At 68.0% G+C, this 56,452-nt stretch carries 53 protein-coding genes (2 of these 53 cut by a window edge); 25 read left to right on the top strand and 28 right to left on the bottom strand.

The genetic code is table 11. The features are described 5' to 3' along the window. Together EV653_RS08370 and EV653_RS08365 are read left to right on the top strand one after the other, a co-directional pair. A protein-coding gene (locus EV653_RS08370) for a cytochrome c oxidase assembly protein (RefSeq protein WP_134099712.1) crosses the window boundary here: on the top strand, window positions 1–766 show its 3' portion. Its footprint begins 1,268 nt before the window's first position; only the last 766 of its 2,034 coding nucleotides appear in the window; its start codon lies beyond the left edge, outside the window; it ends in the stop codon at window positions 764–766. 47 nt (window positions 767–813) lie between these two features. Next, window positions 814–2,991, top strand: coding sequence for a heavy metal translocating P-type ATPase (locus EV653_RS08365; RefSeq protein ID WP_134104026.1), 2,178 nt, complete (start codon window positions 814–816; stop codon window positions 2,989–2,991). Window position 2,992: 1 nt separating this feature from the next. On the opposite strand, the gene EV653_RS08360 is transcribed toward EV653_RS08365, so the two are convergent. Further along, window positions 2,993–4,147 (bottom strand): heavy-metal-associated domain-containing protein, encoded by a 1,155-nt coding sequence (locus EV653_RS08360; RefSeq protein WP_134099708.1) that lies wholly within the window; start codon window positions 4,145–4,147, stop codon window positions 2,993–2,995. 138 nt (window positions 4,148–4,285) lie between these two features. Here EV653_RS08360 and EV653_RS08355 point away from each other — a divergent pair, with 138 nt between their 5' ends. After that, window positions 4,286–5,548, top strand: a complete 1,263-nt coding sequence (locus EV653_RS08355; protein WP_202871508.1) for a helix-turn-helix domain-containing protein — start codon at window positions 4,286–4,288, stop codon at window positions 5,546–5,548. Here the strand turns inward: EV653_RS08355 and dhaK are convergent. From dhaK to EV653_RS08330, 5 genes are all read right to left on the bottom strand, one after another. Next, window positions 5,513–6,508: a dihydroxyacetone kinase subunit DhaK gene (gene dhaK / locus EV653_RS08350; protein WP_134099705.1), complete on the bottom strand. Its 996-nt coding sequence runs from the start codon at window positions 6,506–6,508 to the stop codon at window positions 5,513–5,515. The two genes, EV653_RS08355 and dhaK, sit on opposite strands and share 36 nt — an antisense overlap. Continuing rightward, window positions 6,505–7,149 (bottom strand): dihydroxyacetone kinase subunit DhaL, encoded by a 645-nt coding sequence (dhaL, locus tag EV653_RS08345; protein ID WP_134099702.1) that lies wholly within the window; start codon window positions 7,147–7,149, stop codon window positions 6,505–6,507. The genes dhaK and dhaL overlap by 4 nt, the downstream gene beginning before the upstream one ends. Next, window positions 7,146–7,934 (bottom strand): HAD-IA family hydrolase, encoded by a 789-nt coding sequence (locus EV653_RS08340; RefSeq protein WP_134099699.1) that lies wholly within the window; start codon window positions 7,932–7,934, stop codon window positions 7,146–7,148. The genes dhaL and EV653_RS08340 overlap by 4 nt, the downstream gene beginning before the upstream one ends. Beyond that, window positions 7,931–8,812 (bottom strand): class II fructose-bisphosphate aldolase, encoded by an 882-nt coding sequence (locus EV653_RS08335; RefSeq protein ID WP_134099696.1) that lies wholly within the window; start codon window positions 8,810–8,812, stop codon window positions 7,931–7,933. Before EV653_RS08335 ends, EV653_RS08340 begins: the two co-directional genes overlap by 4 nt. An 80-nt stretch (window positions 8,813–8,892) precedes the next feature. Beyond that, window positions 8,893–9,453, bottom strand: a complete 561-nt coding sequence (locus EV653_RS08330; RefSeq protein WP_134099693.1) for a DJ-1/PfpI family protein — start codon at window positions 9,451–9,453, stop codon at window positions 8,893–8,895. Between the two features lie 113 nt (window positions 9,454–9,566). On the opposite strand from EV653_RS08330, the gene EV653_RS08325 reads away from it, so the two are divergent. Further along, the gene (locus EV653_RS08325; protein ID WP_134099690.1) at window positions 9,567–10,481 is read left to right on the top strand and encodes an alpha/beta fold hydrolase; all 915 of its coding nucleotides are present in this window, start codon (window positions 9,567–9,569) and stop codon (window positions 10,479–10,481) included. A gap of 18 nt (window positions 10,482–10,499) precedes the next feature. Here the strand turns inward: EV653_RS08325 and EV653_RS08320 are convergent, their stop codons facing one another. Then, window positions 10,500–10,688 carry a hypothetical protein gene (locus EV653_RS08320; RefSeq protein ID WP_134099687.1) on the bottom strand — a complete coding sequence of 63 codons (189 nt, stop codon included), beginning with the start codon at window positions 10,686–10,688 and terminating at the stop codon, window positions 10,500–10,502. Between the two features lie 34 nt (window positions 10,689–10,722). Then, window positions 10,723–12,405 carry a SulP family inorganic anion transporter gene (locus tag EV653_RS08315; RefSeq protein WP_134099684.1) on the bottom strand — a complete coding sequence of 561 codons (1,683 nt, stop codon included), beginning with the start codon at window positions 12,403–12,405 and terminating at the stop codon, window positions 10,723–10,725. 123 nt (window positions 12,406–12,528) lie between these two features. On the opposite strand from EV653_RS08315, the gene EV653_RS08310 reads away from it, so the two are divergent. After that, window positions 12,529–14,664, top strand: a complete 2,136-nt coding sequence (locus tag EV653_RS08310; protein WP_134099680.1) for an MMPL family transporter — start codon at window positions 12,529–12,531, stop codon at window positions 14,662–14,664. 76 nt (window positions 14,665–14,740) lie between these two features. Here EV653_RS08310 and EV653_RS08305 read toward each other — a convergent pair whose 3' ends face one another. The 6 genes from EV653_RS08305 to EV653_RS08280 form a co-directional block, all read right to left on the bottom strand. After that, complete coding sequence (locus tag EV653_RS08305) at window positions 14,741–16,699, bottom strand: amino acid permease (protein WP_134099677.1); 1,959 nt, start codon at window positions 16,697–16,699, stop codon at window positions 14,741–14,743. A 60-nt stretch (window positions 16,700–16,759) separates the two neighbouring features. Beyond that, the gene (locus EV653_RS08300) at window positions 16,760–17,611 is read right to left on the bottom strand and encodes a metal ABC transporter permease (protein WP_134099675.1); all 852 of its coding nucleotides are present in this window, start codon (window positions 17,609–17,611) and stop codon (window positions 16,760–16,762) included. A 5-nt stretch (window positions 17,612–17,616) separates the two neighbouring features. After that, window positions 17,617–18,411 (bottom strand): metal ABC transporter ATP-binding protein, encoded by a 795-nt coding sequence (locus tag EV653_RS08295; RefSeq protein ID WP_134099672.1) that lies wholly within the window; start codon window positions 18,409–18,411, stop codon window positions 17,617–17,619. After that, the gene (locus tag EV653_RS08290; protein WP_202871507.1) at window positions 18,411–19,325 is read right to left on the bottom strand and encodes a metal ABC transporter solute-binding protein, Zn/Mn family; all 915 of its coding nucleotides are present in this window, start codon (window positions 19,323–19,325) and stop codon (window positions 18,411–18,413) included. Before EV653_RS08290 ends, EV653_RS08295 begins: the two co-directional genes overlap by 1 nt. A 92-nt stretch (window positions 19,326–19,417) precedes the next feature. After that, window positions 19,418–20,497, bottom strand: a complete 1,080-nt coding sequence (locus EV653_RS08285; protein ID WP_134099665.1) for a sensor histidine kinase — start codon at window positions 20,495–20,497, stop codon at window positions 19,418–19,420. Further along, window positions 20,490–21,170, bottom strand: coding sequence for a response regulator transcription factor (locus tag EV653_RS08280; protein WP_134099662.1), 681 nt, complete (start codon window positions 21,168–21,170; stop codon window positions 20,490–20,492). Before EV653_RS08280 ends, EV653_RS08285 begins: the two co-directional genes overlap by 8 nt. An 87-nt stretch (window positions 21,171–21,257) precedes the next feature. On the opposite strand from EV653_RS08280, the gene EV653_RS08275 reads away from it, so the two are divergent. Genes EV653_RS08275 through EV653_RS08265 form a run of 3 tightly spaced genes read left to right on the top strand, consistent with a single transcriptional unit; the run spans window position 21,258 to window position 23,262 of the window. Beyond that, a complete protein-coding gene (locus EV653_RS08275) occupies window positions 21,258–21,725 on the top strand; it encodes a M15 family metallopeptidase (RefSeq protein ID WP_134099660.1) in 468 nt (155 codons plus the stop codon). Continuing rightward, window positions 21,722–22,798, top strand: coding sequence for a lipid II:glycine glycyltransferase FemX (locus tag EV653_RS08270; RefSeq protein WP_134099657.1), 1,077 nt, complete (start codon window positions 21,722–21,724; stop codon window positions 22,796–22,798). Before EV653_RS08275 ends, EV653_RS08270 begins: the two co-directional genes overlap by 4 nt. Further along, entirely contained in the window at window positions 22,795–23,262 is a 468-nt protein-coding gene (locus EV653_RS08265; RefSeq protein ID WP_134099654.1) for a GNAT family N-acetyltransferase, read from the top strand. Before EV653_RS08270 ends, EV653_RS08265 begins: the two co-directional genes overlap by 4 nt. On the opposite strand, the gene EV653_RS08260 is transcribed toward EV653_RS08265, so the two are convergent. Continuing rightward, window positions 23,259–24,602, bottom strand: a complete 1,344-nt coding sequence (locus EV653_RS08260) for a UDP-N-acetylmuramoyl-tripeptide--D-alanyl-D-alanine ligase (RefSeq protein WP_134099650.1) — start codon at window positions 24,600–24,602, stop codon at window positions 23,259–23,261. The genes EV653_RS08265 and EV653_RS08260 overlap by 4 nt on opposite strands. A gap of 164 nt (window positions 24,603–24,766) precedes the next feature. Between EV653_RS08260 and EV653_RS08255 the strand changes: the two genes are divergently transcribed. The 3 genes from EV653_RS08255 to EV653_RS42025 all read left to right on the top strand — a co-directional run bounded on the left by EV653_RS08255 (window position 24,767) and on the right by EV653_RS42025 (window position 27,594). Further along, window positions 24,767–25,723, top strand: coding sequence for a D-isomer specific 2-hydroxyacid dehydrogenase family protein (locus tag EV653_RS08255; RefSeq protein WP_238159802.1), 957 nt, complete (start codon window positions 24,767–24,769; stop codon window positions 25,721–25,723). Continuing rightward, window positions 25,720–26,751 (top strand): D-alanine--(R)-lactate ligase, encoded by a 1,032-nt coding sequence (gene vanA / locus EV653_RS08250; RefSeq protein ID WP_134099644.1) that lies wholly within the window; start codon window positions 25,720–25,722, stop codon window positions 26,749–26,751. The genes EV653_RS08255 and vanA overlap by 4 nt, the downstream gene beginning before the upstream one ends. A 105-nt stretch (window positions 26,752–26,856) precedes the next feature. After that, entirely contained in the window at window positions 26,857–27,594 is a 738-nt protein-coding gene (locus EV653_RS42025) for a VOC family protein (RefSeq protein WP_134099641.1), read from the top strand. On the opposite strand, the gene EV653_RS08240 is transcribed toward EV653_RS42025, so the two are convergent. Further along, window positions 27,581–28,972 (bottom strand): FAD-dependent oxidoreductase, encoded by a 1,392-nt coding sequence (locus EV653_RS08240; RefSeq protein WP_134099638.1) that lies wholly within the window; start codon window positions 28,970–28,972, stop codon window positions 27,581–27,583. The two genes, EV653_RS42025 and EV653_RS08240, sit on opposite strands and share 14 nt — an antisense overlap. Window positions 28,973–29,036: 64 nt before the next feature. Between EV653_RS08240 and EV653_RS08235 the strand changes: the two genes are divergently transcribed. Genes EV653_RS08235 through EV653_RS08225 form a run of 3 tightly spaced genes read left to right on the top strand, consistent with a single transcriptional unit; the run spans window position 29,037 to window position 31,452 of the window. After that, window positions 29,037–29,678: a TetR/AcrR family transcriptional regulator gene (locus EV653_RS08235; protein WP_134099634.1), complete on the top strand. Its 642-nt coding sequence runs from the start codon at window positions 29,037–29,039 to the stop codon at window positions 29,676–29,678. Window positions 29,679–29,683: 5 nt separating this feature from the next. Beyond that, a complete protein-coding gene (locus EV653_RS08230; protein WP_238159628.1) occupies window positions 29,684–30,442 on the top strand; it encodes an SDR family NAD(P)-dependent oxidoreductase in 759 nt (252 codons plus the stop codon). Continuing rightward, window positions 30,442–31,452, top strand: coding sequence for a Gfo/Idh/MocA family protein (locus EV653_RS08225; protein ID WP_134099628.1), 1,011 nt, complete (start codon window positions 30,442–30,444; stop codon window positions 31,450–31,452). The genes EV653_RS08230 and EV653_RS08225 overlap by 1 nt, the downstream gene beginning before the upstream one ends. Here the strand turns inward: EV653_RS08225 and EV653_RS08220 are convergent. Next, on the bottom strand, window positions 31,409–31,891 hold the full coding sequence (locus EV653_RS08220; protein ID WP_238159627.1) for a VanZ family protein: 483 nt from the start codon (window positions 31,889–31,891) through the stop codon (window positions 31,409–31,411). The two genes, EV653_RS08225 and EV653_RS08220, sit on opposite strands and share 44 nt — an antisense overlap. Window positions 31,892–32,086: 195 nt before the next feature. On the opposite strand from EV653_RS08220, the gene EV653_RS08215 reads away from it, so the two are divergent. Then, the gene (locus tag EV653_RS08215; protein WP_134099622.1) at window positions 32,087–33,178 is read left to right on the top strand and encodes a sensor histidine kinase; all 1,092 of its coding nucleotides are present in this window, start codon (window positions 32,087–32,089) and stop codon (window positions 33,176–33,178) included. A 1-nt stretch (window position 33,179) separates the two neighbouring features. On the opposite strand, the gene poxB is transcribed toward EV653_RS08215, so the two are convergent. Both poxB and EV653_RS08205 read right to left on the bottom strand, forming a co-directional pair. Further along, a complete protein-coding gene (gene poxB, locus EV653_RS08210; protein ID WP_238159626.1) occupies window positions 33,180–34,907 on the bottom strand; it encodes a ubiquinone-dependent pyruvate dehydrogenase in 1,728 nt (575 codons plus the stop codon). Next, the gene (locus EV653_RS08205; protein WP_134099617.1) at window positions 34,907–36,175 is read right to left on the bottom strand and encodes an acetamidase/formamidase family protein; all 1,269 of its coding nucleotides are present in this window, start codon (window positions 36,173–36,175) and stop codon (window positions 34,907–34,909) included. Before EV653_RS08205 ends, poxB begins: the two co-directional genes overlap by 1 nt. 161 nt (window positions 36,176–36,336) lie before the next feature. Between EV653_RS08205 and EV653_RS08200 the strand changes: the two genes are divergently transcribed. Further along, window positions 36,337–36,915, top strand: coding sequence for a redoxin domain-containing protein (locus EV653_RS08200; protein WP_134099614.1), 579 nt, complete (start codon window positions 36,337–36,339; stop codon window positions 36,913–36,915). Here the strand turns inward: EV653_RS08200 and EV653_RS08195 are convergent. Both EV653_RS08195 and EV653_RS08190 read right to left on the bottom strand, forming a co-directional pair. Further along, window positions 36,905–37,684: a nuclear transport factor 2 family protein gene (locus tag EV653_RS08195; RefSeq protein WP_134099611.1), complete on the bottom strand. Its 780-nt coding sequence runs from the start codon at window positions 37,682–37,684 to the stop codon at window positions 36,905–36,907. The genes EV653_RS08200 and EV653_RS08195 overlap by 11 nt on opposite strands. Window positions 37,685–37,687: 3 nt before the next feature. Continuing rightward, window positions 37,688–38,491, bottom strand: a complete 804-nt coding sequence (locus EV653_RS08190; protein ID WP_166679316.1) for a deoxyribonuclease IV — start codon at window positions 38,489–38,491, stop codon at window positions 37,688–37,690. Between the two features lie 60 nt (window positions 38,492–38,551). Here EV653_RS08190 and EV653_RS08185 point away from each other — a divergent pair, with 60 nt between their 5' ends. Both EV653_RS08185 and EV653_RS08180 read left to right on the top strand, forming a co-directional pair. Further along, entirely contained in the window at window positions 38,552–39,121 is a 570-nt protein-coding gene (locus tag EV653_RS08185) for a TetR/AcrR family transcriptional regulator (RefSeq protein ID WP_134099605.1), read from the top strand. Beyond that, window positions 39,121–40,200, top strand: a complete 1,080-nt coding sequence (locus EV653_RS08180; RefSeq protein WP_134099602.1) for a C4-dicarboxylate ABC transporter — start codon at window positions 39,121–39,123, stop codon at window positions 40,198–40,200. The genes EV653_RS08185 and EV653_RS08180 overlap by 1 nt, the downstream gene beginning before the upstream one ends. Before the next feature lie 2 nt (window positions 40,201–40,202). Here the strand turns inward: EV653_RS08180 and EV653_RS08175 are convergent, their stop codons facing one another. After that, complete coding sequence (locus EV653_RS08175; RefSeq protein WP_134099599.1) at window positions 40,203–40,607, bottom strand: RNHCP domain-containing protein; 405 nt, start codon at window positions 40,605–40,607, stop codon at window positions 40,203–40,205. 434 nt (window positions 40,608–41,041) lie between these two features. On the opposite strand from EV653_RS08175, the gene EV653_RS08170 reads away from it, so the two are divergent. The 4 genes from EV653_RS08170 (at window position 41,042) to EV653_RS08155 (ending at window position 47,532) form a co-directional block, all read left to right on the top strand. Beyond that, window positions 41,042–42,346, top strand: coding sequence for a globin domain-containing protein (locus EV653_RS08170; RefSeq protein ID WP_134099596.1), 1,305 nt, complete (start codon window positions 41,042–41,044; stop codon window positions 42,344–42,346). Further along, a complete protein-coding gene (locus EV653_RS08165; protein WP_134099593.1) occupies window positions 42,294–42,815 on the top strand; it encodes a DivIVA domain-containing protein in 522 nt (173 codons plus the stop codon). Before EV653_RS08170 ends, EV653_RS08165 begins: the two co-directional genes overlap by 53 nt. Next, window positions 42,812–44,086, top strand: a complete 1,275-nt coding sequence (locus EV653_RS08160) for a nitric oxide synthase oxygenase (protein WP_202871506.1) — start codon at window positions 42,812–42,814, stop codon at window positions 44,084–44,086. Before EV653_RS08165 ends, EV653_RS08160 begins: the two co-directional genes overlap by 4 nt. A gap of 89 nt (window positions 44,087–44,175) precedes the next feature. Further along, window positions 44,176–47,532, top strand: coding sequence for a beta-N-acetylglucosaminidase domain-containing protein (locus EV653_RS08155; RefSeq protein WP_134099590.1), 3,357 nt, complete (start codon window positions 44,176–44,178; stop codon window positions 47,530–47,532). On the opposite strand, the gene EV653_RS08150 is transcribed toward EV653_RS08155, so the two are convergent. Then, window positions 47,517–47,954 carry a ribonuclease H family protein gene (locus EV653_RS08150; RefSeq protein WP_134104020.1) on the bottom strand — a complete coding sequence of 146 codons (438 nt, stop codon included), beginning with the start codon at window positions 47,952–47,954 and terminating at the stop codon, window positions 47,517–47,519. The genes EV653_RS08155 and EV653_RS08150 overlap by 16 nt on opposite strands. Window positions 47,955–48,124: 170 nt before the next feature. On the opposite strand from EV653_RS08150, the gene EV653_RS08145 reads away from it, so the two are divergent. Next, window positions 48,125–48,709, top strand: a complete 585-nt coding sequence (locus EV653_RS08145; RefSeq protein ID WP_134099587.1) for an HdeD family acid-resistance protein — start codon at window positions 48,125–48,127, stop codon at window positions 48,707–48,709. A gap of 52 nt (window positions 48,710–48,761) precedes the next feature. Here EV653_RS08145 and EV653_RS08140 read toward each other — a convergent pair whose 3' ends face one another. The 3 genes from EV653_RS08140 to EV653_RS08130 form a co-directional block, all read right to left on the bottom strand. Then, window positions 48,762–49,274 (bottom strand): DUF2461 family protein, encoded by a 513-nt coding sequence (locus tag EV653_RS08140; protein ID WP_134099583.1) that lies wholly within the window; start codon window positions 49,272–49,274, stop codon window positions 48,762–48,764. 136 nt (window positions 49,275–49,410) lie between these two features. Beyond that, window positions 49,411–50,217: an MBL fold metallo-hydrolase gene (locus EV653_RS08135; protein WP_134099580.1), complete on the bottom strand. Its 807-nt coding sequence runs from the start codon at window positions 50,215–50,217 to the stop codon at window positions 49,411–49,413. Next, the gene (locus tag EV653_RS08130) at window positions 50,217–50,801 is read right to left on the bottom strand and encodes a dihydrofolate reductase family protein (protein ID WP_134099577.1); all 585 of its coding nucleotides are present in this window, start codon (window positions 50,799–50,801) and stop codon (window positions 50,217–50,219) included. Before EV653_RS08130 ends, EV653_RS08135 begins: the two co-directional genes overlap by 1 nt. A gap of 75 nt (window positions 50,802–50,876) precedes the next feature. Between EV653_RS08130 and EV653_RS08125 the strand changes: the two genes are divergently transcribed. Then, window positions 50,877–51,356, top strand: a complete 480-nt coding sequence (locus EV653_RS08125; protein ID WP_134099574.1) for a winged helix-turn-helix transcriptional regulator — start codon at window positions 50,877–50,879, stop codon at window positions 51,354–51,356. A 17-nt stretch (window positions 51,357–51,373) separates the two neighbouring features. On the opposite strand, the gene EV653_RS08120 is transcribed toward EV653_RS08125, so the two are convergent. Together EV653_RS08120 and EV653_RS08115 are read right to left on the bottom strand one after the other, a co-directional pair. Further along, window positions 51,374–53,302, bottom strand: coding sequence for an acyl-CoA dehydrogenase family protein (locus EV653_RS08120; protein WP_134099571.1), 1,929 nt, complete (start codon window positions 53,300–53,302; stop codon window positions 51,374–51,376). A gap of 62 nt (window positions 53,303–53,364) precedes the next feature. Next, entirely contained in the window at window positions 53,365–54,600 is a 1,236-nt protein-coding gene (locus EV653_RS08115; protein ID WP_134099568.1) for a helix-turn-helix transcriptional regulator, read from the bottom strand. A 347-nt stretch (window positions 54,601–54,947) separates the two neighbouring features. Here EV653_RS08115 and EV653_RS08110 point away from each other — a divergent pair, with 347 nt between their 5' ends. After that, window positions 54,948–56,452: the 5' portion of an ATP-binding SpoIIE family protein phosphatase gene (locus tag EV653_RS08110; RefSeq protein ID WP_134099565.1), read on the top strand. Its footprint extends 658 nt past the window's final position; the window shows 1,505 of its 2,163 coding nt (coding positions 1–1,505); its start codon is at window positions 54,948–54,950; its stop codon lies off the right edge, out of view.

Below are 56,452 nucleotides of genomic sequence, written 5' to 3'. Positions count from 1 at the left end.
CCACATGGCGATGCACATGGCGCTGAGCATGCTGATCCCGATTCCGCTCGTACTCGGTGGACCGCTCACCCTCGCGCTCAATGCCCTGCCCGCCGCGGCGAAGGACGCACAGCCCGGCCCGCACGAGTGGATCGTCGCCGTACTGCACTCCCGGCCGCTCAAGGCGCTCTACCACCCGTTGCTTGTCTTCGGCATCTACATCGGCTCGTACTACGGCCTGTACTTCACCAACGCCTTCGGCACGCTGATGAAGTTCCATTGGGCGCATCAACTGATGAACGCCCACTTCCTGCTCGTCGGTTGCCTGTACTTCGGGCTCGTCATCGGAGTCGACCAGACGCCGCGGAAGCTCCCGTCGCTGGCGAAGCTCGGTTTCCTGTTCGCGGCGATGCCGTTCCACGCGTTCTTCGGGGTCATCCTGATGTCCGACGGCGCGATCATCGGCGACTCGTTCTACCAGCACCTCGAGCTGCCGTGGAAGGTCGATCTCGCGGCCACTCAGCACACCGCGGGCGGCATCGCGTGGGCCGGCGGCGAGATCCCGTTGCTGATCGTCGTCGTGGTGCTGGCACTGCAATGGGCGGTCCAGGACGGGAAGCTTGCCAAACGCATCGATCGCCACCTCGACAGCGGCCTCGACGATTCGTACGACGCCTACAACGCGATGCTCGAGCGCCTCGCCGACCGAACAGCCGACCGAACAGCCGACCGGACCGCGGACCGGACTGCGGACCGGACTGCCGACCGGACCAAGGAGCCTCGGTGACTCTGACCCGGATCGAGACGAGCTCCGTCGAACTGCTGGTCGGCGGGATGACGTGTGCGGCCTGCGCCAACCGCGTCGAGCGGGCCCTGAACAAGCTCGACGGTGTGACGGCCAGCGTCAACTATGCGACCGAGCGCGCGATCGTCACCGGGACCGGGCCGGATCTCGCGGACCGCGCGACGAGCGCGGTGGACAAGGCCGGGTACGACGCGACCGTGCGCGATCCCGAGTCCGCCGACGAGCTCGCGGAGCAGCTGACCATCAAGCGCGTGACCGCTCTGCGCCGTCGGCTGATCGTGGCGATCCTGCTCGCGATTCCGTTGATGGACGCAACGATCGTGCTGGCCGCAGTACCGTCGCTTCGCTTTCCTGGTTGGGAGATTGTCTCGCTGCTCGTGGCGCTGCCGGTTGTCACGTGGGCGGCGTTCCCCTTCCACCGCGCCACGATCCGGAACTTGCGGCATCGTGCGGTGAGCATGGACACGCTGGTATCGCTGGGCATCGTCGTGTCGTTCGGCTGGGCGGCGGTATCGGTGCTGTTGCCTGGGGCATCGAGCACGGGTAGTCATTGGCCGGGGTTGTCGTCGATCCCGCTCGACACCGGGGCGCTGTATCTCGATGTCGCGGCGGGCATGACCGTGTTCCAGCTCGCGGGGCGGTACTTCGAGACGAGGTCGCGGCGGCGTGCTGCTGACGTGTTCGGTGCGCTGAGCCGGTTGGCTACCCCGACGGCTCGGGTACTGCGCGATGGTGTGGAGGTCGACGTACCGACCGGGCAGGTCGTCAAGGGCGAGATCGTCGTCGTCAAGGCGGGCGAGATCGTGCCGGTCGACGGGACTGTGCTCGAAGGCGCGGCAGCTGTCGACACGAGCGTCGTGACCGGTGAGCCGCTGCCGCGGAGCGTGCGGGCGGGAGATCCCGTGATCGGCGGGACGATCAGCACCGACGGGCGGTTGGTGCTGACTGCGACGGCGGTCGGTGCGCATACGCAGCTCGCGCAGATGGCGGCCGTCGCCGAGCAGGCGCAGGAGCGGAAGGCTCGCATCCAGCACACGGTCGATCGGGTCATCGTGTGGTTCGTGCCGGCGGTCATCGCCCTCGCGATCGCCGTCACCGTCGGGTGGATCGCCTCCGGCGCACCCTTCCAGCAGGCGATCGGCACAGGCATCGCGGTTCTCGTCATCGCGTGCCCGTGCGCACTCGGGCTGGCCACGCCGACCGCGCTCATGGTCGGCATCGGCCGCGGCGCCACCCTCGGCATCATGATCAAGGGCCAGGACGCCCTCGAGGCCAGCGGCGTCATCGACACCATCGTCCTCGACAAGACCGGCACCCTCACCACCGGCGAACTCGTCGTAGAACACATCGACCCCGAGCTCCTCCGCTACGTCGTCTCGATCGAACACAACTCCGAACACCCCATAGCCCGAGCCGTAGAACGCCGCGCCGAAGCCGAAGGGATCAAGCCCGAGCCGGTCACCGACTTCGAAGTCCGCCCGGGCCAGGGCGCCGTAGGCGTAGTAGACGGCCACCGCGTGGTAGTAGGAAACCTCGCCCTGCTCGAATCCGAGGGAATCACCGCACCGGACGCGGAGGAACGCGGCGCGGGTTCGATTGTTTATGTCGGGGTTGATGGGCGGGCGGCGGGGTGGTTCACGCTTGCGGATCGGTTGCGGGGTAGTGCGAGGGCTGCGGTCGAGGCGTTGCATGGGCAGGGGCTGCGGACCGTTCTGCTGACCGGAGACAGTGAGTCGGTGGCTCGGGCGGTCGCGGTCGAGTTGGGGATTGATGATGTGCGGGCCGGAGTGCTGCCTGCTGACAAGGCAGCTGTGATCGAGCGGTTGCGGGCCGACGGGCATCGGGTGGCGATGGTCGGGGACGGGATCAACGACGCGGCGGCGCTTGCGACTGCCGATCTCGGGCTGGCGGTCGTGACCGGCACCGACATTGCGCTCAAGTCGGCCGATATCGTCCTCGTCCGCGAAGACCTGCGGGTGATCCCGGACGCGATCACGCTCGCTCGGCGTACGCGGCAGACCATTCACCGCAACCTGATCTGGGCCTTCGGCTACAACGTGGCCGCCGTGCCGATCGCCGCCGCGGGCCTGCTCAACCCGTTGATCGCAGCCGCCGCGATGAGCCTCTCGTCGCTGTTCGTCACCTACAACAGCCTCCGCCTCCGCGACTTCGGCACCGAGCCCGACACCGAGCCCGACACCGAGTAACTCACCGCGGTACGACGGTGTACCCGCGCCCGCGGATCGCCTCGAAGCTCTGTGCGCGGACCTCGTCGGACGGGAACGCCGCGACGACCTCCTTCGTGTCCAGGTCGATCCCCGCGACCCGGACCCCGAGCGCTTCCAGCACCCCGGTGATCGTGTTCGTGCAGTGCGAGCACGTCATGTCCGGCACCTCGAAAACCTCGTCAGCAGTGTTCATCCCGGTCTCCCCAATCTCCACCAACTCGAGCAACTGAACGAACGTCTCCACGAACGTGTCCACCACCCCGGGGAGCAACCGCACCCCGTCCACAGACATGTTGGCCAGGCACCGCGGCTGCTCCCCCGCCGGCAGCAGCGCGTACTGCCGCGAGATCTGCCCGAGCAGTACGTCGTACTTCCGCAACGCCTCCTCGACGGTCAGCCCCTCCTCGACCGTTGCCCGGCGCAACGTCTCGTGCGCGTCCGCGATCGCGGTCTGCTTCATCTCCCGCAGTACGTCGACCGTCTCCACGGCGTACCGCACGGTCCCGTCGTCCTGCGCGACCAGCCGCACCGGAATCATCCCGCGCCGGAACGTCGACGACTGCAGCCCCCAGAACCAGGTGTTCGCCACCACCGAGAAGATCCCCGAATCCCGCAGCCCACGCGCAAACTCCGCGGCACTCCGGTACGGCGTCTGATCCGCGAGGTACGCGTGCTGCACCAGAGCCCGCGACGTCGTATCGATCCCGACCCGCAGGATCTCAACCGGGTCCTTGTCGGTCGTCGTGGCATCCATCACCGCGCGCTCGTCATCCGTCAACGCCGCGGGACCCGATCCAGCAAACGCCTGCCACATGGCCAGCGTCGCCTCCCGGGCGACCACCGGCACGATCGGCCCGAGCGGACCGCAGTGAGCGACATTCGCAACCCCGCCACTGTCTCGCCAACTGACCTTCGAGGCGGCACTCACCACCAAGGCAGGCGGACACGGCCGCATCCGGCTCTGCACATACTCCAATTGCGGCGCAGTCAACTGACCGTCGAGCGGCACAACCTCGGGCTCGAGTCGGCGCGGACCACCAAGACCCACCTGCCCGAACGCAACTGGGCCCGCGGCCTCGGCCAGCACCCGGGCCGCGGCCGCGCGGTCATAACGGCCACCCGGCAGTCCCGCCATCCGCGACCTCCCCGGCGACCCGTCATCCACGCGCTCCCAGTTTAGGAACCAACCCCGGCCCGCGCGATTACTCCGCGTGTCGGACCTCCGTCGCTGCGCGTCTGGACTTTCGCCGGGTTCGGCAGTTGTCTTGGGAGGGTGGAATCCATCGATCGATGGCTGCACCGGCGACACGAAGAGTTCGTCGAGGGTGGGGAGAAACAGCCCGTGCGCGGGCTCGTCGCGGCGTCCTGGGACCGCTCGGTCGCCGCGGGGCTGCACGCCGACACAGCGGCACCGTTTGCCTTCCAAGGCAACGAACTGGCCACCTACCGGGCCGAACATCCGCTGTCGGCCGTCTTCCCGATGCTGTACGACGTCCTCGGCCGCGCAGCCGTCGACAGCGACTGTGTGATGGCTGTCGGCGACAGCGGCGGCCGCCTGCTCTGGGTGTGCGGCCGACCCGACGTACTGCGTGCAGCCGACGGCATTCACTTCAGCGAGGGGGCCTGGTGGGCCGAGCGCCAGGTCGGCACCAACGCGCTCGGTACGTCGCTCGAGGTGACCGCGCCGGTCCAGATCCGATCGGCCGAACACTTCACGGTCCTGGTGCAGCCGTGGTCCTGCGCGGCGGCCCCGATCTACGACCCGGACACGCAGCGCGTCCTCGGCGTCGTCGACATCACCGGCGGCGCCGACGCCAGTTCACCGCAGTCGCTCGCCCTGGTCCGGGCCGCGGCCCGGATGGCCGAGGCCGAGCTCGGCCGGCTGACCGTCCTCCGCAAACTGAACGGCGACACCGGCCATCGCATCCGAATCTCGGCGCTCGGCCGCCCGGACGCCGAGCTACGGGTCGAAGACCGCGACCTGCGGCTCAGCCGGCGTCACAGCGACATCGTCGTACTGCTGGCCGAACACCCCGAAGGCCTCACCGCCGAAGAACTCTCCGACGCGCTGTACGGCGAGGCCGATCACCGCTCCTCGCTGCGCGGCGAGATGACCCGTCTTCGCGCACTCCTCGGCGCAGACGTCCTCGACTCCCGCCCGTACCGGTTCCGCCGCGACATCGCCGCCGACTGGCTCGAGACGGCGGACGACCTCGACTCCCACCTGCTCTCGTCGGCCCTGCGCCGCTACGCCGGCCCGCTCCTCCCGCAGTCCGATGCGCCCGGCGTCGTCGCGTCCCGGAACCGGCTCGAGAACCGGATGCGCGCCGACGTACTGCGGACTCACGACGTCGATCTCGTCGTCGCCTGGACCCGCTCGTACGCCGGCGTGAACGACCTGAGCGCCTGGGAGCACCAAATGGCCCTGCTCTCGCCGACCTCCCCGCTGTGGCCGTCGACGCAGTCCGAAGTACGCCGGTTGCGCGCGGACTACGGCCTGTCAGAACACGCGGATCGCGATCTCCGCAGGCGCTGACAACAGGCTGTCGATCTCGTCGTCGAGCTTCACCAACGTCACCGATGCGCCCGCCATGTCCAGCGACGTGCAGTACTCCCCGACGTAGTTGCGCCGTACGTTGATGCCCTGGTCGGTGAGCACCTTGTGTGCCCGGCCGTAGAGCAGGTACAACTCGCTGATCGGCGTACCGCCGAGGCCGTTGATCATCAGCGCGACGTTGTCGCCCGACTCGTACGGCAGGTCGGAGCGGACCGCCTCGAGCATCTGGTCGATGATGTCGTTCGCGGACGCGAGCGGCTCGCGACTCCGGCCCGGCTCGCCGTGGATGCCGACGCCCATCTCCATCTCGTCCGGCCCGAGCTCGAACAACGGCGAGCCCTTGGCCGGCGGCGTACACGCGGTGAGCGCCATCCCCATCGTGCGCGTAACCGAGTTGACCTTCTCGCCGATCCGGACCAGTTCGTCCAGGTCTGCGCCCTGCTCGGAGGCCGCGCCGACCGCCTTCATCACGAAGAAGTTACCTGCGACACCGCGCCGGCCGACCGTGTACGTCGAATCCTTCACCGCGACGTCGTCGTCGATGATCAGCGTCTTCACGTTCAGCCCGTCCGCGGCACTGAGCTCCTGCGACATGTCGAACGCCATCCGGTCGCCGGTGTAGTTGTTCACCAGGAGCAACACACCCTTCGGCGACGCGAGCAGCTTGGTGGTCTCGTACACGTAGTCCATCGGCGGTGCGGCGAAGACGTCACCAGGACAGGCGGCATCGAGCATGCCCTTGCCGACCGTCATCACGTGTGCAGGCTCGTGCCCGGAGCCGGAGCCCTGGATGATCGAGACCTTGTCCTCGCGCGGCGCGTCCGTCCGCATGATCAGGTTGTACTCCGGGACGTACTTCAAGGTCTCGGGGTTCGCCAGTGCGATGCCCTGCAGCATCTCCGGCACGTAGTCCTTGGGATCGTTGACGAACTTCTTCATCCGGAGTTCCTCCCCTTCCACTTTTCTGCGATCTGCTCCATCAGCACGGCGACGGCGGTGGCCCCGGCGTCGACCGATCCCCGGCTGCGTTCACCGGTGTAGGCGGCCCGGCCGCGCTTGGCGACCAGGTCGATGGTCGCGTCGGCCGCCGACCGGGCGGCCGCGGCGGCACGGTCCACGACCTCGTTGCTGCTCACTCCGGCCGCGAGCGCCTCCTCGATGGCATCCGTCATCGGGACCAGCGCGTCGAGGAGCGTCTTCTCACCGAGCTCGGCGCCGCCGCGGGCCATGATCCCGGCGATCGCGGACCGGAGCATCGCGACGACGGCCGCACCGTCGAGGGTTGTGGTCGCGCCGGCCGTCATCCCGGCGCGCAGGAATCCCGTTCCCCAGATCGGTCCGGAGGTCCCGCCGATCCGCGACGTCACCAGCATCCCGACCTTCTTCAGGAACGTGCCGATATCGGTACGGTCCAGCTCGCCGTACTGCGCCTGGAGTTTCTCGAAGCCGCGGGCCAGCGAGTACCCGAAGTCGCCGTCGCCGACGACCGAGTCGAGGTCACCGAAGTACTTCTCGTTGGTCAGGCAGGTGTCGATGATCGTGGTCATCACCAGGTCGACGTCACTCCAGCTGTCACTCATGTTCGCCCTCCGTTGCGACCGGCCAGTTCGGCAAGCTCGGTCAGCGTGAGCGCGCCGACAGGGCCGATGTTCCAGGGGTCCGCGAGGACCTCGAGCTGTTCGCCGCCGGGATCGCCGAGGCTGGAGACGACCAGCGCCGCTCCGGTGAAGTCCTCGTCGCGGGTGTAACCCGACACGGTCACGACAGTGGACAGTCCGGCTCCGGACGCGGCGAGCAGCCCGTTGCTCGAGTCCTCGATGACCAGCGTGTGGTCCGGGACCAGCGCGAGCTGGTGCACGGCCAGCTCGTACACCGCCGGGTCCGGCTTCTTCCGCGGTACGACGTCCCCCGCGAACACGGGCACCCGCGCCGCGACCTCAGCGCCGACCGCTCCGGTCAGCACCGCACGTACGGACGGCTCGGCCGAGGTCGACGCGACGGCAACGGTCCAGCCCTCCCGGAGCGCGTCGGTGATGATTCGCCGTATGCCGGGGCGCGGCGGCACGACCCCGTCCGCGATGAGGTCGGTGAACGTCTTGGTCTTGTACTGGTGCCAGGCAGCGACAACCTGAGCACGCTCCTCGTCCGTCGACGGCGAGCCGGCTGCTCTCACCACCTCGGGATCGTCGAGCAAGGTGGCGAGGCGTTCCTTGCCGCCACCGATCTTCAGCAGCTGACCGTAGTCCTCGACCGACCAGCGCACCGGAAGGCCGAAGTGCTCGAACGTCGCGTTGAACGCCGGCAGGTGGCCGTCGCGTTCGGTGTCGCCGAGCACTCCGTCGCAGTCGAAGATCAGCGCGGTCATGCGTGGCCGCCGCTGGGGCTGCCGCTGTGGCCGCCGCTACCGAAGATCTCGATGTATTCGGCCGCCATCGCCTTCACCGCGGCGTGGATGTTCCGGAACAACGTCGGCGGGTCCCACTTGTCCTGCGCCCGGGCCTGCTCGAGATGCTCCAGCGACGACTTCATGTACGCGACCTTGAGCGCCGTGGAGATGTTCACCTTCGCGCAGCCCCGGCCGATCAGGTCCCGGAACTGCTCCGGCGTCAGCCCGGATCCGCCGTGCAGCGCCATCGGGATGCCGGTCGCGGCGACCAGGTCGGTGATCCGCTGCGAGTCGAGTTCGGGCGTCGAGCGGTAGATGCCGTGGGCGTTGCCGATGGCCGGCGCGAACACGTCGACCCCAGTCGTCTCGACGAACCGGGTGGCGACCTCCAGGGACTGGCGTTCCGACACGGTGTCGGAGCCGACGCCGTCCTCGACGCCGGTGATGCCCTCGATCTCGCCTTCCACGTGGGCGCCGTACCTGCGGGCCTCGGCGACGACCTCGACGGTCTGCCGCTGGTTCTCCTCGACCGGCAGCGCGGAGGCGTCGAACAACACCGAGTTCCAGCCGGCCGCGAGGCAGGAGCTGATCACCTCGCGGTCCGGGCAGTGATCCAGGTGCAGCGCGACCGGGACGGGCTCGGGCCCGACGGTCGCGTCGAACATCGCCTTGAGTACGTCGCGTCCGACCGACTTCACGGTCTTCACCGACGTCTGCACGATCAGCGGCGAGCGCAGTTCCACGGCCGCGTCGACGACGGCCCGCAGGCTCAACTCGTCGACGATGTTGATCGCGGGGACGGCGTACCCCTTGGCCAACGCCTCGTCGACGAGTTCCTTCAACGGTGCGACCGGCATGCTCACTCCTCCCGGTAGCTCCGTCCAGCCTGCCCCTCCGAACGCTGCAGAAAGGCTGCAGCCTCGTCGGAGCCCGCCGACTACGCCGGAGCGTGCTCCTTCAGGATCGCCATGAACGCCCGCATCCAGGTCGGGTGGTCCGGCCAGGCGCGACCGGAGACGACGGTGCCGTCCACGACCGCGTCACCGTCGACCCACTCGGCTCCCCCGGCGCGGATATCCGGTGCGAGCGCCGGGTACGCCGACGTCTTCCGGCCGTTCAGGACCCCGGCCGCCGCCGGGATGAGCGGTCCGTGGCACAGCTGCGCAACCGGCTTCGACTCGCCGTAGAAGTGCTTCACGATCCGCTGGCAGTCCGCGTCGTTCCGGATGTATTCCGGGGCGCGACCACCCGGGATCACCACCGCGACGTACTCCGCCGGATCCACGTCGGCGAACGCGACATCCGCCTGCCAGGTGTGCCCGAGCTTCTCGGTGTACGTGTCGAACCCGTCAACGAAGTCATGCACCACGAACTGCAGCTTCTTCACCTCGGGTGCCGCGATGTCGACGTCGTACCCCTCCTCCAGCAAGCGCTGATAGGGGTAGAACACCTCCAGGTCCTCCGCCGCGTCGCCGGTGAGAATCAGTACCTTCGCCATCAGGCCACTCCCTCTCGAAGACTCTCCGTCCACCAGCCAGCCTCTGCTCCCTTCCAACCACGGTCAAGCCCCGTCAAGGCCCGCTTGACCGGGCGATCGTGTAGACCGAAGGCATGGTTCTTCCTGCTGAAGTCGTTGCGCCCGAGCGGATCGAGGTACGTCCAGGGCATCGGCTCGCGGTCCGGCGACACGGCCAGGGCGGCGTACCGCTCCTGCTGATCCACGGGTTCCCGTGCACGAGCCGGATCTGGTCGCACAACGTGATCCCGCTGGCCGAGGCCGGATTCGACGTCGTCGCGCCGGACCTGCGCGGGTACGGCGATTCCGATTTCGCGCCCGACGACTTCTACGACTTCAACGCGTTCAACAGCGACCTGACCGGGCTGTTCGACGTACTCGGCTGGGAGCGTGCCGTCGTCGCCGGGCACGACCTTGGCGCGATGATCTCGATCGACCTGGCCAACCGGCACCCCGAGCGGGTCGACCGCCTGGTGATCCTGGACGACTCGATGCCCGATCTGCCGGACGCGTTCGCGGCGGCCGGCATCCCACCCGGTCGGCCCAAACCGGCCGTCTACGACTACCAGCGCCGCCAGGGCCACCACGCCGACGAGTTGGTCGCCGAGCTGGATACGCCCGCACGGCGGCGGCGGTACATCGGCGAGTTCTACGGTCATCGCCTCTGGTGTCCGCCCGATGCCTTCGACGAGGACGACCTGAATTTCCTGACCGAGCCGTACGGCGATGCGGCCCGCCTGCGCGCGTCGTTCGCCGACTACGAGGTGCTGATGGGCGCCCGGCCGCTGTCAGCGCCGGAGCTGATCGATCGCCCGGTGCGGCAACGCGCCCTGGTGCTGATCGGTGCGGACCAGGTCACCGTCGGCGAACACGCCGAGGAACGCTGCGCGCTGGCCTTCCCGGAGGGAGTCGGGCCGTTCTGGGTCAAAGGCGCCGGGCACTTCCTGCCCTGGGAACGTCCTCAGTTGGTCAATCGGTCCATCCGCTCCTTCTGCGGCGACCTCCTCTAGAGGTCCCCCAGAGATCCCCTAGAGTTCCCCGCCCATAGCGTTCGCCAGTCCGTCGCGGGTCAACCCGAGCGTCCCCAGGAACTCGGCGTCCGCGTCGTTCTCCGGGTCGATCCGGTCCGGCAACCGGTCCTCGAGGGAGTCGGCAACACCAGGACCGTAAGCGCGACGAATGATCGCCAGCGCCTCGGCTTTCGTGAGCACAGTCATCGTTGCCTCCCAGGTCAGGCATCCACGGACCAGGCTAGCCGGGTTGCTCGGCGCGGAAGGCCTCGACAGCAGTCGGGAGGGTGTAGAAGACACGGCCAGGACCTAAACGATCGAGGAACCCCGCCGATTCGAGGTCGTCGCGGAGCTCCTGCTTGACCCTCGCCAGCGCCAGCACGATGCCGCGCGAGGCCAGCTCCTCGCGTAACGCGTCCAGCGCGTCGACCGCGGTGACGTCGATCTGGATGTTCGCCTCGGTGTTCAGCAGCAGCCAGCGCACCGGAGTCGGTGCGTCGTCCACGGCTGCGAGCGCGCGCCGGTGGAAGTTCTCGGCGTTCGCGAAGAACAGCGGCGAGTCGTACCGGTAGACGACGAGCCCCGGCACCGGGCGGGCGTCGGGGTAGTCGTCGATGTCGTGCATCCCGGCGATGCCCGGTACGTAGCCCAGGATGCCGTCGTGCGGCCGGGCGACACGTCGCAGTACGTCGAGAACAGACAGCGCGATGGCCAGGAGTACGCCGTACAGGACGTCGAGGGCGATCACCCCGACGGTCGTTGCCATTGCCAACAAAAACTCGCTGCGGCGGAAGGCTGCGATGCGGCGGAACTCGCCCAGCTCGATCAGCCTGATCGCGGCGAACACGACCAACGCGCCGAGGGCAGGGATCGGGAACGTGGCCAGCAGCGGGCCGGCGAAGACCAGGGTCGCGACGATCGCCGCCGCGGCGACCAGGGAGTAGACCTGACTCTTCGCCCCGGATGCGGTCGCCAGAGCGGTGCGGCTGCCGCTACTGCTGATCGGGAAGCCGCGGACGAGGCTGGCGGAGAGGTTGGCCAGCCCGAGGACGAGCAGCTCCCGGCCCGGGTCTGTCGTCCCGCCGCCGCGATTGGCGAACGCGCGGCCGGTCAGGACCGTGTCGGTGTAGCCGACCAGTGCCACGCCCACCGCGGGCAGAGCCAGCAGACCGACATCGTGAAGGGACATCGACGGCACGTGAGGCGTCGGCAGGCCGCTGGGCACCGTACCGACCACCGCCACTCCCTTGTCGCTCAGCCCTGCCGCCCAGGTCACGAACGCCGCGAGCGCCACGACAACCAGCGGTCCGGGAAGACGAGGCGTCCACCGAGCCAGCGCAAGCAGCAATGTGAGCGCGACCACAGACAACAACACCGGCGCCAGCTCCCACTGATCGATCAGCCGGATCGCCGACACGACCTCGGCGGGCGGCGAATCGCCTTCCACCGGAGCACCGGTCAGCCGCCCGAGCTGGCCGGTCATCATGATCACCGCGATCCCGGTCAGGTAGCCGATCAGCACCGGCTTCGACAGCAGGTCGGCCAGAAATCCAAGGCGGGCCGCCCACCCGACCACGCAGATCACACCGACCAGGAGAGCCAGTACTGCGGCCAGTGCCGCGTAGCGAGCCGGATCACCGGCGGCCAGCGGACCGATCGCCGTCGCGGTCAGGAGTGCGGTCGTCGACTCCGGGCCGAGTGACAGCAACCGGGACGAGCCGAGCAGGAAGTACAGCACGAGCGGACCGAGCGCGACCCAGAGTCCGACCACCGCGGGCAGCCCGGCGAGTTCGGCGTACGCCATCACTTGTGGGACGAAGTACGCAGCGACTGTCAGGCCCGCGACGACGTCCGGCCGCAGCCAGCCCCGCTGGTACTGCCGCAGCGTCTCAACCCCAGAAATCTGCACCCGGCCCCTGTCCATCCCCACAGTGTCGCCTGCGCGGCCGCCGGTCCGGCCGATCCGCCGGTGACTGCGCCGTGTCAGTCCGGTGTCAGCCCACTCCGCGATCGTCGTGTCAACGAAAACTTCCTGAAAGGACCTGTCATGTTCGCACGACTGGGGTCGCTGGTCGTACGGCGGCCGTGGTGGACGATCGGCGCCTGGGTGCTGATCATCGCCGCGGTGGCCGCGACGGCCCCGAAACTGACCGCGACCACGGATCAATCCGCCTTCCTGCCGTCGCACTACGAGTCGATCCAGGCAGCACAACTGCAGGAGAAGGCCTTCCCCAACGCCACCACGCCCGCGGCCATCGTGGTGTTCGAACGCGGCGACGGCGCTCCGATCAGCGCCGCCGACGCGGCAACGGTCGCAACGATCGCCGGGCAGCTGAACCAGGCCAAGCTCAAGGACGTCACCGGGATCCAGGCAGTCCCGCCGACCGGCAACCGGCTGATCCAGATCGCCGCGGTCGAGCTGACCAAGATCACCAACCCCAGCGACACCAGGCAGAACGACGCCGTCAAAGCACTCCGTACGGCGCTGCAGGACAAGCTGCACGGGACGTCACTGAAGGCAGGTGTGACCGGATCGGCCGCGCAGGCGCTCGACGCGCAGGAGTCGTCGACCAAGGGTCTCGCGATCATCGGGATCGCCACGGTCGGCCTGATCCTGCTGCTCCTGCTGCTGATCTTCCGCAGTCCGGTGATCGCGCTGCTGCCGATCGTGGTGATCGGTGCGGTCTCCACGGTGGTCAACGGCCTGATCGCGATCGTGAGCAAGGCCTTCGACCTGAAGATCGACAGCTCGATCACGTCGATCCTGCTGGTGGTGCTGTTCGGCGTCGGCACCGACTACATCCTGTTCCTGATGTTCCGGTACCGCGAGCGCCTGCGGGCCGGCGAGGACGCAAAGACCGCGATGGTCAGCGCGGTCACCCGGGTCGGTGAGGCAATCGCGTCCGCGGCCGGCGCGGTGATCATCGCGTTCATGGCGCTGACCTTGTCGACGCTCGGCATGTTCCGCGCGATGGGACCGGCGCTCGCGATCTCGGTCGCGGTGGCGCTGCTGGCCGGGCTCACGCTCGTACCGGCCATCGTCTCGCTGCTCGGCACCAAGGTCTTCTGGCCGTCGAAGGCGTGGAAGGTCGAGCCGAAGGGTGCGAAGTTCGCGTCGCTGGGAGGCGGCCTCGGCCGCCGGCCGGCTGTCTTCGCCATCGCCGCGGGTGGGCTGCTGGTCGTGCTGAGCGCGTTCGCGATCGGCTTCAACCCGACCTTCGACCTGACCTCGGGCTCGACCTCCGACACGTCGGAGTCCACCGTCTACAGCAAGGAACTGCTCAAGAGCCTGCCCGCTGGCGTCACGCAGCCGTCCGACGTACTGCTGCGGTCTTCGAGCCCGCTGAGCAAGGACCAGCTCGACACCTACCGCACCGCGCTGACCAAGGTCGACGGGGTCGGTGACGTCTCGCAGGCCACGTTGTCTCCGGACAGTACGGTCGCCGACTTCAAGGTCACGCTGAAGTCCGCGCCTGAATCGGACCAGGCGATCGCCACGGTCCGGGGCCCGCTCCGCGACGCGGCGCACACGGCCGCTCCGGCCGGTACGACGGCGGTTGTCGGCGGCCTGACCTCGGTGTTCGTCGACTTCCAGGACGCGATGAACCACGACTACCGCATCGTGTTCCCGATCGCGGCGATCCTGATCATGATCGTGCTCGCGCTGCTCCTGCGCAGTCTGGTCGCGCCGTGGTACCTGATGGCGTCGGTGTTCCTCGGATTCGGGTCGACGCTCGGTGCGTCGGTGCTGATCTTCCAGCATCTGCAGCACAACTCGGGCCTGATCTTCACGCTGCCGGTGATCATGTACCTGTTCGTGGTTGCTCTCGGCACCGACTACAACATCCTGATGGTGGCCCGACTGCGCGAGGAGGCGCGGGAGGGACACGACCCGAAGCGGGCCGCGGCCCTGGCCCTGCACCACACCGGCCCGACCATCGCCGCTGCCGGTCTGATCCTTGCCGGCACGTTCGCGTCGATGATGCTGGCGGGCAACACCGTGCTCTCGCAGATGGGCTTCGCGATCTCCGCGGGAATCGCGATCGCGGCCTTCGTGATGGCGATGTTCTTCACCCCCGCCCTCACAGCCCTGATCGGCCACCGCGCCTGGTGGCCGGGCCACGCCGACACGCAGCACCGACGCGAACAACAAGAACGCGAGGAAGAACTGACGTCTGTGTGAGTCACGTTCGGCTGGACGCGATGGCCTCCGTTGCCTGTGGCCCGGAGGCGATCGTGCTCTGTACGGGTGTCGCGGATCAGCCGACGTGCACCCAGGGGCGGTTGGAACGCTTGGGCTCGGCCCGTCTCAGTACTTCGCGGGTGACGGGCGGTACGTCGCCCTCGCCGGAGATGAGGTAGCGGAACAGGAAGTGGAACGGGTTGCCCTCGGCCCAGGCGAAGTAGATGTGTGGCATGACCTTCCAGTCGTCCCGGATCTTCAGCATCAACGCGGCGATCGCGTTGGGCACGCTCGGACTGTCGACGCGCAGGATCTGGTACCCGAACCGCTCGTCGCCGCGAACGTCGAGCTCGGTCTCGAACTGGGACGCGTCGGTGAGAGTCACCTCGAGGAACACGACCGGCAGGCCTTCGGGCAGGTTCCGCACCTCGCGCTGTTCGGCCTCCTTCTCCTGGTACTCCGCTTCGTCGCGATCGTCGGGCTCGTTCGCGATGATCCGCAGCTCGCCCGCCACGGCGGCCGCGGAGATGATCCGGCAGGCCTCCTCGTCGAACCGCACCTCGGTCGCCCGGAGTTCGAGGGAGCGCGTGGCCCGCGAGATCAGTGAGGTGAGGATGATCGCGACGATGAAGAACGAGGCGATCTGCACGCCGTCCGGACGCTCGATGATGTTCGCGATCGTCGTGTACAGCAGCACCAGGCTGATCACGGCGAAGCCGACCGTCCTGGCCTTCTCCCCCTTCCGCCGCGCCGACAACGTGACCGCGATGGACGCCGACATGATCAGCACGAGTACGCCGGTCGCGTACGCACCACCTTGGGCGTCGACGTCGGCCTTGAACAGCACCGTGATCACGAACGCGATCACGCCGAACACGATCACCAGCGGACGGGTCGCGCGGGCCCAGTCCGGGACCATGCCGTAGCGGGGCAGGTAGCGCGGGACGATGTTCAGCAGACCGGCCATCGCCGAGGCTCCGGCGAACCACAGGATCAGGACCGTGCTCACGTCGTACACGGTCCCGAAAACGCTGCCGAGGTGCTCGTGCGCGAGATAGGCCAGGGCCCGGCCCGACGCCGCGCCGCCGTCCTTGAACTCGTTCTCGGGGATCAGCACGATCGTGGTGAAGCTGCTGGTGATCAGGAAGCCGCTCATGATCAGTGCGGCGGTGGTGAGCAGCTTGCGGGTGTTCCGGATCCGGGTCGCCGGATGGGCAGGATCGTCGTCGGGTGAGCCGTCGACCTGCGGCATGACCGCGACCCCGGTCTCGAACCCGGACAGGCCGAGGGCGAGCTTGGGGAACACGACCAGCGAGATGCCGATCATCACCCAGATGCTCGAGTGCTCGGTGGTCAGCATGCCGCGCCAGTTCGTCACGAGCTCGGGTGCGGTGATGACGTTCCAGAGTGCGTTGCCGACGACGATGACGTTCAGTCCGAGGTAGACGACGACCAGAACGACGGCGATCCCGATCGCCTCTCCGAAGCCGCGCAGGAACACGCCCGCGAGCAGTGCCAGCAACAGGAGGGTGATGATCACCTCCTTGCCCTCGAACCAGTGCGGCACATACGGGTTCTCGATGACGTGCGCGGTGGCGTCGGCAGCCGACAGCGTCATCGTGATGATGAAGTCCGTCGCCATGAAGCCCAGCAGGACCAGGATGGTGAACTTGCCCTTCCAGCGGCCGAGCAGCCGGTCGAGCATCGCGATCGAGCCCTCGCCGTGCGGGCTCTCGGCCGCCACGCGCCGGTAGACCGGCAAGGCGCCGAGCAGGGTGAGCAGGACGAGGACCAGCGTGGCGACCGGTGACAGCAGGCCCACCGCGGCGGCAGCGATGGCGGGCTGGTAGCCAAGCGTCGAGAAGTAGTCGACACCCGTCAGGCACATCACCTTCCACCAGCGGTGCGTGGGGTGCGGCGCCGGCCGGTGGGGCCCAGCGTGTCCGGCGGGGCGGTCGTGCAGCAACCACTCGACGAACCGGCCACGGACCGGGGGTGGTAGCCCGACCGTCTCGTTCTCACGGGTTTCTGTCACCGCTCGGAGCCTAGCCAGCCGGAGAACCTGGACCGGCCGTTTCTAACACCTCTCTAACACCTACGTGCGAACCGCCACTCTCCAGCCGGGGATGCTCCGGCAGATCAGATAGATGAGGAACGAGATTGTGGTCACGTAGGGGCTGATCGGGAGGCTGCCGCCCAGTGCGAGGAGGATTCCTCCGACCAGGGAGACGGTCGCGAAGGTCACGCTCAGTACTGGGACCAGCCATGGGGAGGTGGCGACTCGGAGGGCGGCGGCTGCGGGGGTGACCACGATGCTGAGGACCAGTAATGCGCCCACGATCTGGACCGAGATGGCGACCGCCAGGCCGAGCAGCACCATGAACACCAGTGAGAGGACCCGCACCGGCACACCGCGGGCCGCGGCCTGGTCCGGGTCGGAGCTGGCGAACATCAACGGCCGCCAGATGATCAGGAGCCCGAGCAGTACGACGACGCCGGTGACGATCAGCCAGGACAACTGTGGCGTGTCCACCGCCACGATCTGCCCCGTCAACAGGCCGAACTTGTTGGCCGCACGACCCTTGTAGAGCGCAAGGAACAGCACGCCGAGCCCCAGCCCGAACGGCATCAGCACCCCGATGATCGAGTTGCGGTCACGAGCACGACTTCCCAGTACGCCGATCAGGACCGCGGCGATGATCGACCCGGTCAGCGAGCCGGCGACCACGTTCACGCCCAGCAACAGGGCACCGGAGGCGCCCGCGAACGAGAGCTCGCTGATGCCGTGGACCGCGAACGGCAGGTCGCGCATCATCACGAACACGCCGATCAGACCGCCGACGATACCGAGCGCCACACCGGCGATGATCGAGTTGCGGACCAGCGCCAGCAGTTCACCGTAGTTGGTGAAGTTGAAGATCTCGTGCCAGACAGTTGCCGTGAGCATCGACTTCACCCCGCCCGCGGCACCGAGGTGTGATGCGTGCCCTCGGGAACACCGGCCACCAGCACCCGGCCACGGGAACGGACCACGTCGACCGGTGACTGGTACAGGTCGCTCAAGGTCGCCGACGTCATCACCTCGTCGACCGTCCCCGTCCGGAAGCGTCCGTTGGCCAAGTAGAGCACGCGGTCGATGTACGGCAGCACCGGGTTGATGTCGTGGGTGACGAAGACGATCGCGGTGTCGTGCGTACGGCGGCGGCGATCGACCAGGCCGGAGATCGTGCGCTGGCTGTTGAGATCCAGCGACAGCAAGGGCTCGTCACAGAGCAGGAGCTTCGGGTCGGAGACCAGGGCTTGCGCGATCCGCACCCGCTGCTGTTCGCCGCCGGACAGCTGCCCGATCGGACGATCCGCGAAGGCGTCGGCGCCGACCGACTCGAGCAGCTCGTCGATCCGCCGACGACGCCGCGGGTCGGGCCGGCCGATCCCCCATCGGTGGCCGTCCAGGCCCTGGCCGACGACATCCCGGGCCCGGAGCGGTGTGAGCGTGTCGATCCGCCGGTGCTGCGGCACGTACCCGATCTGCGTGCTGCCCCGATGGGGTGGCGCGCCGGCGACCTCGACGGTCCCGGACATCAGCGGATGCAGCCCGAGAACCGCCTTCAGCAGGCTGGTCTTCCCGGATCCGTTGGCGCCGAGGATCACGAGGAACTCCCCTGCCTGCAGGCTCATCGTCAGGCCGCCCCACAACCGCCGCCCTCCGTATCCGAACGACGCCTTCTCGAAGCTCAGGACGTTCATCACGCCAGGGCCGAGCGGATCGCGTCCAGGTTGGCGGTCATCCAGCCCAGGTAATCCTTGCCGTCGGGCAACGTCTCGGTCACGGGTACCACAGCGATGCCGTTCGCCTTCGCCGCCGCGAGCACCTTCTCCGTCTCCGGGCCGGACGTCTGCTCGTTGTACGCCAGCAACTTGACCTGCTTCGCGCTGAACAACGTGAGCGTCTCCTGCAGCACCGCTACCGGAACGTCCGTCCCCTCCTCGATCGCCTCGCTGAACTCGCCCGGCGTCTTGTTCACCAGCCCGCAGGCGGTCAGCAGATACAGCGGCACCGGTTCGGTGATCGCGGCACCGGCGCCGTCATGAGCTGCCTTGATCGAGGCCTCGGTCGCCTCCAGTTGCTTCACCTTGCCTGCAAACGCGGCAGCGTTCGCGGCGTACGTCGAACTGTTCGCGGAGTCGACCTCGGACAGGGTGGAGGCCAGTTGGGCAGCCAGCTTCTCGACGGTCGGGAAGTCGTACCAGACGTGCTCGTTGAGCTCGCCGCCCGCGGGTGCCTGGTGGCCGGAGATGTTGACCACGTTCATTACCTTCGCCGAGGTGTTGCCCGACGACTTGAGCATCGTGTCCACGAAGTCGTCGTAGCCGCCGCCGTTCTCGATCACGACCTTCGCCTTCGAGAGCGAGAGTTGCGTCTGCGCGTTCGCCTCGTACGAGTGCGGGTCCTGGTCGGGGTCGGAGATGATCGACGTCACCTCGGCCTTGTCCCCCGCGATCTGCCGCACGATGTCGCCGTACACGTTGGTCGACGCCACGACCTGCACCCCGGCCTTGGAGGTCGACACGGCAGTGTCGGCCGCCGACGAACTACACGCCGCCAGCAGCGCCACCGCCGCCGCGCCGGCCAGGAATCCAGCAGAACTACGCAGCCTCACAGCGCACCCGTCTCTCATCGCCAATTGATAATGAAAACCATTCCGGACACAAGGTAGCACTGTCCCCCGGTGGACTGACAGCTACGAGTCGGTCAGCGACGTACGGCGGGGAGCTGGACCGTGACGCGGAGGCCGCCGGACGGGCGGGCGGCGAGGATCAGGATTCCGTCGTGCGCCTGGGTGATGCTGTTGACGATCGCGAGACCCAGGCCGACGCCGGCGTGGTCGGTGCGGACACGTCCGCTGCCGCGCTGGAACGGCTCGATCAGCGTGGAAACCACGGTCGCGGGCAGGATCTCACCGGTGTTCTCGACCGTGAGCACCACGGTCTTCGGGTGGACGGTCGTGGTGATCCACACCGCGCCGTCCGCGGGCAGGTTGTGGACGATCGCGTTGTGGACGAGGTTCGTCGCCAGCTGCAGCAGCAGGGTGTGCGATCCGACGGTCGGGGCGACGTCACCCGAGGTTTCTACTGTCAGACCACGCTTTTCCGCGAGTGGGAGGAGAGTCTCGACCGCCTCCTCCGCGACGAGGGACAAGTCGACGTCGCCGCGGGTGAAGGTCCGCTGGTTGGCGCGGCTGAGCAGGAGCAAGGCTTCGGTGAGGTCGATCGCCCGGCTGTTGACGAAGTCGAGTCGGTCGACGAGCTCGGCAGGATCGCGGTTGGGATCCTTGCGGGCCACCTCGAGCAGGGTCTGGGTGATCGCGAGCGGAGTACGCAGTTCGTGAGAGGCATTGGCTGCGAACCGCTGCTGCTCGGCATCGTGGGCTTCGAGCCGCTCGAGCATCGTGTCGAACGCGTCGGAGAGCTCGCGGAACTCGTCCTGGCGGCCTTCGAGCTGGATCCGGTGGGACAGCGATCCGTTCGTGGTCAGGCGGGCCGCGTTGGTGATCCGGGTCAGCGGAGCCAGCATGCTGCCGGCCAGGATCCAGCCTCCCACCAGAGCGGCGATCAGCAGGAGCGTCAGCATCAGGATCGCCTTCGGCACGAACGCGGCGAGCAGGTCGGCACGGTCCGGGCCGCTCATGGGTGCGCGCTCCATTCGCGCGGGAACGTAGCGCAGCAGGAAGACCCAGACGACCGCGAGCAGCCCGGCGCCCGCGACCATGATGACCGCGGCGTAGCTGAGGGTGAGCTTGAGGCGAACGCTCAGCCCCGGCTCCCTACCCACGCTCGCCTTCCTCGGAGGTGTCGATGCGATAGCCGACGCCCGCCACGGTGGCAATGATCCACGGTTCACCGAGGCGCTTGCGCAACGCGGAGACCGTGATGCGGACGGCGTTCGTGAACGGGTCGGCGTTCTCGTCCCACGCCCGCTCCAGCAGCTCCTCGGCGCTGACGACACCGCCCTCCGCCCCGACGAGAACTTCGAGTACGGCGAACTGCTTGCGGGTCAGCGCGACGTACCGGCCGTCGCGGTAGACCTCTCGGCGGAACGGATCCACGCGCAGACCTGCGATCTCCCGCACGGGCGGCCGGTTGTGGCCGCGTCGGCGGTCGAGCGCGCGGAGCCGCAGTACCAGTTCCTGGAGCGCGAAGGGCTTGGTGAGGTAGTCGTCGGCGCCGAGCTCGAACCCGGAGGCCTTGTCGTCGAGCCGGTCGGCCGCGGTCAGCATCAGGATCGGCATACCGCTGCCGGAGGCAACGATCCGCTTGGCGATCTCGTCCCCGGACGGACCGGGGATGTCGCGGTCCAGGACCGCGATGTCGTAGGCGTTGATGCCGAGCAGTTCGAGCGCGGTGTCGCCGTCGCCGGCGATATCGGCCGCGATCGCCTCGAGGCGCAGGCCGTCGCGGATCGCGCCGGCCAGCTCCGGCTCGTCCTCGACCAGCAGCACGCGCATACTCCCGATGCTACGAGGTTCTCCGTATCGTCCGTATATCGAATTCCCCATACGTACCGGCAACACCGCGCTGCCTTGACTGGGAGCATGACTCGAGCGGCAATTGGTGCGCCCAGCAAAGATGACGGCGCCGTCCCGGCCGGGGTGACGGTGTTCGACGACGACTACCCGGCCGTGGCCAACCTCGATCCGGCGCTGCTCGCGGCGCTGCGCAAGGCCGCCTCGGATGCCTTGGCGGACGGGGTCACCTTCTACGTGAACAGTGGCTGGCGTTCTCCGCAGTACCAGAATGAACTGTTGCGCGAAGCGATTGTGAAGTACGGCTCCGAGGAGGAGGCGGCCCGCTGGGTCGCTACGCCTGAGACCTCGCAGCACGTGCGCGGCGCGGCCGTCGATATCGGGCACTCCGAGGCGAAGGCGTGGCTGGCGGAGCACGGCTCGGCGTATGGGCTGTGCCAGATCTATCGCAACGAGCCGTGGCACTACGAGCTTCGGCCGGACGGCTGTGGGCCGATGTACGCCGACCCCACGCACGATCCGAGGATGCAGCGGTGAAGCTGACCGTCTCTCGCATCAGCGCCGGCGACCATCAGGCGTTCGTCGAAGCCCAGCGATCGGTCAGCTTCCTGCAGATACCCGAGTGGGGCGCGGTGAAGACCGAGTGGCGCAGCGAGTCACTCGGCTGGTACGACGGCCGCCGGCTCGTCGGCGCGGGCCTTGTGCTGCATCGGCCCGTACCGCGGTTGGAGCGCTACACGCTGGCGTACCTGCCGCAAGGGCCGGTGATCGACTGGAGCGGGTCGCTCGACGAGTGGATCGACCCGCTCGCGGAGTACCTGAAGGCGCAGGGAGCGTTCGCTGTCCGGCTCGGGCCGCCGGTGCGTACGGACGTCTGGAGCGCGGCCGAGGTCAAGGCGGGGATCGCCGATCCGGAGGTCAAGCGGCTCACCGGGCGAGGCGGGGATCGGGTGACGCGGTGGCTCGAGGAGGCAGGGTGGCTGCCGCAGAGTCCGGAGGACGGGTTCGGCGACGGGCAACCGCAGTACATCTATGAGCTTCCGCTGGCCGGGCGTACCGAGGACGACGTCCTCCAGGGGATGAACCAGCAGTGGCGGCGCAACATCAAGAAGGCGGCGAAGGAGGGTGTGGAGGTCTCGGTCGGCACGGAGGTGAAGGCCTTCCACGACCTCTACGTTCATACTGCTGAGCGCGATCGGTTCACGCCGCGGCCAGTGCAATACTTCGAGAACCTCCTCGCCGCGATGAGTTCGGCCAAGCTTTATCTGGCGCACCATCAGGGTGAGCTGGTCGCAGCGACGATCCTGGTCCAGATCGGCGCGCATGCGTGGTACTTGTACGGCGCTTCGTCCACCTCGAAGCGCGACGTTCGCGGGTCGAACGCGTGCCAGTGGGCGATGATCCGCGACTCGCTGGCCGCCGGCTGCGACGTGTACGACCTGCGCGGCATCACGCCGACTCTCGATCTGCAGGACTCGCATGTCGGGCTGATCCAGTTCAAGGTCGGCACCGGCGGGCAAGCGGTGCGGTACGTCGGCGAGTGGGACTTCCCGCTGCGTCCGCTGGTGTATCGCGCCTTCGACCTCTACATGAAGCGGCGGCGCCGATGAACATCAGACCTGCAACCCGCGCCGACGCGATCGCCATCAACGAGCTCCTCGGTCAGCTGGGCTATCCCCAGGACGGAGCAGGCGCGACAGCCGATCGAATCCAGGTCTGGGCCGACGATCCAGCCCTGGCGGCGTACGTCGCGGAGTCGGCCGGCGACGTGCTGGGCCTGGTCGCCGTCCACGTGGCTCCGTTCTTCCAACGCGACGGTTCATGGGCCCGCGTTGTCGCCCTGGTCGTCTCCACCCAGGCCCGCCGCCAGGGCATCGCCACCCAGCTCATGGCCGCCGCGGAATCCTTCGCCATCACCCAAGGCTGCGTCCGCATAGACCTCAACAGCGCCAACCACCGCCGTGACGCCCACGCTTTCTACCAGCACCACGGCTATGCCGACCAAACCGATACCTCGACCCGCTTCCTCCGCTCCTTGCCGCAGCCGAGCTCATACAGCGGACGCGGACGCTAGGTGAGCGCGGCGGCTACCTCGTCCAGGCGGGAGTCCCGTGAGGCTTTGACCAGGACCACGTCTCCAGGGGCGAGGGTTCGGCGGAGCCAATCGATTGCTGCGTTGTTGTCGGGCAGCGCCACGGCGTGCTCCCCCGCGCCCGCCGCGATCGCGCGTGCACCTTCGCCGACGGCGATGATGATGTCGGCGCGGGTGGCGGCGTACTGGCCGATGATGCGGTGTTCGGACTCGCTTTCCTCGCCTAGCTCGAGCATCTCGCCGAGTACGGCGATGCGGCGGCTGCCCTCGATCACCGCCATCGCGTCCAGTGCCGCACGGGTGGAGTCGGGGTTGGCGTTGAAGGAGTCGTTCAGGAGCGTGATGCCGCCGGGCAGCTCGCACAGCTCCATCCGCCACTTCGACAATGACGCGGTGGCCAAGGCAGTCGCAGTCAGCTCGAGCGGTACGCCGATCGCCAACCCGGCCGCTGCGGCTGCTGCCGCGTTGAACGCCTGGTGCGCACCGATGAGCGGCAGTACGACGGGAGCCGAAGCGTCGGCGGACCGCAGCGTAAACGACGGCCGTCCGAGGCGATCGAGCGTCAGGTCCAGCACCCGTACGTCGGCGTGCTCCGCCCGGCCGAAGGTGAGCACCGGGCCGTCCGTGAGGGCGCGCATAGCGACGACCCGGGGATCGTCGGCGTTCAGTACGGCGGTACCGCCCGGCGCGAGGCCCTGCACGAGTTCGCCCTTCGCCTTGGCGATCGCGCCCCGTGAGCCGAACTCGCCGAGGTGCGCCCGGCCGACGTTCAGCACCACCGCCACATCGGGTGGGACCAGGCCGGCGAGGTGAGCGATGTCGCCCATCCGTCGCGCGCCCATCTCGATGACAAGGAAGCGGGTGGCCGGGTCGGCGCGCAGGATCGTGAGCGGTACGCCGAGCTCGTTGTTGAGCGAACCGATCGTTGCGACCGTTGGCCCCACCTTGGAGAGAGCCGCCGTCAGCAGGTCCTTCGTGCTGGTTTTGCCCTGGGAGCCGGTGAGGCCTACGACAGTCAGCCCCTTGCGTAGCCGCGCGGCGACGTGAGAGGCGAGCGTTTGTAGTGCCGCTTGCGCGTCCTCGACTACGACCGTGGGCAGTGCCGTGGGACGTGAGCCGAGCACACCTACCGCACCGGCTTGGCCGGCCTGCGTGGCGTAGTCGTGGCCGTCGGAGTGTTCGCCGGCAAAGGCTACGAACAGGCCCCCTGGCTCGGCCTCGCGACCGTCGAGTACTGCGGAGGCGGTCACTTTCACGGAGCCGTCTCCGGCGACCGTGCCGCCGACGACCTTGGCGATCTCATCGAGGCTGAGCGGGATCATCCGCCCAGTAAAGAAGCCGCAGTGTTTCGTCGGCATATCGAAATTCCGATACGCGCCGGCAACACCACTCCTCCTTCACTGGAGGTATGACCTACAGCGAACCGGTACGCCGTACGCAATCGCTGGCGTCCTGGTTGTCGTCTGCGACCCCGCCGGACGTCGCGATGACGATCTACGGGTGCGGGCCGGACGAGGCCGCTCTGTTCCGGGAGCTCGCGCCTCGCCTCGGCGTCGTACCGACCATCACCGAGGAACCCGTATCCGAGGCCACCATCGAACTTGCCCTCGGCAAGAGATGTATCAGTGTCGGCCATAAGACACACATCACCAACCAAACGCTGCTGGCTCTCGCCCGAGCCGGCGTCGCGTACATCTCAACCAGGAGCATCGGCTACAACCACCTCGACGTCGACTACGCGGACAGCGTCGGCATCACCGTCGAGAACGTTGCCTACTCCCCCGACAGCGTCGCCGACTACACGCTGATGCTGATGCTGATGGCGATACGGAACGCGAAGTCGATGATCCGCCGAGCCGACATTCACGACTACCGGCTCAACGATGTACGCGGGAAAGAACTGCGCGATCTGACAGTCGGAGTCGTCGGGACCGGACGCATCGGTGCAGCCGTGATCGACCGGTTGCGCGGCTTCGGCTGCCGCACCGTTGCCTACGACAACCGTCCTGCGACCTCGGCCGACTACGTCCCCCTCGACGAGTTGCTGCGCGTCAGCGACCTCGTGACGCTGCACACGCCACTCACCCCCGACACCCACCATCTGCTCGACCGTCGACGGATCGAGCAGCTGAAGCCTGGCGCGTACGTCGTCAACACCGGACGCGGCCCGCTCCTCGACACCGAGGCGCTTCTCGCGGCGTTGGAAGACGGGCGTCTCGGCGGCACCGCGCTGGACGTCCTCGAAGGCGAAGACGGCATCTTCTACGCCGACCGCAGCAACGAGCCCGTCGAAAGCAAACAACTGCTGCGACTCCAGGAACTGCCGAACGTGATCGTCAGCCCGCACACCGCCTACTACACCGATCACGCCCTGAGCGACACGGTCGAGAACTCGATCATCAACTGCCGGAAATTCGAGAACAGGAAGCAGCAGTGGATATGAAGATCGGCATCATCTTCGGAGGCCGCTCCGAGGAACACCCCATCTCGGTGAAGTCCGCCCAACAGGTCGCGGAGAACATCGACACCGCGAAGTACGAACCGTTCTACATCGGCATCACCCAGGACGGCGCGTGGAAGCTGTGCGACGGCCCGGCCACGGATTGGGAGAACGGCGCGTGCCGCCCGGTCATGCTGTCATCCGACAGGACGACTCCTGGGCTGCTCGTCCTGGACGACGGGAAGTACGAGACGATCAGCCTCGACGTCCTCTTCCCGGTCCTGCACGGCAAACAAGGCGAGGACGGCGCGATCCAGGGTCTGCTCGAACTATCCGGTCTTCCGTACGTCGGCTGCGACATCCAGAGCTCCGTGCTGTGCATGGACAAGTCCCTCGCCTACACCGTCGCCGCGAGCGCCGGGATCGCGACGCCGAAGTTCTGGACGTTCACGGCGAGCCAGGTCATCGATCCCGACCAGTTCACCTATCCGATCTTCGTGAAGCCGGCCCGCTCGGGCTCGTCCTTCGGCGTCAGCAAGGTCGCAGGCAAAGAGGAACTGCCGGCCGCGGTCGAGGCCGCCCGGGAGTTCGACTCGAAGGTGCTGATCGAGGAGGCCGTTGTGGGCAGCGAGATCGGCTGCGCGATCCTCGGCAACGATCCGGAGCTGCTCGCGGGTGAGGTCGACCAGATCGCGCTCTCGCACGGCTTCTTCAAGATCCACCAGGAGAGTACGCCGGAAAGCGGCTCCGACAACTCGACGGTGATCGTGCCCGCAGACATCCCGGCCGAGTCGCGCGCCCTCGTCCAGGAAACGGCGAAGGCGATCTACCGCGCGCTGGGCTGCCGCGGTCTGTCACGAGTAGACATGTTCCTCACGAACGACGGAACCGTCGTACTGAACGAGGTCAACACCCTGCCCGGAATGACGTCGTACAGCCGGTATCCGCGCATGATGGACGCCACCGGCCTGTCCCGCACCGAGGTGATCGACCGGATGCTCTCGCTGGCATCGGCGGCCAAGGCACCGTGAACGAACGGCCGCCCCGACCGGTAATGCTCGTGGTGATCGTGGTTGCCAGTCTGGTGTTGATCGGCCTTCTCAAATACCACTCGCCGTGAGACATAAGATCCCGGTATGGCGACGCGACTTGTGCAGGCGGTGATCAAGGCTCGGGACAACTCTGCGCTCGGGGCGTTCTGGGCGGAGGCCCTGGGGTGGAAGGTCACCGGCGACAAACCCGAAGAGACCAACCTCGAGCCTGAGGGTGTCACGTACCCGGATCCGAGCGCCGTGTGCGTCGACCTGATTCCGGGCGCGGACCCCAAGCCGGCCAAGAACCGCGTGCACATCGACCTGGCGACCACCTCCGCGACTCACCAGGCAGACCTGGTCGCGCGCCTCGAGGAGCTCGGCGCGACCCCCGCCGACATCGGCCAGGGTGACGTGCCGTGGACGGTCCTCGCCGATCCCGAGGGCAACGAGTTCTGCGTACTCGAGCCGCGCCCGATCTACAGCGACACCGGCCCGATCGCCGCGATCGTGGTCGACTGTGTGGATCCGCACGCCATGGCCCGGTTCTGGAGCCAGGCGATGGACTGGACCCTGCAAGAGGAGACCGACGACTCCGCCTCGCTGCGCTCGTCCAAGGGCGTCGGCCCGTACCTCGAGTTCCTCCGCTCCCCCGACCCGAAGACCGGGCTGGACCGCATCCACCTCGACCTTCGCCCGTATCCCGGCGACGACCCCGCGGCAGAGGTTGCCCGACTCGAAGCCCTGGGTGCCACGAGGCTCGACATCGGCCAAGGCGACGTCCATTGGACAGTGCTGGCCGACCCCGAGGGCAACGAGTTCTGTCTCCTCACCCCGCTCTGACACCGAACCATTGCGTCAGCGCGACGGTGACATCCGTCCCTCCCGACCAGCACAGCAATCCGTCCGGGCGGATCAGCAACGCGTCGTGTTCCCCGTCCGGCTTGACCTGCAGTACGTCGACGCGCTCGGCCCAACCGTCCGGCCAGGTCCGACCCTCGAAGTCGAGCAGTAGACCGCGGTCGGAGTGCAGGAGCGTCGACAGCCAGACCGGCCCCTCACCGGTGACCAGCTCGAAGTCGGCGATCCGGTCCGCTACATCGAGTCCGGACATCATGCCGGCGAGGTACCGGTTGGTGTCCGGAAGCCGCATCAGGTCCGTGAAGATCTCCCGCAGTTCGACGACGTCCTCGCTCGGCCCAGGGAGGGCGAAGACCCGCTGCGCCGCGGTATGACGCAGTACGCGGGCCGCCGCCGGATGCCGCTCGACCTGGTACGTGTCGAGCACGTCCGCCGTACCGCGCGCTGCGGCCGCGAGCTTCCAGCCCAGGTTGAACGCGTCCTGTATGCCGAGATTCAGCCCCTGCCCACCGAACGGCGGGTGGATGTGCGCAGCGTCCCCCGCGAACAGGATCCGCCCGTACCGATACGATTCCAGCTGCCTCGTCGCGTCACCGAACTCGGACGAGTTCAGCACCTCCGCGATCAGGGTCTCCTCGCCGTACAGGACACTGAGCGCCTCCGCAGTCTCATCCGCGGAAGCGACTCCGTCCCGGCCGAAGGTGAAGCGATACTTCCCCTCGCCGACCGGTACGAGCATGCCCCAGTACTCACCGGCTTGCTTCGTCATCGTGCTGAAGTGACCCACGCTCGTCGGCACCTCGTCCGACACCGACGACAGCCGTACGTCGGTCAGCACCGCACGGAACGTCCCCGACCGACCGGGGAACGGTACGTCGAGCAGTTTGCGGACCGTGCTGTGTGCGCCGTCGCACGCCACGAGATACCGAGCCCGCAAGAGCTCGCCATCCGCCGTGACAGTCACGCCGTCGGAGTCCTGCGAGACCGCACTGACCTCGGCACCACGACGTACCTGAACTCCTCGGGCGGCCGCGGCCCGCTCGAGCTCCTCCTCGACGATCCACTGCGGCACCGAGATCGGGTACGGGTGCGGGGTGTTCCACGGCGACGCGTCGAGCGGCACCGGCAGCCCGGCGAAATGCCCGCCGACCTCCTCGCGCGGCAGCTCACGCGCCCGGATCGGTCCGAGCAGCCCGCGCAGGTCCAGCACCTCGGCCGTGCGGGCCTGCAGCGAGCTGCCCTTCGTCTGCTCGATCCGTGTGTCCAGCCGTTCGAGGACGGTCACGTCGACGCCGGCGAGCGCCAGCTCGTACGCCAGCATCAGCCCGGTCGGGCCGGCTCCCGCGATCAGTACGTCCATCCGACCTCTCCTCAGTGCAAAAGTAGACTAAGTGCAGATTAGCACCCGGTGCTACGATCCCGCCGTGGCGTTGCGTGAACGGAAGAAGCTCCGGACCCGGGAGGCGATCTCGACGGCGGCCATCGAGCTGTTCGTCGAGCACGGCTTCGACCAGGTGTCGATCACCCAGGTCGCGGAGGCCGCGGAGGTGTCCCGGCGTACGCTCTTCGCGTACTTCCCGACCAAGGAAGACCTCGTCGTCCACCGCTTCGCCGACCATGAAGACGAGCCGGCCCGTGTCGTCCGCGCTCGCCCCGCCGACCAGTCACCGCTGGTCGCACTCCACACCCACTTCATCGAGCGCCTCCGCGCCCACGACCCGTTCACCGGCCTCACCGATCTCCCCCAGGTGCTCGACCTCTACCGGCTTCTCCGCAGTACGCCGGCGTTGATGGCGCGCTTGCTCCAGTTCAACGAGACCTCTGAAAGGGAACTGGCCTCGGCTCTGCACGAGACCGCCGGAACCCCCGAGTTCACCGCCCGCCTGGCCGCCGCCCAGATCGTCTCGGTCCACTGGACCCTGGCGATGTCGAACTTCGACCGCTGCGCGTCCGGCACCTCCGCCCCGAAAGCTCTGCCCACCGCAGTGAAAGCCGCCAACCAAGGCTTCGCCCTCCTCTCCGCCGGCCTGGCTCCGCTCTGGCCAACCACAGAAGGGTCACCATGAACGCGATGCAGAAGTTCTCCCTCGAGGGCAAGGTCGCTCTCGTCACCGGTGGCAGCCGGGGTCTCGGACGCGCGATGGCCGAGGCGCTCGGCGATGCCGGTGCCGCGGTCGCGGTCACCGCGCGGACCCTCGCCGCGGCCGAAGCCTCCGCGGCGGAGCTCTCCGCACTCGGCATCCGGGCGTACGGCGTCCAGCTCGAGGTGTCCGACGTCGACGACGTGGAACGCGCGGTCGAGCAGGTGAGCAGCGAGTTCGGCGAGATCGACGTGCTGCTCAACAACGCGGGGATCGGAGTCGCCGGTCGCGCGTTCGAGACGCCCGATACCGCGTGGCACGAAGTGTTCTCGGTCAACGTCGACGGCCTCTGGTACTGCAGTCGAGCGGTCGCCCGCCGGATGGCCGAGCGCGGCGGCGGCACGATCGTCAACGTCGGGTCGATGTCGGCGGAGATCGTGAACCAGCCGCGCTGGCAGGCGTCGTACCTGTCGTCGAAGGCCGCCGTACATCAGCTGACCAAGGCGCTCGCGGCGGAGTGGGCGCCGCACGGGATCCGCGTCAACGCGATGGCGCCGGGGTACTTCCTGACCGAGATGTCACCGGTCGACCAGCCCGAGTTCAAACAGTGGTGCGTCGATCCGGCGGCGATGAAGCGCTACGGGCTGCCGCCGGAGTTGGGGCCGGTGGCAATCTTCCTGGCGAGCGAGGCGTCCAGTTTCATGACCGGCTCTATCGTCAAGGTCGACGGCGGCTTCACACTGTTCTGATGGTCACCATAGGCATCGTCGGCGCCGGGCTCCGCGGGAGACTGTTCGCCGAGGCACTCCACAACCGGCCGGACGTCAATGTCGTCGGTCTGGCAGAGCCCTCGGAAGAGGTGGCCTCCCAAGCGCGGGCGGCCACGGGCCTGCCCGTCGTCTCGTCCCACGCCGAGTTGCTCGAGAGCCTCGACCCGGACGCGGTGATCGTTGCGACGCCGGACTTCGCCCATCGCGAGGTCGCCGTCGATGTGGCCGAGGCCGGTAAGCATCTGCTGATCGAGAAGCCGGTCGCCATGAATCTCGACGACGCCCAGGCCATCGCGGCGGCGGTTCATCGCTCAGGGGTGCGCTGCCTCGTCGGCTTCGAGAACCGGTGGAATCCGCACGTGGTGCAGGCCAAGGCCGCGATGGACTCCATCGGCGATCCGATCACGGCATCAGCCACGCTGAGCAACTCGTACTTCGTGCCGACCACCATGCTGTCGTGGGCCGCGAAGTCGTCGCCGGCGTGGTTCCTTATGCCGCACACCGTCGACCTCATCCTCTACCTCACCAGCCGTCGGGCCGTATCGGTGACTGCGGTCGGATCTCGTGGTGTGCTGGCCAAGCGCGGTCTCGACACGTGGGACGTCGTCCACGCGTTGGTCAGCTTCGAGGACGGATCGACTGCGACGCTCTCGTCGGCATGGACGCTGCCGGATGCGGGTGACGGGATCGTGGACTTCCGGTTCCAGGTGGTTGGCACCGAGGGATCGGTGACGGCGGACCTGTCGCACCAGGGCCTGACTGTGGTCAGCGACAAGTACCGGTCGACCTGGCCCGTGGCCGGCCGGATCGGCCGGTCGCAGGTCGGCCCGGCAGTGTGGATGGTTCAGGACTTCGCTGCCGGGCTCGTCGACGGCGGCGACCTCGGGCCGGGTATCGATCACGGCGTACTGGTCACGGAGCTCATCTGCGCGATCGAGGAGTCGATCAGTTCCGGACAGACTGTGCAGCTTCCGGCTCCTCGGTCCTGACCAGCCACCAGCGACGTGATGCGACGGCGGCCAGTCCGGCGCCGGCGGTGTTGAGCAGTACGTCGTCCACAGAGGTCACCCGGTCCAACTGGAAGGCGTACTGCGAGACCTCGATCAGGATCGAACAGCTCCCGGCGAGCGCCAGGATCCGCGGTACGGACGCCAAGGCCGCGAATCGCAGCGGAGCGAGGAACCCGACCGCTGCGAACACGAGCAGGTTGCCGACGATCTCGGGTGCCGGCATCGTCACCAGGTCATGCAGCGGCACGAGGCTCACCCGAGCGGGCGCGACACCGGCGCGACTGCCCGGCAACAGGGTCATCCACACCCACGGCACCGTGCCGTAGACGAGGCCGACGTCGGCCAGCGCTGTGCGCCACGTACGCCGGCGGCGTGCGAGCACGCACACGAGCAGCGCGGCCAATGGCAGCGCGAGCACCGTTATGACGGCTACGCCCGTGAACGTACCGAGCCAGCCGTGCCAGCCTCTGATGATCGCACTACCTCCGTCTGCTCCGGCCTTCCAGTCAAGCTGGACCGATGTTGTCGGAACGTATGCGGTTTTGGATATGCGAACGATATGCGCAGCCCGGTAGCGTCGCGAGTATGTGTGTGCTCACTGGGGAAGCAGGTCATGCATAGGCAGCCCGGGTTGAGCGTCCGCCTCAAGCTCACCCTCAGCTACGCCGCCTTCCTCATGCTCGCGGGCACCTTGCTCCTCGCGGCGGTGTGGCTGTTCCTCCTGCGCTACGTCCCCGAGCAGGCCGTACTGACGGTGCCCAACGGGACCGCCGGCAGCGATGTCTTCCCGGTCCGGTCGCGCCTGCTGGATGTGTTCGCGCCGCGGGCCGCCGCGGTATTCATGCTGCTGTTGATCTTCGGCCTGCTGGGCGGCTGGATCCTTTCGGGCCGCATGCTCGCGCCGCTGACTCGCATCACCAACGCCACGCGTCTTGCCGAGAACGGTTCGCTGTCGCACCGGATCGAACTCGAAGGACCGACCGACGAGTTCCGTGAACTCGCCGACGGTTTCGACCGGATGCTCGCGCAACTCGAGGCCCACGTCGCCGAACAGAAACGATTCGCGGCCAACGCCTCCCACGAACTGCGTACGCCGCTGGCCATCACGCAGACGCTCCTCGACGTCGCCATCAACGACCCGAACCGCGACAGCGGCGACCTCGACGAACGCCTGCGCGCCATCAACACCCGGGCGATCAACCTGACCGAAGCGCTCCTGTTGCTGAGCCGCGCCGATCAACGGTCCTTCACCCAGGAACGCGTGGACCTCTCGCTCATCGTCGAAGAGGCCACCGAGACCCTGCTCCCGTTCGCGGAGAAGCGCGGCATCACCATCGAGACCGCCGGCGAGCTCACGCCGACCAAGGGCTCCCACACGCTCCTGCTCCAACTCGCGACGAACCTCATCCACAATGCGATCGTCCACAACCTGCCCGAGCACGGCACGATCTCCGTCACCACCGCGGCACGCTTCGATTCCGTCGTACTGACCGTCGAGAACACCGGTGAGATCCTCAGCCGGCAACTGGTCTCCACCCTGACCGAGCCGTTCCAGCGCGGCGCCCGCACCCATCAGCCGGGCGTGGGCCTGGGCCTGGCGATCGTCAAAAGCATCACCGAGGCCCACAACGGCACGCTCACCTTGATGGCCCGCCTGGGCGGCGGCCTCCACGTCACCGTGGCACTGCCCGCCGACCAGACCTGAGTCACTCGCGCGCGAGTTGTCTCGCGTTCGTCCGGGCGACCTCGAGGACCGCGCTGGCGTCGCCGTTCAGCACGCTCCGGGTTGCCCACAGAGTGAAGCCCGCAGCCTGGTTCAACGCGATCTTCGGCGGAATGGCGACCTCGTGGCGCAACGTCCGTACGTCGACCAGCGCCGGCCCGCGATGCGAGAACGCGTCCTTCAACGCGCCGTCCAGGTCCTTCGCGTTGTCGACCCGGATGCCGTGCACGCCGACGGCCCGAGCCACCGCGGCGAAATCCGGGTTGTCGAGATCCGTGCCGTAGTTCACGATGCCGTCGGCCTTCATCTCGAGCTCGACGAAACTGAGCGCGCCGTTGTCGAGCATCACGATCTTCACCGGGAGATCGAGCTGACGCAGCGTCAGGAGCTCCCCCATCAGCATCGCCAGCCCGCCGTCGCCGGAGAAGGCAACGACCTGACGATCCGGGAAGGCGGATTGCACACCGAGAGCCTGCGGCAGGGCGTTGGCCATCGTGCCGTGGGTGAAGGAGCCGATCAGTCGCCGTCGGCCGTTCATCCGGAAGTACCTCGCGGCCCACAGCGTCGGCGTACCGACATCAGGGATGAGTACGGCGTCGTCGTCGGCCAGTCGATCGACCGCCGCTGCGACCGTCTCGGGATGCAGCGGACCCCTGCGCCGCCCGGGTTCGGCCAGCTTGTCGAACCGGCGACGAGTCCGTCGGTAGTGCGCGGTCATCGTCTGGAGATGCTTCACATCGGCCCGTGCGGCGAGATGCGGAAGAAGGGCCTCGACCGTGTCCTTCACCGTCCCGACCAAGGGTACGTCGACCGGCACCCGGCGGCCGATCTGCTCACCGCGGACGTCGACCTGCACGATCCGGGCGTTCTCGGGGAAGAACGGACGGTACGGGAAGTCGGTGCCGAGCATCAGCAACGCATCGCAGTGCTCCATCGCGCGATAACCGGACACGAAGCCGAGCAGGCCTGTCATACCCACGTCGTACGGATTGTCGTACTCGACGAACTCCTTGCCACGCAGAGCATGGACCACCGGAGCCTTCAGCCTCTCGGCGATCCCGACGACCTCGCCATGCGCGCCCTGGCACCCGGCCCCGGCCAGGATCGTGACCGCGCCGGCCGAGTTCAGCACCTGGGCCGCAGCCACCAGATCCGCCTCGGCGGGCAGCACCCGCGCCGACGCCGCCCGTACGGCGTGCACCGCGTCGTCAGGTGCAGCCGCCTTGAATACCTCCCCGGGTACGACGACCACCGCGACACCGCGCCGCTCGATCGCCGTACGCATCGCCACCCGCAGGATCCGCGGGAACTGCTCGGCGGCGCTGACCATTTCGGCGTACACGCTGCATTCGCGGAACAACTCCTGCGGATGGGTCTCCTGGAAGTACCCACTCCCGATCTCCGCCAACGGGATGTGCGCAGCGATGGCGAGCACAGGCACCCGGCTGCGCTGCGCGTCGAACAGACCGTTGATCAGATGCAGATTGCCGGGCCCGCAGCTCGCCGCGCACACGGCCAGCTCGCCGGTCGTCGCGGCTTCTCCCGCCGCCGCCAGCGCGGCCGCCTCCTCGTGACGGACATGCTGCCAACTCAGTCCGCCGTCACGGCGCAGCGCGTCCGTGAGGCCGTTGAGCGAGTCGCCCGGCAGACCGTAGACGCGCCGGACACCGGACGCCTTGAGCGTAGCCACCAGCAGGTCGGCGACGGTCATCATGCGGCTTCTTCGAAGATTCCGCGAGGGACGGTCATCGAGACCAGCCAGTTCGGGAGGTCGACCAGCTCGCTGATCTTCAGGTCCCCGGCGACGCTGCACAGCGCGTAGGCCTCATGCATGCTCACGCCCTGGTCGGTGACCAGCCAGTCGATCATGTCGCGGACGGCGTTCTTCACGTCCTCCATCAGGTCGGGACCGGCGCCGGTGGTGATGTAGTACCCCTGCGCGGCCATCTCGGCGGACATCGCCCGCTGGGTCGGGTCCGCGGCGGGAACGATCGCCCGCGGTGCGCTGATCACCGTGTTCTTGATGACCTGGAACCGCAGCGTCGCCGACATCAGCGTCTCGATGGCAGTCCCGGAAATCTCGCCGTCGCCTTGGGCCATGTGCCCGTCGCCGGCCGAGAACAGCGCGCCTTCGGCGTACACCGGAAGCTGCAGCCGGGAGCCGGTGGTGATCTGGCGTACGTCGATGTTGCCGCCCATCCCGCCGCTGAAGCTGGGCGGGAACGTCCGGTACATACCCTTGCGCATCGGCGCGTTGCCCATGATCCCCAGGAACGGCGCGATCGGGATCTGCGCACGCTTCCCGCTGTCGGAACCGACGAACGTGGCGTAGCCCGACGACTGCCCGCGTTCGAACCGGTAGAGCTGGACGTACGCCGCTCCGGTGCCGAACGGCTGGTCCTCGGGGATCGCCGATGGCACCCGCCCGGGACTCGGATCGCTCAGCTGTGCCGCCTCGATCCACGGGGCGAAGACGCCGAGGACGTCCGGACGGAGGGTTCCGAACAGGCCGAGAGCGGGACTGACGGTCGTGTAGCCGAAGTCGACCAGCGGGCTGACATCGAGCACCTCGACCTCGAGGATGTCCCCCGGCTCGGCACCCTCGATATGCACCGGGCCGGTGAGCGGATGGATCCGGCCGAGGTCGAGCGTCATCGATCCGTCCGGCGTCAAAGTCTGTGCTTGGTCACCGATGTCCAGCGCATCGCGGCAGAGCAGCTGGATCTCCTCACCGGGACGGACGGTCACGGCCGGCTCCAGGTCGCGGTTCCAGCGGTTGTGCAGGACCTGCCCGTACCCGTCCAGGACCCGGTCCCCGCGGGGAGCGGCGACGGTCTCCGGCGTACCCGATCCGGCAACGTCTACCGTGCCGAGGCCGCCCTCGCCGGCCAACTGGGCGAAGCTGGCGGCGGCCTCGGGACCGACCCCTGCCTGAACGTGCACGGCGTCGCTGGCGGTCGCCGAGTGAGCGAAACACATAGGTCTTCTCCTCCCGGATGGGTTCCGCACCGACGATGCTCCGCGCCACCGGTCCACCGGACCCGGGTCACTCCCTGGTCTCACTCACCAGGGTCCGCGGAACCCACACCAGTCGGTCAACGCCCACCGCGCCGGCACGACCCAGGTCTACAGTGACGAGCATGCGAGCTGACATCGTGCCCGGCGCCGTGTTCCCCGACTACGAGCTGCCCGACCAGGAGGAAGTACCGCGGAAGCTGAGCGACCTCCAGGGCGAGGATCCGATGATCCTCACCCTCGCGCGCGGGCACTACTGTCCGAAGGAGCACCAGCAGCATCTGGAGCTTGCGGCGTTCTACCCGAAGATCGCCGTTAGCTACACGCAGATCGTGACGATCGCGACCGACGAGCACCACACGCTGCAGGAGTTCCGGGCGTCGGTCGGCGCGCAGTGGCCGTTCCTGTCCGACCCGGGGCGGATCGTGCAGCGGGATCTCGACATCCAGGAGTACACCGATCCCGACAACGACCCGATGATCCCGTACACGCTCGTGCTCAAGCCCGGGCTGGTGGTGCACAGCATCTACAACGGCTACTGGTTCTGGGGACGGCCGTCGATCGCCGAGCTGTGGCAGGACCTCCGGGCCGCGAGCAGCGAAGTACGTCCGGACTGGGATCTCAGCAAGCCCGGGCTGCGCGAGGCATGGGACAGCGGCGACCTCAGCGCCTTCCACGGGTGGAACAAGCGGCCTAACGCGTGATGTCGTCGTACAGGCGGACCGCTGCGAGGAGGCCGTCCGTGCCGCGTTCGAAGACGGCGAGACCTGCCTGAGGCGGTCCGTCGAGGTTGTATTCCAGCGCGCAGCCGACGCCGTCATCGGTGACAGCACACGGCTGTACGGCGGTTTCGCCGGCGTCGGCGTAGAACGCGCGGAGTCCGTCCACGCCGCGGTGGACGTTGTCCATCGGCTCCTGCACGTAGCCGTCCGGCCGGAAGGTCTTGACGACCGACTCGACGTCGCCCGCGGCCAGCGCATCCAGGTGGCGCGCCACGACGTCCGTGGTCTCGACGGCCCCAGCCTCCAGGAACGGCGGCCGCAGGTGACGCAGTCCGTCGACCGGCCACTGGCTGCAGTACGTGCGGAACTCGACCGACCGCTCGTCCCACGACTCGGCGACCACCGCTACCGGCCACGCCACCTCGTCGCCCTCGTGCAGGACGTGGACGAGCAGCTCGACCGCCGCGCGCCCGTCGACCGTGATCGAGCCGGCCACCTTCAGCCGGGCGTGGTGCGCGGCCATCCACTCGCGGTTGCTGTGGATGAACGCCCGCAGGTCGCGATGCCCGCGAATCTCCCCGGCACGTGGATCGTGCACGACCACGTCGCCCGGCCACGTCTTCTCCAGCGCGCCCGGCGCATCGTCGTACAGCGCCTTCAGGTACTGCGCGACCGGATCCGCCTGCTCTCGCGCCCGGGCATCACGACGGGCCAGCTCGATCGCAGTGGAGAACTCCGGGAACCACGGCATGCTTCACGGTACGACAGACAGCTGGGCCGCCGCACGCATGTCCTTCAGCACGGCGACGTCCCGTCCATGCGTCGGCGTCTCGACGAGCAGCGGAACGTCCTGCACGGCCGACAGCACTGTCGCCAGCGCGGCCAGTCCGATCGTGCCGCAGCCGAGCGACTCGTGCCGGTCGCGGCGTGAACCGGCGGGATCGCGGCTGTCGTTCACATGAATCAGCCCGACCCGGTCTGCCACCTGCTTGATCGCGGTCAGCTCCTCGCCGGCTGCGTGCAAGTGACACGTGTCCAGACACAGGCCGATCTCCGGGTCGGCCAGAGCGTCGAGGTACTCCATGCTGCTGTCGATGGTCGACGCGGCCGCCTCGCCGGCTCCTGCCGTCGGCTCGATCAGCAGCAGTACGTCGTGCCACCGGTGGGCGATCGGTACGACGAGATCACGCAGGCCACGGAGTACTTCTGCGCGGCGCCCCTTGGTGACCAGGGAGCCCGCATGAACGACAACCGCGGACGCGCCGAGCGACGCGGCGCGCTGCATGGTGAATTCGAGGGCGGCCGTCGAGCGGCTCAGCACCAGGTCGGAGGGCGAGCACAGATTGATCAGGTGCGGCGCGTGGACGACGACCGGGAGGTCCCGCTCGGCGCACGCCGCCCGGAACGCCTCGTCGACCGACGGATCGATCGCCGCCGGTATCCAGCTGCGGGGATTGCCGGCGAACAGCTGGATGATCTCGGCGCCGACCGCCGCAGCCTCCGCCAGCCCGACCTTGACCAGCCCACCGGCGACGGCAACATGTGAACCGATCCGCACTCTCGATTCCCTTCGGGTTCGCATTCTTGACTTCAGGGTACAGAACCTTAGGATGAGGCTGTGGCGAGACCCATGACGTTCGACACCGAGGAGACCATCGACAGGGCGGTGGAGGTCTTCTGGCAGCGCGGCTTCGGCGCGACGACTCCGCAGAACCTGGTCGACGAGCTCGGCATCGGCAAAGGCAGCCTCTACAACACGTTCAGGAGCAAGCACCACCTGTTCCAGCTGGCCATACGGCGGTATTGCGCCGATCGCGCCGCCCAATTGACCAAGGCGCTCGACGGACCGGGGCCCGAGCGCCTCAAGCTGCGGACGGCGATGCGTAACCTGGCCGGCGTCGGTGAGCATCAGCTGGGCTGTCTGATCGTCAACTCGGTCGCCGAGCTGGGCAGCTCGGACGAAGCCGTCGCCGACGTCTCGAAGGAGATGTTCGACCTGATCCAGGACGCGTTCCGGGCCGCGATCGAACGCGGTCAGGCCAGCGGCGAACTGATCCCCGGCCGCGATCCCGGCGACGCGGCGAGCGCCCTCCTGGCCGTGGTGATCGGGACCAACGTGCTGGCCAAGGCCGGCCGCGCTCCGTCCCAGCTCACCCGCCTCCTCGACGCTGCACTGATCGACATCTGATGAGTGCCGACGACCGGCGCTGGCCGGCGTTCCGCCACCTGGGACCGAACTGGTACGCCGCGATCATGGGGACCGCCATCATTCCGGGTGCCGGGATCGCGCTACCACACCAGTTCCCGGGCGCGCTGCGGGTCTGGCAGGTCTTCGCCGTACTGGCCTTCGTCGAGCTCGTCGCACTGGTGGTTGCCCGCGGCATTCACTGGTACGCGCACTCCGACCAGGCCCGGGCCGATCTGCTCGACCCCACGGTCGCGCCCTTCTACGCGTGCATCTCGCTGGCCTTTCTCGCCACCGGACTGATCTGCTACACCGTCGGGCACACGTTCCTGCCGGACAGCCTGGCGATCGGCCTGAGTACGACGTTGTGGACGATCGGCACCCTCGTCGGTCTCGTCTGTGCGGTCGGGCTGACGTTGCTGATGATCATCAAGTACGACCTGAGCATCATCGGCCAGTCCCCCGCCTGGCTGCTGCCGCCGACCGGGACGATGGTGTCGGCCGCCTTCGCCCTGCCACTGCTGCAACACCTGGACCCGGGCCAGGGGAAGGCGCTGTTCGTCACCTGCCTGTACGCGATGTTCGGCCTCGACCTGATCATGACGATCGTGGTGCTACCGCTCGTGCTGCAGCGGCTGTTCGTCCACGGCCCGCTCCCGATCCAGGCCACGCCGCTCCTGTTCATCGCCATCGCGCCGTTCGGGCAGGGCGTCAACGCGCTCGGCAACCTCGGCGATCAGGCGACGAAGGCCGGCCTGCCCGCACCGTTCGACACCGGACTCCAGACGCTGTCCATCGTCGCCGGCGTACCGATCATGGGATTCACGCTGCTGTGGGCAGCGCTGTGTGTCGCGATGATCGTCTGGGCCTTCGGGAAGGGGCTCAAGTTCTCGATGGCGTGGTGGGCGACGCCGTTCTCCTGGGGCACGATCGTCACCGGGATGAGCGTCATCAGCCACCACACCGGGATCGAGGCGCTGGGCTGGTTCACAGTGGCCATGTACGTCGGCCTCTGCGTGCTGTTCCTCTACACCTGGCCCCAGACGTTCTGGGGCCTCGTCAAACGCAGACTGCCGGGCTGAGCTCAGGTCTTGGCCTTACGGGCCCTCGGCTTGCGAGTGACGCCGTTGACCCCAGCCATGGGCTCGGCCACCGGCTCGGCCGCGAACGGGATGAACGGCATCGTGAGCGGCAGCGCCGCGAGCCGCATCAGCAGCAGGACGTTGTCGTCGCCGGCGGTCTTGTTGAGCCGAAGGCGCCCGCAATTGGTGCACCTGTGGATCAGGACCCAACGGCCCTCGCCGCGGACCGTGACCGCGATCGGCTCCATGCCGCCGGAGCAGTCTGCCTTGCGATCACCCGGCACATTGCGGTCGAGATGACGCGACCACAGGCAACTCGGGCAGTGATTGCGATGGGTGGTTCCAGGGGCGTCGAGGGAGACCTCTACGCCGCAGTGTTCACAACTGAACGAACGTGCGAAAGCCAAACCGATGAACCTTTCAGAGCAAAGCTGCAGGACAGAACAGACATGGCTCTCCTCCTCCCGGTCCGCACCGGCCGCTCCGGCGCATCAGCCTCCCAGCAGATCAGGCCGCGCCCGCCGGAGTCAATCGATTAACTGACGGCCCTGCGGCGTTAGTTGCTATGAGCAACATCAGGATTCCGGATCGCCTTGTAGATCAAGCGATTGACTCTCGACCCCAGCTCTAGATTTTCGAGACGTTTGAGTCCGACACGCCGTTTCAAGCCGCGAACACGGGGGTAGATCGGGAGGATCACGAAGAGTGGACAGCCTCGGGGGCTGAAAGGTGGAGGGAACTCTTGTCAACGCAGTACCCGTCGGCACGACCTGCCGACGACCCGGAGCACATGTCCGTCTCCCTCGAGGAGCTGCCGTTCCGAGCCGGATAGTCAAGCCCCATGGATGCCTACGCACTACAAAGCAGCTGGGACCGCGTGTCGGCGTACGGAGATCAGGTAGCGCTGTACTTCTACTCCCACATCTTCGTGTCCCATCCCGAGGTGCGGGCGATGTTCCCGCTCTCGATGTCGAACCAGCGGGACAAGTTCGTCAGCGCACTCGGCCGGATCGTCAGTCATGCCGACCAGCTCGAGAACGATGCGAACTTCCTCCAGCACCTCGGCCGCGACCATCGCAAGTACGCCGTCGTCGCGGAGCACTACAACGCCGTCGGGGCCTCGCTCTGCGCCACCCTGAAGCACTTCCTCGGGCCCGAATGGGACGAGGACCTCGCCGCACACTGGACCGCGGCGTACCAGGTGGTCGCGCGGATCATGGTCGAGGCGGCCGAGACGTCGGAGGAGACCAGCCCTGACTGGTGGGACGCCGACGTGCTCTCGGTCGAACGCCGGACCATGGACCTCACCCTGCTGAAGGTCCAGCCGCGGCAGGTGTTCCGGTTCCGTCCCGGCCAGTCGGTGTCGATGGAGATACCGCAGCGGCCCCGGCAGTGGCGGTACTTCAGCCCGGCCAACGCCCCACGCGCCGACGGCTCGATCGATCTGCACGTGCAGCAGATCGACGGCGGCCAGGTGAGCCCGGCCGTGGTCCGCAGCCTCAAGCCCGGCGACACCGTGAAGCTCGGCGCACCGATCGGTGAGCGGTTGACCCGGCGGGACGGTGACGAGCGGGAACTGCTGATGGTCGCCGGCGGCACCGGTCTCGCTCCGCTCCTGGCCGTCCTCGAGCAGGTCGACAACGAATGGACGCGCACCGGCAACGGACCGCTGGTCCACTTGCTGCACGGCGTACGGCTGCCCTGGCACCTGTACGACCGTCCGCGGCTCAAGGCGCTGGCCCAGGACCGGGCCTGGTTCGACTACACCGAGGTCGTGTCCGACGACGCCTCCTATCCCGGCACGCGCGGGAAGGTCGGCACGGTCGCGGCCCGCCAGGCCCTGTACGGCCGGACGGCGATGGTGTGCGGCGGCCCGCAGATGGTCGCGCACACGCTGGAGCAGCTGGCCGCGGCGGGCATGCAGCCCGAACACATCAAGTACGAGCACTTCTACTACGCAGCCGCGGGTGAGCACACCGTGGCGCCGGCACTCTCAGGTCAGGAGACGACACGTGACGTCCAACAGCCACCGCCAAGGCTCGCCGCGTTATCAGACACCCCGCTCGATCCGGGAGGAGAGGTTCCGGCGCAGGATGCGGGGTCTCGACGCCGACACGGTCTACGGATACCTCGATCAGCTGGCTGACCAGATCCAGCAGACCGAACGCGAGCTCGGCGAGACCCGGGCCAGGAACGAGCGTCTCCAGAGCGAGCTCCAGCGCGGACAGGCGGAGCTGCAGCGGGTCCAGGCCGAGCTGGACCAGTACGAGCAGGCCGGCGACCGCGTCAACGAACAGGTCGTCCAGATGTTCAGCCAGGCGCAGCTCGTGGTCGAGGAGATGGTCCAGGACGTCAGCCGGGACGCCCGGGAGCGGATCGGCCAGGCACGCGCACACGAGCGCAAGATCGTCGCCGATGCCATGGACACGGCCGGCGAGCAGGTTCGTTCGTACGCCAAGTCGGCGCAGGCGCACATGCAGTCGATCGTCGACTCGTTCGCGACCGAGGTCGACCGGCTCGGGAGCAAGCCCGTGCCCGGCGAGCCGCTGACCCAGCACGATCCCTTCTTCGACAACTCCGGCGACTGGCAGACCCGACGTCCAGGTACCCCATGAACCCCGGCGACCGATCGTGGGGCAAAGCTCCGCGGACCGGGCGGCGGGCCTCGCCGGGTCCCGGGCGGATCCGGGCGCGGGCAAGCCACCCGATCAACCGGCCAGATCCGGCGCCGGGTCTCGACAGCAGTGACATCGAGATGGTCCGGGCGGCAGCCAAGGAGTTCCTCGAGCTCTTTCACGCCGAGAACCCCAAGGCCGGCTGGATGGGGCCACGGCTTGCGGCGGTGATGCGTGAGATCGACCTGACCGGCACGTACTGGCACACTCCCGAGGAGCTGGCCTTCGGCGCCCGGGTCGCCTGGCGCAACAACGCCCGCTGCATCGGCCGGCTGTACTGGCGCAGTCTGCAGGTCCGCGACCTGCGGACGGTCTCCGACGCCCGCGGCGTCGCCGGGCACTGCTTCGACCATCTGCGGGAGGCCCACAACGGCGGGAAGATCCGCCCGATGATCAGCGTCTTCGCTCCCGAGACGCCGTCCCGCCCGGCGCCCAGGATCTGGAACGAGCAACTCATCCGGTACGCCGGGTACGAGCAGCCGGACGGACGCGTTCTCGGGGACCCCCGTTACCGCGCCTTCACCAGCGAACTCATCCGGCGCGGATGGAAGCAGCCCGACCACCCGGGCGCCTTCGACGTACTCCCGCTCGTTGTGGAGACCGTCGAGGAGGGGCCGCGGATGTTCGAGCTCCCGGTCGAAGCCGTCCACGAAGTGCCCCTGGCGCACCCCGAAATGCCATGGTTCGCGGACCTGGGCATGCGCTGGCACGCCGTACCGGTGATCAGCAACAACCGCCTCGTCATCGGCGGTGTCTCCTACCCTGCCGCGCCCTTCAACGGCTGGTACATGGGCACGGAGATCGGCGCCCGCAACTTCGGCGACACAGATCGCTATGCGATGGTCCCGGAGGTCGCGGAACGCATGGGCCTGGACACCACCGACGAGACGTCGTTATGGCGCGACCGCGCGCTGGTCGAGATCAACCGCGCCGTCCTGCACTCGTTCAACCTGAGCGGCGTCACGATCACCGATCACCACACCGAGTCCCGCAGGTTCCTCATCCACGTGGAGCGAGAGGAACGAGCCGGCCGCCAGTGCCCCGCGGACTGGACCTGGATCGTCCCGCCGATGTCCGGCTCCCTGACCCCGGTCTTCCACCGCTACTACTCCCCCGAGCTCCAGCTCCCGAACTTCTTCACCGACCCCGCCGCCACTCACCGGTCCCTCCACGGCACGCCGCCTGCCTTCCACCACCGGAGCGGCTTCTAGAAGTGCCTGCAATTGAGCAGGTTAACGTCTTGACGAGCAGTTCTGCGCAATGGCTAACTAGCTGGAACCGCCCTGCCTGAGGAGACTCGATGCGCCTTCTCCTGTCCGCCCTGCTCGCCCTCACCTCTCCACTCGCAGTTGCCGCGCCGAGCGCAACCGCCGCACCGGCTGTTGCGCCGGCGATCAGTCCCGCACCACAGCAGGTCGTTCAGCGCAGCGACGGGTTCCCGATCACGCCGGTGGTCGGGTTGGTCCGTACGTCGCGATCCGACGCGGACGCCGAACGCGTCGTCCGCGCGGCGCTGGCCGATGCGGGTGTGAAGACCGTACGTACGACGGACGGCAGCGATCCCGGCACACCCACGACCATCTGGCTCGGCCGTTCGTCGTCCGTGCTGTCCGCGCTCCGCGTCCAGGACAGCACCGGGCTGCCGGCCGAGGGATACGTGCTCGCCGCCGGGCGCGATCGGCAGGACCGTGCGCAGATCGTGCTCGACGGAGTCGACTCCGACGGCACGTTCTACGCCGCGGAGTCGCTCGCACAACTGGTGCAGGCACGGCACTGGATGCCTGGGATCGCTGTCCGGGACTGGCCGACCATGCGGTACCGCGGCTCGATCGAGGGCTTCTACGGCACACCGTGGTCGCAGGCCGACCGGCTGGACCACCTCGACTATCTCGGCGCGCATCGGATGAACACCTACGAGTACGCGCCGAAGGACGACCCGTACCACCGTGAGCAATGGCGTGATCCGTATCCGGCGGACAGGCTCGCGCAGCTCGGTGAACTCGTCACCCGCGCACGACAGAACAAGGTCGACTTCACCTTCGCGCTCTCCCCCGGTCTGTCGATCTGCTACACCTCCGACGCCGACTTCCAGGCGCTGACAGCGAAGTTCGAGTCCTTGTACGCGCTCGGTGCTCGGTCGTTCAACGTGCCGCTCGACGACATCGACTACAACACCTGGCACTGCGACGCGGACCGCGCGAAGTACGGAACCGGCGGCGAGGCAGCCGGGCGGGCGCAGAGCGATCTGCTCAACCGGATCCAGCGCGAGTGGGTCGAGTCCAAGCCCGATGTGGCGCCGCTCCAGATGGTGCCGACGGAGTACTACAACGTCAGCGAAACGCCGTACAAGAAGGTGCTGCGGGAGCAGCTCGACCCAGCCGTCGTCGTGCACTGGACCGGCGTCGGAGTCGTCCCGCAGACGATCACCGCGGCGCAGGCGGCACAGGCGAAGGCCGTGTTCGGGCACGACGTCCTCATCTGGGACAACTACCCGGTCAACGACTACGCGGCCGGCCGGTTGCTGCTCGCGCCGTACACCGGCCGCGAACCGGGGATCGCCGACCACGTCGTGGGCGTGATCTCGAACCCGATGAACCAGGCAGCGGTGAGCAAGCTCGCGCTGTACTCGTTCGCCGAGTTCGGCTGGAACCCTGCGCAGTACAACGCCACGTCCGCCTGGCTACGCGCGATCGAGGAGCGCGCGGGCGGCGATCGACGTACGGCGGACGCCTTGCGCGTGTTCGCCGACCTCAACACGTACGACGGGACGCTGCATCCGGAGAGCGCGCCGGTCTTCGGCGCGGCGGTCGAGTCGTTCTGGCAGCGGTGGCAGGCCGGACAACGCACCCAGGCCATCGCCGCGCTACGGCCGCAGGTGAATGCGATCGCTGCGGCGCCGGGAACGATCCGGAGCGGTGTGGTCGATCCGGCGTTCACGCTCCAGGCGGAATCGTGGCTCAAGGCAACGGAACTCTGGGGGCAGGCAATGAGCCGCGCCCTCGACCTGCTGGCCGCGCTCGAGGCGGGCGACGGTGCGGCCGCTTGGAACGCCCGTCAGCAGCTGGGCGCGCTTGTCACGCAGGCCAAGGCCATCCGGGACAGCCGCGCGCCGCATGACGGGACCTATCCGCGGATCGGCGAACGGGTCGTCGACGAGCTCATCGCCGAGGTCGGCCGAGTGCACGACCGCTGGCTCGGGGTGACGCCAGGCAAGTCGGCAACCACCAATCTGGGCACGTACCAGGACAACGTGCCCGCTCGGATGGTCGACGGCGATCAGAACACCTTCTTCTGGAGCAACGGCGCGCCCGGGCCGGGTTCGGAGGTCCGGGTCGATCTCGGGTCGGCGGTCCAGCTCGGTGACATCGCCGTACTGATGGGCAAGTCGGGGAGCCCGGACGACTACATCCATTCGGGCGCGCTGGAGTACTCCGTTGACGGCACGCAGTGGACCGAGCTCACACGCGCGACGACTGCCGAGGTCCGGTTCACCCCTCCGATGGGAACTACCGCGCGCTACGTCCGGTACCGGTCGTTGACGGCGAGCGACTTCTGGCTGGTGGTGCGGGAGTTCTCGGTTGCGACTGTTGGTGGGAACGTGACCACGCTGACTGCCAGCGGCACGCCGGCGCCTGCCGCGGGGTCGTCGTACCAGCGCGCTGTCGATGGTGACGTTTCGACCGCCTATGTGCCTGCTGGTCCGCCGGCTGCGGGTGATGCGTTGGTTGCCACCTTGTCGGCGCCGCGCTCGTTGTCCCGGCTGACGGTCCTGCAATCCTCGACGTCCGTGGGTTCCGCCGACGTCGAGGTCAGGGTCGGTGGCACGTGGAAGCGGGTCGGCGGGGTTTCTTCGGCGTACGCCGAGGTTCCTGTCGGTGATGTGGCGGCCGAGGCTGTGCGGTTGGTGTGGAAGGGCGGGACTCCCTCTGTCGCTGAACTTGTCCCGCTCTGGAGCGACACGCCATCGGTTGCCCTAGGCACCAGTTCCGATCGGCTCGACGTGATCCGGGGTGGGACGTCCAGCGTGGTGGTCGACGTCTCGGCCAGTTCACGCGCTGACGTGACCGGCGGGTTTCACCTCGCGGCGCCGGCCGGCTGGACGGTTGAGGCCCCGGATCAGCTCACGGTGCGGCGCGGCCTCACCCAGTCGGTGACGGTGAAGTTGACGCCGCCTGCTGCTGCTCCGTTGGCCGATGTGGATATCCCGATGACGTTCGGTACGACGTCCGCCGTACTGCGGGTCGCCGTCCGGCCTCGCGTCTCCGATACGAACATCGCCCTCCACCGCCCGGTTGTTGCCTCGGGCATCGAGCCTGGCACGACGTTCACCGCGGACCTGGCAGTCGACGGCAACACGACCACCCGGTGGGCATCGGCGTACGACGACGCGTCCTGGCTCCAGGTCGATCTGGGCGCGCCGACGCATCTGGGCAAGGTCGTGCTCCGCTGGGAAGCGGCGTACGGGTCCGCGTACAAGATCCAGGTCTCCGATGACGCCACCACCTGGACCACGGCGACAGAGGTCACCGCCGGCGACGGCGGCACCGACACCCTGTGGCTGGACACGACCGCTCGGTATGTCCGTCTTCAAGGCGTCCACCGAGCGACGCAGTACGGCTATTCGCTCTATGAAGCGGAGGTCTATCCCGCCGTCTGAGCCGCAGCCACCGCCAACCGGTCCACGAAGTCGTTCATTTCGTGGCCGGAGTGGCCTTTCACCCACCGGAAGGCCACGTCGCCGCGCTCCATCACCAACGCGACCAGCGGTTCCCACAAGTCTTGGTTGGCAACCGGCTTCCTGGCGGACGTCAGCCAGCCGCGCTCGAGCCACCCCTGGTGCCAGCGGTCGCGGAAACAGTTCACGACGTACGTCGAATCGGACACCACCAGCAGCGGCCCCGGGTTGGCCCGCACAGCCTCCAGCGCCGCCCGAATCTCCATCCGCTGATTCGTCGACACCGCCTCGTGCCCAGCCGCGTACTCCGTCGTCGACAACGCCCAGGCCCATCCCCCGGGCCCGGGATTCCCAGAACAAGCCCCATCGGTAAACACGGACCGGGCCCCGACAGGCACCGCCATATCAGCCGGCCGAGGCCGCCGCACACGAGTCACAGGCATCCGAGCACCCTACTCCTCACCAGGGGATCGGCCAGGGGCTCCTACTGGCTCGAAGAGTGGCCGGCGACTGCCAGCCTCGTGGTAGCGGGATCAATTGATACCGCAACCAGATCGAGAGTAGGGAGTGCATCATGAGTACCACCACAAGCACCGACTCGAAGGTGACCAGCCGGATCTCGAACGCCCTGTTGTGGCGTGGACTGCTGGCGATCGCGGTGGGGGCAGTTGCCGTCATCTGGCCGAACATCACCGTCGGCGCGTTCGTCATCCTCTTCGCTGTCTACGCCTTCATGGCCGCCGTGATGGACGCGGTTCGCGCATTCAGCAGTGACGGCGGCTGGTCGGTCGTCGGCCACCTCCTGCTGTCCCTGGTGTCGCTGGCAGCCGGGGTCATCGCGCTGGTCTACCCGGGACCGACCGCGCTCGTACTGACCCTCATCATCGGCTGGTGGGCACTGTTCACCGGTCTGGTCGAGATCGCGATGGCGTTCCGGAGTGGGCAGCGCGCCGGCCAACGTGCCTGGTTCATCCTGGGCGGCCTGGTCTCCGTCGTCTTCGCCCTGGCGCTGTTCATCCGCCCGGACCTCGGCGCCGTCTCCCTGGCCATCGTCTTCGGCCTCTACAGCATCTTCTTCGGCGTCTCCGCCCTCGTCGCCCGCAGCGAAGGCCGCACCATCGAGAAGAACGTCAACCGCCTCGCCCACGCAGTCTCTTGACCCGCCGCGGACCTGGAGGCCATCGCGCAGACGATGGCCTCCAGACCTGCGGTCAAGCTCTCGGCCCGGCGACGTTCTTGACGAGCCAGCGTGCGAGCGGGCGCAACTGGTGGAAGGTGGCGAGTACTCGATCTGCTGCGGCCGGGGTGTGGATCCAGTCTTCGCAGCCGAGGGGCCGGGTCGCGATGAGGGACTTGTGACGCAGTAACCCCGCCCGTGGGTGGTCGGTGGGATAGCCCCGCAGCGGTCGCTTCAGGAGGTCGCCGGTGATCGCGAACCCGTCCCGTCGCACGCTCTTCAGGATGGAAACCAGGCGCGGTCCCGAGCCGGGATCCGCTACCGCGGCCCGGTAGCGTTCGATCTGCTCCGACGGCGCGTACCACCACGCCAGGCCGACCTCGAGCCCGTCGAGATCGAACCGAACCCCCAGCTCGACGTTCCGAGCCAGCCGAACGATGGCCCGCTGCCGCCGCCACGCATCCAGCAGCACGTCGCCGTACCCCCAGACCGCAAAATCCTCGTACTCCGGATCCGCGTCCGCCACCGCGTTCAGCAACCCGATCATCGGCCGCCGAACCAACTCTTCCCGCTCCCGCCGACACTCCCGCCTCACCTCAGCCGAAGGCTCCCCCTCAAGCCGCAACAACACCTCGAACGCAGCCCTCGGCCACCCATCGAACCCCGCAGTCACGACACGGAGCTTAGCTAGCGCCTGTGAGGCGTTGGAGTTGGTTGGTGTGTACGTCGGTAACCCATTGCCAGCCGGGCTTGGCGGAGGAGCCGATGCGGGGGTCGGTGATTTCCTGGTTGTCGCGTAAGGCCTGAACATAGGCGCGGTCCTGGTCGATCCGGATGCGCAGCTCGTCCGCTCCGCCAACGGATCCGTGGCCCGGTACGACGACCTGGACGTCGGCGGCCACGTCGTCGAACAGCTGCAAAGCGGCCAGGTAATCGTCGACCGGGTCGGCGGTGCCGTCCGTGTCGAGCATCGGGATCAGGACGTCGGAAAGCATGTCTCCGGCAACTAATACGCCGTGCTCCTCGATCAGCAGCGCCGCATGGCCAGGGGCGTGGGCCTGGTGTTCGATGATGCGGATTCGTGGGCCGTCCCACGGGAGGTGAGTGGTTCCGGCGAGTAGACCGGCGATGAGACCGAACAGGTCGAGCGGTAGATCGTCGGCAATGTCCGGTGGCACCCACTCGGTCATGCCGGACTTCCAGCCCGCCTTCGACAGGAACTCTTGGAGATCAGCCGCGCAGCGCGCCGTCCCGTAGCGGGGCGCCTCGCCCAAGTCGGCGGACCAGAGCACGTGATCCCAGTGGGGATGCGTCGCAAACCCTGCCACGACGGGTTCGCCAGCGAGATCCTTCGCGAGGCAGGCCATTTCGTCGCCGGTGATGCCGGGATCGACAAGCAATACGCCGGCGCTGCCTCTGACAACGACGGTGTTGTTCTGGAGCGGTTCGCTCTGGTGGACGCGTACGACGTTCGCAACGTGCCTCAGCATCAGCCGGCCTCTTTCAGGATCGCGTAGCGGTTCATCGTGACGCCCGATCCGAACACTTGCTGATCGAGGAGTTCGAGGTCGATCGGCAGGTCGTAATCGTCGAACAGCGGCCGGCCGAAGCCGAGGATCGCGGGATGGGTCGTGAGCAGCAGCTCGTCGAGCAGCCCTGCGCGGAGCAGTTGGGTGGCAAGCGTGGCGCCACCAACCGCGATCGCGCCTTCGGTCTCGGCACGGAGTACGGCGAGCTGCTCGATCGCGTCGTCTCCGCCGATGATCCGGGTGTTGTGATCGGCGGTCTGGCGCGTCCGCGAGACGAGCACCTTGGGTATGGCGGTCCAGATCTCGCCGTACTCACGGAGGAAATCGGGCAGCGATTCGTCCTCGCGCGATCGCGGCCAGTACTCCTCCATCACCTCGTACATGACACGTCCGTGGGCGATCATCGCGAGCTCCCGCGTCCGCGCGTTGGCCTCGCGGTGCAGTTCCTCGTCGATGCGCAGCCACTCGCCCGCGCCGTTGTCCCCGGGTACCTGCTCGATCCGCAGGTCGAGGGACACGTTCATCGCATACACGAACTGGCCCATCGTCCCCCCTTCCGACTAGTGCTTGCAATCTGCAATCACTATTATGGCGATGCCCGGAGCTGTCAAGGAGGAGTCGTGGAACCACGATCAGACTGTCCGATCAACGCCGCCGTCGAGGTACTGGGCGATCGCTGGTCGTTGCTCGTACTGCGCGACGTCATCTTCAGCGACCGCCGCTACTTCCGGGCGCTGCTCACCGGCTCGCCTGAAGGCATCGCCTCGAACATCCTCGCCGACCGCCTGGTCCGCCTGGTCGAAGCCGGTCTCCTCAGCCGCGGCACGGCGGCCCGCGGCCAGCGAGCGCAGTACAGCCTCACCGAAGCCGGGATCCAGACCCTTCCCATCCTCGATGCCCTAGGCAACTGGTCCCTCACCTGGCGCCCAGCCGCCAACGAACTCCACGCCCGCCAGCAGTTCATGCACGACCAAGGCCCGCCCTTCATCGAAGACCTGATGGACGACCTCCGCACGCGCCACCTAGGCGCTCCGCCCAAAACCCAGAGCGGCCCAACCCCGTTCGAACGCCTCGACGCGGCGCACGCACCGGCCGATTGACGCGCGATCGCTACCAGCTAGCGGTACCGGCGTGATTTGTTCTCCGCCGTCGATTCGCCGGGCTGCCATTGCGCGATCCATGGGCCGGTTCCCTCCGACGGGTCGACGATGCCGGCCTCGAGCCAGCTGTACTTCCCGTCGAGCACCCGCTGAGCCAGCCGCCGGTCGTCATCGTCGGTGTTGTTCCACAGCTGCTCGAAGAGGTGATCGACCCGCAGCCGCGCCTGATCGCAGAACACCGCCGCCAGCTCGTACGCCGACGCGCCTGCGGCCGCGTCCTGCTTGCGAAGCGTTTCGGCCCGCGAGCAGGACGCGGCCATCGCGAACAGCTCCGCGCCGATGTCCACGATCCTGGCCAGGAAGCCCTGCCGGTACTCAAGCTTCGCCTGCCAGCGGCCCATCCCGTAGAACGTCTGTCGCGCGAGCTTGCGCGACGCGCGCTCGACGTACCGCAAGTGCTTGGCCAGTGGCCCGAACTCGCTGTACGACCTGGGGTCCGATCCCTTGCCGACGGCCAGCTTGGGCAGCCACTTGGCGTAGAACCCGCTCGCGTTCACCGCGGCCTTCGCCTTGGCCTGCAGGTCGGCGTCCGGTGAGGCCAGGTCGCCGGCCGCGGACAGGTGGGCGTCGACGGCCTCCCGCGCGATCAGCAGATGCATGATCTCGGTCGAGCCCTCGAAGATCCGGTTGATCCGCAGATCGCGCAGGATCTGCTCCGCCGGTACGGCGCGCTCGCCGCGGGCCGCCAGCGAGTCGGCGGTCTCGTACCCGCGTCCGCCGCGGATCTGCACCAGCTCGTCGGCGATCCGCCAGGCCATCTCGCTGGCCCACATCTTGGCCAGCGCAGCCTCGATCCGAATGTCCTTGGTTCCCGCATCGGCCAGGTTCGCCGACAGGTCGAGGACCGCCTCGAGCGCGAACGTGGTCGCGGCAATGAACGAGATCTTCTCGGCCACGGCAGCGTGGGCGCCGATCGGACGGCCCCATTGGACGCGCTCCGCGGACCACTCGCGTGCGATCTTCAGGCACCACTTGGCCGCCGCGGTGGTGGTCGCCGGAATGGACAAGCGGCCTGTGTTCAGGGTGGTCAGGGCGATCCGCAGACCGTCGCCCTCCCTGCCCAGCCGGTTCTCGGCCGGCACCCGGACCTGGTGGAACCGGGTCACGCCGTTCTCGATCCCGCGCAAACCCATGAACGCGTTGCGGTTCTCGACCGTGATCCCCGGCGAGTCGGCCTCGACGACGAACGCGCTGATGCCACCCCGTCCGCCTTCATGCTTCGGTACGCGTGCCATCACCACGACCAGCTCGGCGATGACGCCGTTCGTCGTCCAGAGCTTCACTCCGTCCAGGAGGTACGCCGTACCGTCGTCGGTCGGCGTAGCGGTCGACGCCAGCCGGGCCGGATCCGAACCCACATCGGGCTCCGTGAGCAGGAACGCCGTCACCGCGCCGGCAGCGCAGCGGGGCAGGAACCGCTGCTTCTGCTCGTCGGTCCCGAACATCTTCACCGGCTCCGGAACACCGATCGACTGATGCGCCGAGACGAGCGCACTCAGACTCGGATGCACCGACGCGACGAGCATCAGCGCCTTGCCGTAGTACGACATCGGCAGCCCGAGGCCGCCGTACCCGGTCGGGATCTTGATGCCGAACGTCCCCAGCTCCGCGAGGCCGCGCAGGTACTCGTCCGGGATCTTGGCCTCCCGCTCGATCAGCAGCCCGTCGAGCGTCTCGCAGTACGCCGCCAACCGGGCGATGAACTCCTCGCCGCGGACCGCGTCGTCGGCCGCGACGGCGTGCGGTTGCGGATGGATCAGGGACAGGTCGAAGTCCCCGAGGTACAGCCTCTTGGCGAAACTCGGCCGGGTCCACTCGCTCTCCCGCGCCGCCTCCGCGACCTCCCGAGCCTCGCGCTCCCCAACGTGCCGCGTCGTAGCCGTCACCGGTCCGCCTCCTCGCTTGGAGTCTTCTATTACCCGTTAGTACCCAAAAACAGCTGCGGGGCTCACGATCCTGCGGTGGCAGCCTGGGCAAGCCGGGCCGCGATCTCCCGGCGGGACGCGATGCCGAGCTTCGAGAAGACCTTGCGGAGATGCCAATCCACGGTGTGCGGGCTGAGGAACAGCCTGGCTCCGATCTCGGGATTGGTCAGGCCGTCACCGGCGAGCCGCGCGACCTGCGCCTCCTGGACAGTGAGCGTCGGGCGGTCCACGACACTGGGCTCGCCAACCTTCTTCCCAGCCGCTCGGAGCTCACGCCGGGCACGTTCGGCGAACGCCTCGGCGCCGAACCGGCTCAGCATGTCGTAGGCGACCGTGAGCTGCTCACGCGCGTCGGCAAGACGGTCCTCGCGGCGAAGCCACTCGCCGTACAGCAGATGGGCGCGAGCAAGGTTGACGCGCACCCTGGTCCGCTCGAGTCTGGTGATCGCCTCCCGATACAGGTCCTCGGCGGCTGTCCCCTGACTCAGCAGGGCGTGTGCACACGCCTCGGCGCCGAGCGCCCAGCTCGGGGCGAATCCGCCGGCCAACTCTGCCGCGGTCCATCTGCGCGGCAGCTCGATCAGGGCGAGGGGGTTCCCGCGCGCCTCGGCGAGGATACGGTCGCGGACCTGTCGATCGAGCGGCGCCGTCGCGACCGAGTCGAGCAGTCTCCGGGAGTCGCGCTCGAGCAACGCGTCCACCGTCAGGTCGGGGACGCCTGCGAACGACTCGCGCGCTACCGGCTCGCGCACTGCGAGGACCAGGACGACCGACTCCGCGAGCAGTCGCCGGCCGACGAACCCCAGTGTCAGTGAGGACGCCTGGTCGAGCCACTGCGCGTCGTCGACCAGGCAGACCAGCGGCTGGTCCGCACCGGCGTGCGCGAGCAGGGTCAGCGCGGCGAGGCCGACGAGAAACGGATCGGGCGCGGTCCCCGCGCGAAGACCGAAGGCTGCACCGAGCGCATTCCGTTGCGGTTCCGGCAGCTGATCCAGCCCGGAGAGCAGCGGCGAGCACAACTGGTGCAGACCGGCGTACGAGAGTTCCATCTCGGACTGGATGCCCGCCGCCCGCACGATCCGGCACCCGGCGGCACGCCCGGCCAGGTAGTCCAGCAGCTCGGTCTTACCGATGCCGGCCTCGCCACGGAGCACCAAGGCCGCGCTCCGGCCGGCCCTGGCACCTGCCACAAGGTCGTCCAGGACCTGACACACCTCTCGCCGCCCGACCAGTCCGGCGCCCGACCGGCTCGATGCCACCGATCGAGAGTACTGCGCTCGCGCCGTCACGTCTCCCTCTGACCGCGAAACGTCAATGCCGAAAGCAACTGTTAGTGACGCGCCGACTGCGCGCCAGCACGTTCGTTGCGCTAGGCAACCTACTGGGACCGGACCGGCGGCCTCGACGTGGGACACGGCTCGAGCCGTCAACACTGTCTTCGCCGCGCGGCTCCAGCCGCTCGGCGGCCGCCGCCCCGGGTGATGACTTGACGTAGTCGGCTTCCGCAGCGTCCCATGAGCTAAAGCGCCGAGGCGCTCGGCCGGAGAGTTGGACAGGGTGTCTAGAACCACCGCACATGTGTCGACAGTGACGCCGTAGAAGAGCCATGGCCGGGCGCACGGGAGTTTCTTGGGCCTCGAGGGCACTCAGGCTGCGCGTACCGGCGGACCTCGGCCGGACCGCCGCGGCCGTTGTCCTGGTCGGCGCGGCCTACTATCTCGGGGCGCGCCTCGGCCTGAGCCTCTCGCTCGTCGAGCGGAACGTCACGCCGCTGTGGCCGCCCAGCGGGATCGCCCTGGCGGCCTTCCTGATTCTGGGTAGGCGGATGTGGCCGGGCGTTTCGCTTGCAGCTCTGGCGGTGAATCTGCCGATCAGCACCGGCCCGGTTCCCGCGCTTCTGACCGCAATGGGCAACACGCTTGCACCGCTGGTGGCGGCGATCGTGCTGGAGCGCATCGGGTTCCGTCGTCAGCTGGATCGACTGCGTGATGCGCTGGCAATCGTCTTCCTCGGTGCGCTGGCGAGCATGACGATCAGCGCGACCATCGGCGCCGTCACGCTCACGACGTCGAAAGGCACCGATGGACTGGCCGGCGCCTGGGCGGTCTGGTGGACCGGTGACGCGATGGGCGTTCTCACCGTCACCCCGTTCCTGCTGTGCATCCCTCTGTTCTGGGAGCTCGAACGGTGGTCGGCCGCGCGCTGGCTCGAGGCCGGCGTCATCCTCGCGCTGACGATCGTCCTGGTGTGGTGGACGACCCACATCGACGTACCCCTGATGTTCCTGGTGCTGCCGCTACTGGGCTGGGCCTCGTGGCGTCTGCAATTACGCGGAGCTGCACCCGCCGCGCTGACCGCGTCACTGATCGCAACCTGGTCGGCGACGCGCGACCTCGGCCCGTTCGCGGGTAAGTCGCTGCTGGCGCAGATGCTGACCCTGCAGGCCTTCAACGCGACGGTGGCGCTGACGTCGTTCTTCCTCGCCGCGCTCGTGACCGAGCGGATCGAGTTTGCTCGTGCGCTGATGGCCGCGTCCGCCGAGCTGGAGGTGCGTGTCAAGGAGCGCACCGCCGAACTGGAGGCCGCCAACGACCGGCTGGGTCGCGAGATCGACCAGCGGCAGGAGACCCAGCAGCAGCTGACCCGGGAGGAGGCCAGGACCCGTCGGGAGCACCAGATCGCGGAAACTCTCCAGCGCAGCCTGCTCCCGGACCGGATGCCCGAGATCCCCGGCCTGGTCGTGGCCGCCCGCTACGTCCCGGCGACCGCCGACCTGCATGTCGGCGGCGATTGGTACGACGTGATCCAGCTGCGCGCCGGCCTGATAGGTCTCGTCATCGGTGATGTTGCCGGCCACGGTCTCCAGGCCGCGGCCGCGATGACCCAGCTGCGGATGGCGGTGCGGGCATACGCCATCCACGATCCGTCTCCGGTGGCGGTGATGAGCAGACTGCACGAGTTGGCCCGCGAGCTGCCGATGGCCGAGATGGTGACGCTGCTGTACGTCTTGTACGACCCGGACACCGGCACCGTGCGGTTCGCGAACGCCGGGCATCCGCCGGCTCTCCTGATCGACGACGGGAGCACGCAGTACCTCGACGGTGGGCTGGC

Origin of the sequence: Kribbella pratensis (genome assembly GCF_004365355.1) — a bacterium.
GTDB lineage: Bacteria > Actinomycetota > Actinomycetes > Propionibacteriales > Kribbellaceae > Kribbella.
This window is presented reverse-complemented; position numbering and strand designations above follow the sequence as displayed.

Excerpts from the sequence above, each read along its gene's own strand:
- EV653_RS08365 (WP_134104026.1), top strand. The coding sequence starts at position 814 with ATGACGTGTGCGGCCTGCGCCAACCGCGTCGAGCGGGCCCTGAACAAG.
- EV653_RS08360 (WP_134099708.1), bottom strand. The coding sequence starts at position 4,147 with ATGGCGGGACTGCCGGGTGGCCGTTATGACCGCGCGGCCGCGGCCCGG.
- dhaK (WP_134099705.1), bottom strand. The coding sequence starts at position 6,508 with ATGAAGAAGTTCGTCAACGATCCCAAGGACTACGTGCCGGAGATGCTG.
- dhaL (WP_134099702.1), bottom strand. The coding sequence starts at position 7,149 with ATGAGTGACAGCTGGAGTGACGTCGACCTGGTGATGACCACGATCATC.
- EV653_RS08340 (WP_134099699.1), bottom strand. The coding sequence starts at position 7,934 with ATGACCGCGCTGATCTTCGACTGCGACGGAGTGCTCGGCGACACCGAA.
- EV653_RS08335 (WP_134099696.1), bottom strand. The coding sequence starts at position 8,812 with ATGCCGGTCGCACCGTTGAAGGAACTCGTCGACGAGGCGTTGGCCAAG.
- EV653_RS08330 (WP_134099693.1), bottom strand. The coding sequence starts at position 9,453 with ATGGCGAAGGTACTGATTCTCACCGGCGACGCGGCGGAGGACCTGGAG.
- EV653_RS08325 (WP_134099690.1), top strand. The coding sequence starts at position 9,567 with ATGGTTCTTCCTGCTGAAGTCGTTGCGCCCGAGCGGATCGAGGTACGT.
- EV653_RS08320 (WP_134099687.1), bottom strand. The coding sequence starts at position 10,688 with ATGACTGTGCTCACGAAAGCCGAGGCGCTGGCGATCATTCGTCGCGCT.
- EV653_RS08315 (WP_134099684.1), bottom strand. The coding sequence starts at position 12,405 with ATGGACAGGGGCCGGGTGCAGATTTCTGGGGTTGAGACGCTGCGGCAG.
- EV653_RS08310 (WP_134099680.1), top strand. The coding sequence starts at position 12,529 with ATGTTCGCACGACTGGGGTCGCTGGTCGTACGGCGGCCGTGGTGGACG.
- EV653_RS08300 (WP_134099675.1), bottom strand. The coding sequence starts at position 17,611 with ATGCTCACGGCAACTGTCTGGCACGAGATCTTCAACTTCACCAACTAC.
- EV653_RS08295 (WP_134099672.1), bottom strand. The coding sequence starts at position 18,411 with ATGAACGTCCTGAGCTTCGAGAAGGCGTCGTTCGGATACGGAGGGCGG.
- EV653_RS08280 (WP_134099662.1), bottom strand. The coding sequence starts at position 21,170 with ATGCGCGTGCTGCTGGTCGAGGACGAGCCGGAGCTGGCCGGCGCGATC.
- EV653_RS08275 (WP_134099660.1), top strand. The coding sequence starts at position 21,258 with ATGACTCGAGCGGCAATTGGTGCGCCCAGCAAAGATGACGGCGCCGTC.
- EV653_RS08265 (WP_134099654.1), top strand. The coding sequence starts at position 22,795 with ATGAACATCAGACCTGCAACCCGCGCCGACGCGATCGCCATCAACGAG.
- EV653_RS08260 (WP_134099650.1), bottom strand. The coding sequence starts at position 24,602 with ATGATCCCGCTCAGCCTCGATGAGATCGCCAAGGTCGTCGGCGGCACG.
- EV653_RS08255 (WP_238159802.1), top strand. The coding sequence starts at position 24,767 with ATGACGATCTACGGGTGCGGGCCGGACGAGGCCGCTCTGTTCCGGGAG.
- vanA (WP_134099644.1), top strand. The coding sequence starts at position 25,720 with ATGAAGATCGGCATCATCTTCGGAGGCCGCTCCGAGGAACACCCCATC.
- EV653_RS42025 (WP_134099641.1), top strand. The coding sequence starts at position 26,857 with ATGGCGACGCGACTTGTGCAGGCGGTGATCAAGGCTCGGGACAACTCT.
- EV653_RS08240 (WP_134099638.1), bottom strand. The coding sequence starts at position 28,972 with ATGGACGTACTGATCGCGGGAGCCGGCCCGACCGGGCTGATGCTGGCG.
- EV653_RS08230 (WP_238159628.1), top strand. The coding sequence starts at position 29,684 with ATGCAGAAGTTCTCCCTCGAGGGCAAGGTCGCTCTCGTCACCGGTGGC.
- EV653_RS08225 (WP_134099628.1), top strand. The coding sequence starts at position 30,442 with ATGGTCACCATAGGCATCGTCGGCGCCGGGCTCCGCGGGAGACTGTTC.
- EV653_RS08215 (WP_134099622.1), top strand. The coding sequence starts at position 32,087 with ATGCATAGGCAGCCCGGGTTGAGCGTCCGCCTCAAGCTCACCCTCAGC.
- poxB (WP_238159626.1), bottom strand. The coding sequence starts at position 34,907 with ATGACCGTCGCCGACCTGCTGGTGGCTACGCTCAAGGCGTCCGGTGTC.
- EV653_RS08205 (WP_134099617.1), bottom strand. The coding sequence starts at position 36,175 with ATGTGTTTCGCTCACTCGGCGACCGCCAGCGACGCCGTGCACGTTCAG.
- EV653_RS08200 (WP_134099614.1), top strand. The coding sequence starts at position 36,337 with ATGCGAGCTGACATCGTGCCCGGCGCCGTGTTCCCCGACTACGAGCTG.
- EV653_RS08195 (WP_134099611.1), bottom strand. The coding sequence starts at position 37,684 with ATGCCGTGGTTCCCGGAGTTCTCCACTGCGATCGAGCTGGCCCGTCGT.
- EV653_RS08180 (WP_134099602.1), top strand. The coding sequence starts at position 39,121 with ATGAGTGCCGACGACCGGCGCTGGCCGGCGTTCCGCCACCTGGGACCG.
- EV653_RS08170 (WP_134099596.1), top strand. The coding sequence starts at position 41,042 with ATGGATGCCTACGCACTACAAAGCAGCTGGGACCGCGTGTCGGCGTAC.
- EV653_RS08165 (WP_134099593.1), top strand. The coding sequence starts at position 42,294 with ATGCGGGGTCTCGACGCCGACACGGTCTACGGATACCTCGATCAGCTG.
- EV653_RS08160 (WP_202871506.1), top strand. The coding sequence starts at position 42,812 with ATGAACCCCGGCGACCGATCGTGGGGCAAAGCTCCGCGGACCGGGCGG.
- EV653_RS08155 (WP_134099590.1), top strand. The coding sequence starts at position 44,176 with ATGCGCCTTCTCCTGTCCGCCCTGCTCGCCCTCACCTCTCCACTCGCA.
- EV653_RS08150 (WP_134104020.1), bottom strand. The coding sequence starts at position 47,954 with ATGGCGGTGCCTGTCGGGGCCCGGTCCGTGTTTACCGATGGGGCTTGT.
- EV653_RS08145 (WP_134099587.1), top strand. The coding sequence starts at position 48,125 with ATGAGTACCACCACAAGCACCGACTCGAAGGTGACCAGCCGGATCTCG.
- EV653_RS08140 (WP_134099583.1), bottom strand. The coding sequence starts at position 49,274 with ATGATCGGGTTGCTGAACGCGGTGGCGGACGCGGATCCGGAGTACGAG.
- EV653_RS08135 (WP_134099580.1), bottom strand. The coding sequence starts at position 50,217 with ATGCTGAGGCACGTTGCGAACGTCGTACGCGTCCACCAGAGCGAACCG.
- EV653_RS08130 (WP_134099577.1), bottom strand. The coding sequence starts at position 50,801 with ATGGGCCAGTTCGTGTATGCGATGAACGTGTCCCTCGACCTGCGGATC.